At 35.4% G+C, this 57,671-nt stretch carries 52 protein-coding genes and 11 tRNA genes (1 of these 63 running past the window's edge); 37 read left to right on the forward strand and 26 right to left on the reverse strand.

Annotated elements, in window-relative coordinates:
- Positions 1-157 precede the first annotated feature (157 nt).
- Complete coding sequence (locus MY04_RS18050) at positions 158-802, forward strand: glucosaminidase domain-containing protein (RefSeq protein ID WP_066211997.1); 645 nt, start codon at positions 158-160, stop codon at positions 800-802.
- Positions 803-950: 148 nt separating this feature from the next.
- On the opposite strand, the gene MY04_RS18055 is transcribed toward MY04_RS18050, so the two are convergent.
- Positions 951-1,283 carry a hypothetical protein gene (locus tag MY04_RS18055; RefSeq protein WP_066211999.1) on the reverse strand — a complete coding sequence of 111 codons (333 nt, stop codon included), beginning with the start codon at positions 1,281-1,283 and terminating at the stop codon, positions 951-953.
- A 590-nt stretch (positions 1,284-1,873) separates the two neighbouring features.
- Between MY04_RS18055 and MY04_RS18060 the strand changes: the two genes are divergently transcribed.
- Positions 1,874-2,038, forward strand: a complete 165-nt coding sequence (locus MY04_RS18060; RefSeq protein WP_158297762.1) for a DUF5522 domain-containing protein — start codon at positions 1,874-1,876, stop codon at positions 2,036-2,038.
- A gap of 271 nt (positions 2,039-2,309) precedes the next feature.
- On the forward strand, positions 2,310-3,374 hold the full coding sequence (rsgA, locus tag MY04_RS18065; RefSeq protein ID WP_084005959.1) for a ribosome small subunit-dependent GTPase A: 1,065 nt from the start codon (positions 2,310-2,312) through the stop codon (positions 3,372-3,374).
- A 183-nt stretch (positions 3,375-3,557) separates the two neighbouring features.
- Here rsgA and MY04_RS18070 read toward each other — a convergent pair whose 3' ends face one another.
- The 3 genes from MY04_RS18070 to MY04_RS18080 form a co-directional block, all read right to left on the reverse strand.
- On the reverse strand, positions 3,558-4,724 hold the full coding sequence (locus MY04_RS18070) for an AIR synthase related protein (RefSeq protein WP_066212000.1): 1,167 nt from the start codon (positions 4,722-4,724) through the stop codon (positions 3,558-3,560).
- Between the two features lie 131 nt (positions 4,725-4,855).
- Positions 4,856-5,251 (reverse strand): c-type cytochrome, encoded by a 396-nt coding sequence (locus MY04_RS18075; protein WP_066212002.1) that lies wholly within the window; start codon positions 5,249-5,251, stop codon positions 4,856-4,858.
- Between the two features lie 147 nt (positions 5,252-5,398).
- Positions 5,399-6,163, reverse strand: coding sequence for a TIGR02757 family protein (locus MY04_RS18080; protein WP_066212004.1), 765 nt, complete (start codon positions 6,161-6,163; stop codon positions 5,399-5,401).
- A gap of 140 nt (positions 6,164-6,303) precedes the next feature.
- On the opposite strand from MY04_RS18080, the gene MY04_RS18085 reads away from it, so the two are divergent.
- The 15 genes from MY04_RS18085 (at position 6,304) to MY04_RS18155 (ending at position 13,668) form a co-directional block, all read left to right on the forward strand.
- Positions 6,304-6,375: transfer RNA gene (locus tag MY04_RS18085), tRNA-Glu, on the forward strand.
- Between the two features lie 33 nt (positions 6,376-6,408).
- Positions 6,409-6,480: transfer RNA gene (locus tag MY04_RS18090), tRNA-Glu, on the forward strand.
- Between the two features lie 33 nt (positions 6,481-6,513).
- Positions 6,514-6,585, forward strand: a tRNA-Glu gene (locus tag MY04_RS18095).
- A gap of 33 nt (positions 6,586-6,618) precedes the next feature.
- Positions 6,619-6,690, forward strand: a tRNA-Glu gene (locus MY04_RS18100).
- Positions 6,691-6,723: 33 nt separating this feature from the next.
- Positions 6,724-6,795: transfer RNA gene (locus tag MY04_RS18105), tRNA-Glu, on the forward strand.
- 33 nt (positions 6,796-6,828) lie between these two features.
- Positions 6,829-6,900: transfer RNA gene (locus MY04_RS18110), tRNA-Glu, on the forward strand.
- Positions 6,901-6,933: 33 nt separating this feature from the next.
- A tRNA-Glu gene (locus MY04_RS18115) sits at positions 6,934-7,005 on the forward strand.
- Between the two features lie 33 nt (positions 7,006-7,038).
- A tRNA-Glu gene (locus MY04_RS18120) sits at positions 7,039-7,110 on the forward strand.
- Between the two features lie 150 nt (positions 7,111-7,260).
- Positions 7,261-7,860, forward strand: coding sequence for an outer membrane beta-barrel protein (locus tag MY04_RS18125; RefSeq protein ID WP_066212006.1), 600 nt, complete (start codon positions 7,261-7,263; stop codon positions 7,858-7,860).
- 116 nt (positions 7,861-7,976) lie between these two features.
- On the forward strand, positions 7,977-10,889 hold the full coding sequence (locus tag MY04_RS18130; protein ID WP_158297763.1) for a VIT domain-containing protein: 2,913 nt from the start codon (positions 7,977-7,979) through the stop codon (positions 10,887-10,889).
- Positions 10,890-11,004: 115 nt separating this feature from the next.
- Complete coding sequence (locus MY04_RS18135) at positions 11,005-11,388, forward strand: hypothetical protein (RefSeq protein ID WP_066212010.1); 384 nt, start codon at positions 11,005-11,007, stop codon at positions 11,386-11,388.
- A gap of 130 nt (positions 11,389-11,518) precedes the next feature.
- The gene (gene gloA2, locus MY04_RS18140; protein ID WP_066212013.1) at positions 11,519-11,908 is read left to right on the forward strand and encodes an SMU1112c/YaeR family gloxylase I-like metalloprotein; all 390 of its coding nucleotides are present in this window, start codon (positions 11,519-11,521) and stop codon (positions 11,906-11,908) included.
- Between the two features lie 195 nt (positions 11,909-12,103).
- Positions 12,104-12,652 carry an RNA polymerase sigma factor gene (locus MY04_RS18145; protein WP_066212014.1) on the forward strand — a complete coding sequence of 183 codons (549 nt, stop codon included), beginning with the start codon at positions 12,104-12,106 and terminating at the stop codon, positions 12,650-12,652.
- 60 nt (positions 12,653-12,712) lie between these two features.
- Positions 12,713-13,018 carry a hypothetical protein gene (locus tag MY04_RS18150; protein WP_066212016.1) on the forward strand — a complete coding sequence of 102 codons (306 nt, stop codon included), beginning with the start codon at positions 12,713-12,715 and terminating at the stop codon, positions 13,016-13,018.
- Between the two features lie 29 nt (positions 13,019-13,047).
- Positions 13,048-13,668: a ferric reductase-like transmembrane domain-containing protein gene (locus MY04_RS18155; protein WP_066212018.1), complete on the forward strand. Its 621-nt coding sequence runs from the start codon at positions 13,048-13,050 to the stop codon at positions 13,666-13,668.
- A 170-nt stretch (positions 13,669-13,838) separates the two neighbouring features.
- Here the strand turns inward: MY04_RS18155 and MY04_RS18160 are convergent, their stop codons facing one another.
- Positions 13,839-15,008: an iron-containing alcohol dehydrogenase gene (locus MY04_RS18160; protein ID WP_066212020.1), complete on the reverse strand. Its 1,170-nt coding sequence runs from the start codon at positions 15,006-15,008 to the stop codon at positions 13,839-13,841.
- 175 nt (positions 15,009-15,183) lie between these two features.
- Between MY04_RS18160 and MY04_RS18165 the strand changes: the two genes are divergently transcribed.
- Together MY04_RS18165 and MY04_RS18170 are read left to right on the forward strand one after the other, a co-directional pair.
- The gene (locus tag MY04_RS18165; RefSeq protein ID WP_158297764.1) at positions 15,184-15,978 is read left to right on the forward strand and encodes an SDR family oxidoreductase; all 795 of its coding nucleotides are present in this window, start codon (positions 15,184-15,186) and stop codon (positions 15,976-15,978) included.
- A gap of 283 nt (positions 15,979-16,261) precedes the next feature.
- Positions 16,262-17,716 (forward strand): SpoIIE family protein phosphatase, encoded by a 1,455-nt coding sequence (locus tag MY04_RS18170; RefSeq protein WP_066212024.1) that lies wholly within the window; start codon positions 16,262-16,264, stop codon positions 17,714-17,716.
- A gap of 104 nt (positions 17,717-17,820) precedes the next feature.
- Here MY04_RS18170 and MY04_RS18175 read toward each other — a convergent pair whose 3' ends face one another.
- The 8 genes from MY04_RS18175 to MY04_RS18210 form a co-directional block, all read right to left on the reverse strand.
- The gene (locus tag MY04_RS18175) at positions 17,821-18,225 is read right to left on the reverse strand and encodes a response regulator (RefSeq protein ID WP_066212026.1); all 405 of its coding nucleotides are present in this window, start codon (positions 18,223-18,225) and stop codon (positions 17,821-17,823) included.
- Between the two features lie 214 nt (positions 18,226-18,439).
- Positions 18,440-19,936, reverse strand: coding sequence for a GH3 auxin-responsive promoter family protein (locus tag MY04_RS18180; RefSeq protein WP_066212027.1), 1,497 nt, complete (start codon positions 19,934-19,936; stop codon positions 18,440-18,442).
- Between the two features lie 24 nt (positions 19,937-19,960).
- Complete coding sequence (locus MY04_RS18185; RefSeq protein WP_066212028.1) at positions 19,961-20,848, reverse strand: cation diffusion facilitator family transporter; 888 nt, start codon at positions 20,846-20,848, stop codon at positions 19,961-19,963.
- A gap of 1 nt (position 20,849) precedes the next feature.
- Complete coding sequence (locus tag MY04_RS18190) at positions 20,850-21,827, reverse strand: bifunctional heptose 7-phosphate kinase/heptose 1-phosphate adenyltransferase (protein ID WP_066212030.1); 978 nt, start codon at positions 21,825-21,827, stop codon at positions 20,850-20,852.
- A 72-nt stretch (positions 21,828-21,899) separates the two neighbouring features.
- Positions 21,900-23,120 (reverse strand): pyridoxal phosphate-dependent aminotransferase, encoded by a 1,221-nt coding sequence (locus MY04_RS18195; protein WP_066212032.1) that lies wholly within the window; start codon positions 23,118-23,120, stop codon positions 21,900-21,902.
- A gap of 150 nt (positions 23,121-23,270) precedes the next feature.
- Entirely contained in the window at positions 23,271-23,615 is a 345-nt protein-coding gene (locus MY04_RS18200; protein WP_066212034.1) for a hypothetical protein, read from the reverse strand.
- 107 nt (positions 23,616-23,722) lie between these two features.
- The gene (locus MY04_RS18205) at positions 23,723-24,385 is read right to left on the reverse strand and encodes a hypothetical protein (RefSeq protein ID WP_158297765.1); all 663 of its coding nucleotides are present in this window, start codon (positions 24,383-24,385) and stop codon (positions 23,723-23,725) included.
- 125 nt (positions 24,386-24,510) lie between these two features.
- Positions 24,511-24,978, reverse strand: coding sequence for a hypothetical protein (locus MY04_RS18210; RefSeq protein WP_066212038.1), 468 nt, complete (start codon positions 24,976-24,978; stop codon positions 24,511-24,513).
- 285 nt (positions 24,979-25,263) lie between these two features.
- On the opposite strand from MY04_RS18210, the gene gpmI reads away from it, so the two are divergent.
- The 7 genes from gpmI (at position 25,264) to MY04_RS18245 (ending at position 37,861) form a co-directional block, all read left to right on the forward strand.
- Positions 25,264-26,787, forward strand: a complete 1,524-nt coding sequence (gene gpmI / locus MY04_RS18215; protein ID WP_066212040.1) for a 2,3-bisphosphoglycerate-independent phosphoglycerate mutase — start codon at positions 25,264-25,266, stop codon at positions 26,785-26,787.
- Between the two features lie 170 nt (positions 26,788-26,957).
- Positions 26,958-27,725, forward strand: coding sequence for a ParA family protein (locus MY04_RS18220; protein ID WP_066212042.1), 768 nt, complete (start codon positions 26,958-26,960; stop codon positions 27,723-27,725).
- A 337-nt stretch (positions 27,726-28,062) separates the two neighbouring features.
- Positions 28,063-34,317 carry a methyl-accepting chemotaxis protein gene (locus MY04_RS18225; RefSeq protein ID WP_066212044.1) on the forward strand — a complete coding sequence of 2,085 codons (6,255 nt, stop codon included), beginning with the start codon at positions 28,063-28,065 and terminating at the stop codon, positions 34,315-34,317.
- A gap of 74 nt (positions 34,318-34,391) precedes the next feature.
- The gene (locus MY04_RS18230) at positions 34,392-34,946 is read left to right on the forward strand and encodes a chemotaxis protein CheW (RefSeq protein WP_066212045.1); all 555 of its coding nucleotides are present in this window, start codon (positions 34,392-34,394) and stop codon (positions 34,944-34,946) included.
- Positions 34,947-34,977: 31 nt separating this feature from the next.
- Positions 34,978-35,337: a response regulator gene (locus tag MY04_RS18235; protein ID WP_066212046.1), complete on the forward strand. Its 360-nt coding sequence runs from the start codon at positions 34,978-34,980 to the stop codon at positions 35,335-35,337.
- 23 nt (positions 35,338-35,360) lie between these two features.
- Positions 35,361-37,166 (forward strand): chemotaxis protein CheA, encoded by a 1,806-nt coding sequence (locus tag MY04_RS18240; RefSeq protein WP_066212048.1) that lies wholly within the window; start codon positions 35,361-35,363, stop codon positions 37,164-37,166.
- A 17-nt stretch (positions 37,167-37,183) separates the two neighbouring features.
- Positions 37,184-37,861 carry a chemotaxis protein CheC gene (locus MY04_RS18245; RefSeq protein WP_066212050.1) on the forward strand — a complete coding sequence of 226 codons (678 nt, stop codon included), beginning with the start codon at positions 37,184-37,186 and terminating at the stop codon, positions 37,859-37,861.
- Positions 37,862-37,877: 16 nt separating this feature from the next.
- Here MY04_RS18245 and MY04_RS18250 read toward each other — a convergent pair whose 3' ends face one another.
- The 6 genes from MY04_RS18250 to MY04_RS18275 all read right to left on the reverse strand — a co-directional run bounded on the left by MY04_RS18250 (position 37,878) and on the right by MY04_RS18275 (position 43,953).
- A complete protein-coding gene (locus tag MY04_RS18250) occupies positions 37,878-38,381 on the reverse strand; it encodes a methylated-DNA--[protein]-cysteine S-methyltransferase (RefSeq protein ID WP_101958153.1) in 504 nt (167 codons plus the stop codon).
- Positions 38,382-38,449: 68 nt separating this feature from the next.
- A complete protein-coding gene (gene lnt, locus MY04_RS18255) occupies positions 38,450-40,072 on the reverse strand; it encodes an apolipoprotein N-acyltransferase (RefSeq protein WP_066212051.1) in 1,623 nt (540 codons plus the stop codon).
- Complete coding sequence (rsmI, locus tag MY04_RS18260) at positions 40,069-40,794, reverse strand: 16S rRNA (cytidine(1402)-2'-O)-methyltransferase (protein ID WP_066212052.1); 726 nt, start codon at positions 40,792-40,794, stop codon at positions 40,069-40,071. Before rsmI ends, lnt begins: the two co-directional genes overlap by 4 nt.
- A 291-nt stretch (positions 40,795-41,085) precedes the next feature.
- Positions 41,086-42,057, reverse strand: coding sequence for an AAA family ATPase (locus tag MY04_RS18265; protein ID WP_066212054.1), 972 nt, complete (start codon positions 42,055-42,057; stop codon positions 41,086-41,088).
- Between the two features lie 351 nt (positions 42,058-42,408).
- Positions 42,409-42,555 (reverse strand): hypothetical protein, encoded by a 147-nt coding sequence (locus MY04_RS18270; protein WP_158297766.1) that lies wholly within the window; start codon positions 42,553-42,555, stop codon positions 42,409-42,411.
- 165 nt (positions 42,556-42,720) lie between these two features.
- Positions 42,721-43,953, reverse strand: coding sequence for a hypothetical protein (locus tag MY04_RS18275; protein WP_066212056.1), 1,233 nt, complete (start codon positions 43,951-43,953; stop codon positions 42,721-42,723).
- Positions 43,954-44,343: 390 nt separating this feature from the next.
- On the opposite strand from MY04_RS18275, the gene MY04_RS18280 reads away from it, so the two are divergent.
- Genes MY04_RS18280 through MY04_RS18290 form a run of 3 tightly spaced genes read left to right on the forward strand, consistent with a single transcriptional unit; the run spans position 44,344 to position 49,827 of the window.
- Positions 44,344-45,558, forward strand: coding sequence for a hypothetical protein (locus tag MY04_RS18280; protein ID WP_066212058.1), 1,215 nt, complete (start codon positions 44,344-44,346; stop codon positions 45,556-45,558).
- A gap of 1 nt (position 45,559) precedes the next feature.
- Positions 45,560-46,111 (forward strand): condensin complex protein MksE, encoded by a 552-nt coding sequence (locus tag MY04_RS18285; RefSeq protein WP_066212060.1) that lies wholly within the window; start codon positions 45,560-45,562, stop codon positions 46,109-46,111.
- Positions 46,108-49,827, forward strand: a complete 3,720-nt coding sequence (locus tag MY04_RS18290; protein ID WP_066212062.1) for an ATP-binding protein — start codon at positions 46,108-46,110, stop codon at positions 49,825-49,827. Before MY04_RS18285 ends, MY04_RS18290 begins: the two co-directional genes overlap by 4 nt.
- Positions 49,828-49,869: 42 nt before the next feature.
- Here MY04_RS18290 and MY04_RS18295 read toward each other — a convergent pair whose 3' ends face one another.
- From MY04_RS18295 to MY04_RS18320, 6 genes are all read right to left on the reverse strand, one after another.
- Positions 49,870-50,079 carry a helix-turn-helix transcriptional regulator gene (locus tag MY04_RS18295; RefSeq protein ID WP_066212063.1) on the reverse strand — a complete coding sequence of 70 codons (210 nt, stop codon included), beginning with the start codon at positions 50,077-50,079 and terminating at the stop codon, positions 49,870-49,872.
- Positions 50,072-50,557 (reverse strand): hypothetical protein, encoded by a 486-nt coding sequence (locus MY04_RS18300; protein WP_066212064.1) that lies wholly within the window; start codon positions 50,555-50,557, stop codon positions 50,072-50,074. Before MY04_RS18300 ends, MY04_RS18295 begins: the two co-directional genes overlap by 8 nt.
- Positions 50,558-50,743: 186 nt before the next feature.
- A tRNA-Phe gene (locus tag MY04_RS18305) sits at positions 50,744-50,816 on the reverse strand.
- A gap of 37 nt (positions 50,817-50,853) precedes the next feature.
- Positions 50,854-50,926 (reverse strand) — tRNA-Phe (locus MY04_RS18310).
- Positions 50,927-50,965: 39 nt separating this feature from the next.
- Positions 50,966-51,038 (reverse strand) — tRNA-Phe (locus MY04_RS18315).
- A gap of 134 nt (positions 51,039-51,172) precedes the next feature.
- A complete protein-coding gene (locus MY04_RS18320; protein ID WP_066212066.1) occupies positions 51,173-51,811 on the reverse strand; it encodes a SprT-like domain-containing protein in 639 nt (212 codons plus the stop codon).
- Positions 51,812-51,902: 91 nt separating this feature from the next.
- Between MY04_RS18320 and mazG the strand changes: the two genes are divergently transcribed.
- Together mazG and MY04_RS18330 are read left to right on the forward strand one after the other, a co-directional pair.
- The gene (mazG, locus tag MY04_RS18325) at positions 51,903-52,742 is read left to right on the forward strand and encodes a nucleoside triphosphate pyrophosphohydrolase (protein ID WP_205960484.1); all 840 of its coding nucleotides are present in this window, start codon (positions 51,903-51,905) and stop codon (positions 52,740-52,742) included.
- A gap of 102 nt (positions 52,743-52,844) precedes the next feature.
- Entirely contained in the window at positions 52,845-53,012 is a 168-nt protein-coding gene (locus MY04_RS18330; protein WP_158297767.1) for a hypothetical protein, read from the forward strand.
- Between the two features lie 37 nt (positions 53,013-53,049).
- Here the strand turns inward: MY04_RS18330 and sdaAA are convergent, their stop codons facing one another.
- Positions 53,050-53,952, reverse strand: coding sequence for an L-serine ammonia-lyase, iron-sulfur-dependent, subunit alpha (gene sdaAA, locus MY04_RS18335; RefSeq protein ID WP_066212068.1), 903 nt, complete (start codon positions 53,950-53,952; stop codon positions 53,050-53,052).
- A gap of 82 nt (positions 53,953-54,034) precedes the next feature.
- On the opposite strand from sdaAA, the gene MY04_RS18340 reads away from it, so the two are divergent.
- From MY04_RS18340 to rpmC, 5 genes are all read left to right on the forward strand, one after another.
- On the forward strand, positions 54,035-54,517 hold the full coding sequence (locus tag MY04_RS18340; RefSeq protein ID WP_066212070.1) for an NADH-quinone oxidoreductase subunit A: 483 nt from the start codon (positions 54,035-54,037) through the stop codon (positions 54,515-54,517).
- 4 nt (positions 54,518-54,521) lie between these two features.
- On the forward strand, positions 54,522-55,892 hold the full coding sequence (locus tag MY04_RS18345) for a choice-of-anchor Q domain-containing protein (RefSeq protein WP_066212072.1): 1,371 nt from the start codon (positions 54,522-54,524) through the stop codon (positions 55,890-55,892).
- Positions 55,893-55,894: 2 nt separating this feature from the next.
- On the forward strand, positions 55,895-56,779 hold the full coding sequence (locus tag MY04_RS18350; RefSeq protein WP_158297768.1) for an SdiA-regulated domain-containing protein: 885 nt from the start codon (positions 55,895-55,897) through the stop codon (positions 56,777-56,779).
- Positions 56,780-57,201: 422 nt separating this feature from the next.
- Complete coding sequence (gene rplP / locus MY04_RS18355) at positions 57,202-57,627, forward strand: 50S ribosomal protein L16 (protein ID WP_066212076.1); 426 nt, start codon at positions 57,202-57,204, stop codon at positions 57,625-57,627.
- Positions 57,628-57,635: 8 nt separating this feature from the next.
- Positions 57,636-57,671, forward strand: partial view of a 50S ribosomal protein L29 gene (gene rpmC / locus MY04_RS18360; RefSeq protein WP_066212077.1) — the beginning only. 297 nt of this gene lie beyond the right edge of the window; 36 of the gene's 333 nt are visible here — the first part of the coding sequence; its start codon is at positions 57,636-57,638; its stop codon lies beyond the right edge, outside the window.

Here is a 57,671-nt window from a genome sequence, read left to right on the forward strand (position 1 = left end):
AGGTGATGAAAATTATAACTTGAAAATTTTTTTATTACATACGTGTGCTATATATTTGCAGTCAACATTTTGAAAAACACAAAATCAATCTGTAACTCGCTGATAATCAGCACAAGCGTCAGACGGACACTTGATATTTTCACGAAATAAACTTTTAATGAAAAAGTTTTTACTCATTTTTTCCATTATAGTATTACCTTTTGGAAACCTAGACTTAGCCTTCGCTTCTTCTAATAATTCAATTGTAAGTGTAAAAGATACGGATCAAATTAAAAGAGAGAACTACATACGTTTGTTGTATAAGTCTTTCGACCCGATCTGTAGAAAATATGGAATTAATACTAAAGTAGCTATCTCACAGGCAATAGCTGAGCAAGGTTGGGAATTAAGAAAGGACTTCAGAATTTTCAATATTGCATCAACTAATCCTACTAAAAGTAAACTCGTTTATGATAACGGCGAACAAAGATACCGTAGATATAGAGTTTACTCTTCATTAGAACAGGCTGTTGAGGACTACTGTAAAGTGCTAACTAGTTATCATACTTATAGGAATAATGGTTTATTCGATACATTCAATGCAAATGAGCAAATTCAAGCCATTGCGAATGCAGGTTATGCTACCAATCCTAAGTATTTACAATTAGTATCGTCGGTAATGGACAACTTTGTTGCTCCAATAGTTGACGAAATGCGTGAAGAAGAAGCTATTGCAAGAAGATCTGAGGAACTTCAACAAGTAGCATCAGTTAGTAGCGTAGAAGCACAACACATTAGATTCTGTATGCCATCAGGCTATTAGAATCGACTTTATTTCTTGGCTTTTAAAGGCAATGCCTTTTATATAGGAAGACCCCGTTTTTGGACGGGGTCTTTTTCATTATAAAGGTTTAATAAAAATCAAAAATTGATGTATCCAGAAAAAATCGATACTAAAAAAAGGGAATGCATCATTTAATCATCTGACGTATTTCCCCATCCATTCGTCTATAGCCACTACGACCTAAGTCGAGTACTACATCTCCTTGAGCCATTAATTCCTCCCAAATACTCATGCGAAGAATATCAAAGAACTGCTCTTCGTCTTCTTTGTCAGCAAATTTATACAACTCTTTTAATCCCCTTCTTTGGATTTCGTTGTCGACCAGAATGTCTTTCATTCTTTGAATCAGCTGAGCACAGACGCCAAGTTCGAATTCTGAATTCGCTCTAATGTTTACATTGAACTCATAATCGTTTCCTAGTGCAGATGCAGTCACTTTTGGTTTTACAAAATGCTTCATGAGGCCCTGTTTATGTAGTTTTTAGATTTTTTTCGAGAACGGTAAACGGTAATGAGACGGGTGTCCTCGAATATAAAGATAAAGGACTTATACTTTCGTTTGTCCCTTTTGCAATGACTACCATAGCATTCTGATTTGTATGCCTGGTGAACGATGTTTAGATAATCTTTCTTTCTCCAATGTCGACATCGCTTGGACATCGCATTGAAAGCGTGGTCTGTGATTTCAATAAACATATGAGAAGGATGTAATAACGCACAATCTCCCGTCTAGAGGTATGCACGTTGAATCAAATAAAAAAATACTTTGATGTGCGGTGCACGGTAGCAATTGATCAAAGTTTTGTTCTGTTTTTTGGTGATGTTTTGATCGTTTGCTTAATCATAAGTTAGAGTTATTATTTGATAAATCAAAATTTAATTTTGCTACAAATGTTTTGTTTGAAATTAAAATTCGATTTTATTCAAAATAACAGAATTATATTAACAAAAAGTTCATTTCAAAAATATGGTATTTCCAATCTTTTCTGTTATATTGAAAGTCCGTGCCTATGAAATGTCTTTTTTGGTGAAGAACATTTTTTTTGAAATATGAGCAGCGAGAAATTAAAAGAAGGAGAAGATTATTATATCGAAAATGGCTTGTATGTTTTTACAAAAGCGTATCATTTAAAAAGAGGATATTGCTGTAAAAACCAATGTAAACACTGCCCTTGGGGATTCAAGAAGAACAAGAAAAGAATCTCAATTATTTAATAAAAGTCAATAAATAAACACTTCATTTTGAGAAAGTTGCATTCGTTCAACTTAACTCTCATCTTTGTGGCTTATGACACATACATTACCTATAGTGCATCCTATCTCGGTGTAGACCGACAGGTGCAATTTCCATTTTAAATCACCTTTGTTATTAGGTACCAGAAAAGTACCTGTCGGTTTGTTGTATCCCTACTTTCCGGTACATCTTTTATTAAGATGATCCGTCGAGAGTATATCAAAAAATCATTCATTTTAAACAAAGAAGAAATTGGAAAAGAAAATTTCTAATGCCTCATTAGGCTTCCAAAAAAATATTTTAAATAAATTTCAAGGATTTGATGAAAACGATTTCGCAAGAGTCATTGAGGAACATAAAGAACGTTATGTAGTCCAAAATGAACAAGGATCATTTTCAGCAGAAATTACTGGTCAACTCCGATTTACGGCTTCGGATCGATCCGATTTCCCCGTGGTAGGCGACTGGGTAAGAATTCAAATTTTTGATGAAGACAAAGCGTTGATTCACGAAGTGGCTCATCGAGAAAGAGCACTTACGCGTCAAGCAGTAGGTAGAGATGCAGAGGTGCAATACATTGCCTCGAATATCGATACAGCTTTTATTGTCGAAGCAGTCAATCGTGACTTTAACCTCAACCGTATGGAACGTTATATGACGCTCTGTTACGATGCAGGTATACGTCCGGTATTTATTTTGAACAAAGTGGACTTGATTTCTGAAAATAAACTTGAGGAAATGAAGTTCGAGATCGAAAACCGATTATTTGATATTGACTTGATATGTACATCAGCTACTTCTTCTGAAGGCATGAGTTTGATGAAAGCAGCCATAGAAGAAGCCAAGACCTATTGTTTTCTAGGTTCTTCGGGTGTAGGTAAATCAAGCCTTATCAATGCATTATTTGATGATCAATTTCTAGTGACTGGAGAAATAGGAGAGGGGACAGATAGAGGTAAACATACGACCACCTCACGATCGCTTCATGTTTTGCCTTCTGGAGGTATTCTGATTGATAATCCCGGAACAAGAGAAGTTGGGATGGTATCAGATAATGATGGTTTGAGTACCACTTATTCTTACATAGAGGAATTGGCCGATCAATGTCGTTTCTCTGATTGTACACATACTCACGAGAGAGGTTGTGCAGTGATCGAAGCAGTCAATAACGATGAAATTCCTGAAGAAGCGTATCAGAACTATTTGAGATTAGGTCGGGAACAAGCCCATTTCGAATCGACAGTTGCTGAACGTCGTAAGAAAGGGAAGGATTTGGCTCGGATGGTGAAAGATGTCAAACGACTGAAAAATAGATAAGTCGAAAGTTACTCTTTTAATGTATTAAAGAGTTTGTTTCAAAAAAAGAAAAAGTTCAACTCGGTTTTTGAGAATCAAACGATTTTCATAAAACATGAGTTGAACTTTCTTTGTTAACGAGGAGGTGAAACCCCTCGAAAGATATCTAGGAGACTAAGTCTCTGTTTTTATCAGCTAATTTGATTAGTACGAGAACTTACCAAATTCTGAGTGTATATCAAGTGATTTCCCACCTTCTTTTGCTTCTACACGACCAATAATTTGTGCATCCACATTGAAAGATTTAGAAATATCAATAATTGTTTGAGCATGTTTAGGATCCACATAAATCTCCATACGGTGACCCATGTTGAATACTTTGTACATCTCTTTCCAATCTGTACCACTGTTTTTGTGGATCATTTCGAATAATGGAGGAACTGCAAATAAGTTATCTTTCACCACGTGAACGTTATCCACGAAGTGAAGCACTTTAGTTTGAGCACCACCCGAACAGTGAACCATACCATGAATTTCAGGACGAATTTCGTCCAATACTTTCTTGATGATTGGAGCGTATGTTCTTGTTGGCGATAATACTAATTTACCTGCGTCAAGAGTTAAGTCAGCAATGGCATCAGTTAACTTTTGAGAACCAGAATAAATCAAGTCATTAGGAACTTGAGGATCAAAACTTTCAGGATATTTCTCTGCTAAGTATTTAGCAAAAACATCATGACGAGCAGAAGTTAAACCGTTAGAACCCATACCGCCATTGTATTCAGATTCGTAGGTAGCCTGACCGTATGAAGCCAAACCTACAATAACATCACCTGCTTGGATATTACTATTATCGATCACTTCGTCTCTTCTCATACGAGTAGTTACAGTAGAATCGACAATCACAGTTCTTACTAGATCTCCTACATCGGCAGTTTCACCACCTGTAGAATGAATTTCGAATCCGTTGTCTCTTAACATCTGAAGTACTTCTTCAGTACCGTTAATCAACTCAGAGATCACTTCACCAGGAATTAGGTTTTTATTTCTACCAATTGTAGAAGAAAGTAAAGTATTACCTGTTGCACCTACACAAAGAAGGTCGTCTGTGTTCATTATGATCGCATCTTGAGCAATACCTCTCCAAACAGACATATCGCCTGTTTCTTTCCAGTATAAGTAAGCTAAAGATGATTTTGTACCAGCACCGTCGGCATGCATAATGGCACAGTACTCGTCGTCACCCGTAAGGATATCCGGAACAATTTTACAAAATGCTTTTGGAAATAACCCTTTGTCCAAACGCTTAATGGCGTTGTGGATATCTTCTTTTGAGGCAGAAACTCCTCGTTGTGCGTATCGCTCTTGCATGAGATTCGATATGATTGGAATATAAATGAAAAGTCCATGGAAATATCATTCCCCATGGACTGATGCTGCAAAATTAATTGATTTAGGTAATTATAAAATATTTATATTGTAAAATTCTTTTAATCTACTAATTATCTTTCCATTGCTACCTCATGAGCACTGATCATTGGGGCTTTATTTCCCCAAGAATTTCGAATGTAATTTAATACATCAGCTGCTTCCTGATCCGATAATGCACCCTGTTCAGGCATGTTTCCATCATAAGTGACTCCATTAATGGTAATCGGCTCTTCCAAGCCATGTAAAACTTGTCGAATCGCTTGATGTTTATTTTCTACTAAATATTTTACACCTACCAACGGAGGAACGGTTGGTTCGACTCCTTGACCGTCTTGTAAATGACAATGCATGCAATTGACCATATACACGCCTTGTCCGCGACTAATACTTTCTTTAAGTGGATCATTATTAGTGAAAGAAAGTAATGCAACTATAGGAAAGCTGAGAAGTATATATTTTAGTTTCATTTTGATAACTTGATGTTTAAGTGTGTTTTGTACGTTTGTTTAACAAAGGTAGTCCTTTAAGTTATTCAATTTGGTGATATTTCTCAATAGTTTGAGTAAGTGTTAATATATTTTTCAAAAGATTTTTTGATAAAAATTTCTATTTAATCAACTACTCGCAAATTTTTCTAAACCTAACCCGAATAACGCAAAATCGAATCGTACCGGATCATTTGGATCTAATTTTTTTAATTCATTGGTCAACTCAACAGCGGCTCTCCAATCCGATTGTTTTCTTTCCAAGAGTTTTAATTTTCTACTCACTCTTTCGACATGTACATCAAGTGGACAGATAAGTTGACTAGGTTGTATGGTGTTCCAAATTCCGAAATCGACTCCTAACTCATCTTTTCTCACCATCCATCTCAAAAACATATTTAAACGTTTGCAAGCAGATTTTCTAGCCGGCGTAGCAATGTGTTTCTTTGTGCGATGAGGGGCGTGTTCATCATCAAAGAAATAATTGTGGAAGTTGATCAACGACTTTTCAACATTTTCATCATTTTGTGAATAACCTATCAAAAAAGCATCCTCCAAAGAGTCAAATTGTTGATAATGTCTCTTAAAAAAAGAAATAAAATACAAAGTATCCACATCGTTAAACGTTCGATGTTTAAATGTGAGTAACTTTTCCAAATCACTTTCCTGATGATTGATGATAAAATCGTGTGGAGCACCGTCCATTAAAGTGACTAATTCCCTACATTTATTGATGATCGTTTTGCGTTGACCCCATGCTAACATACTGGCCCAGAAGGCCATAATCTCGATGTCTTCTTTTTTGGAGAACGAATGAGGGATACTGATTGGGTCGTCTTCAATGAAATTAGGTTGATTGTATTTTTGGTAACTTGCTTCTAAAAGGTCGATCATAAATTCTGAATTTTTACTTCCTCAAAAGTAGCACACTAACATTTATTTTTTCTTAATGATTGTAATATTTCATCTTTTTTTTGGAAATCGTTTGGACTGATGGCATGACTCTATTACCTTTGCACTCGCAAAAAACACTTGCTCCGTTCGTCTAGGGGTTAGGACGCCAGGTTTTCATCCTGGTAGCACGGGTTCGAATCCCGTACGGAGTACAGAGTCTAATTGAGACTATAAATCAATACCCCGCTCCGTTCGTCTAGGGGTTAGGACGCCAGGTTTTCATCCTGGTAGCACGGGTTCGAATCCCGTACGGAGTACAGAGTCTAATTGAGACTATAAATCAATACCCCGCTCCGTTCGTCTAGGGGTTAGGACGCCAGGTTTTCATCCTGGTAGCACGGGTTCGAATCCCGTACGGAGTACAGAGTCTAATTGAGACTGTAAATCAATACCCCGCTCCGTTCGTCTAGGGGTTAGGACGCCAGGTTTTCATCCTGGTAGCACGGGTTCGAATCCCGTACGGAGTACAAAGTCTGATTGAGACTGTAAATCAATACCCCGCTCCGTTCGTCTAGGGGTTAGGACGCCAGGTTTTCATCCTGGTAGCACGGGTTCGAATCCCGTACGGAGTACAAAGTCTGATTGAGACTGTAAATCAATACCCCGCTCCGTTCGTCTAGGGGTTAGGACGCCAGGTTTTCATCCTGGTAGCACGGGTTCGAATCCCGTACGGAGTACAAAGTCTGATTGAGACTGTAAATCAATACCCCGCTCCGTTCGTCTAGGGGTTAGGACGCCAGGTTTTCATCCTGGTAGCACGGGTTCGAATCCCGTACGGAGTACAAAGTCTAATTGAGACTGTAAATCAATACCCCGCTCCGTTCGTCTAGGGGTTAGGACGCCAGGTTTTCATCCTGGTAGCACGGGTTCGAATCCCGTACGGAGTACACATCCTGTTTCAGAAATGAAACAGGATTTTTTTTTGTCTATAGTTTCTTAAAAATTGTCTTACCACTGAAAAGCAATCTTTCATTTTTTGAATTAAAAAGTCTTCAAGCGAAAGGCTATTTCTTTCTCTAACTATTTAACTTAAAACCATGACAAAAAAACTAAATCTATTTATCGCGTTCTTGTTTTTTATTTACGGTAATTCATTTTCTCAAGACATTAAGAAAAATACTTTCTTTCTTACCTATTCTGGCTTAGGTCAAAGTTATAAAACGTCTTTTCAGAGCTTGGACGGAGGGGCTTCTTACAATGGGCAAGATTTCTTTAATCTTGGACTCCAATATCAAAGAAAGTTATCTAGAGTAATTGATTTAGAAGCAGCTATTGAGTATTCAGGACATACCTTAGAGACTTCTTATATTTCTGAAAATGGAGAACATATCAGCTCTACTTCAAAAGAAAATATTATTGATATCCCCGTAGGAGTAAAGTTCAATATCTTAAAGTATTTCTACTTTAACACAGGTGCTGTCTTTTCTTATGATCTGAACTCTGAAGAGTATCGTGATAATCAGAATGGGTTTGGTGCCTACATTGGTATAGGTGCTCAGTATCACTTCAACAATGGCATTTCTATATTTGCCAATCCATATTATAAAGTAAGAGCGTTGGTAGAAATTCCTTCAGAAAATCATCATTATAAATTGGCCGAAAGAGGAGTAAAATTTGGTTTAGGGTATTCTTTTTAACGTCGTTAACATAGTATAACTCAATAGTATCTTATACTTAACATTAGTAAACATCAACGTAGGAGAGTTCAATGTTATATTGTAAAACACAATGTATCAACCTAAAAGACTCTCCTATGAAATACAAACTATTATTACTCTTCCTAACAGTTTCTTGTGTTATAAATGCCCAAGTGATCAATATTTTGAACCCAAGAAGTGATGAAGATTCTATTGCCTTAAAACAGCTATGTGTGCATGTCGAAATTCTAGATAATATAGCCACAACGACCATGGAAATGCACTTCTATAATTATGGAAATCGGATTATGGAAGGAGAACTCAATTTCCCATTAAAACAGGGAGCAACGGTGTCTGCTTTTTCTTTGGAGATTAATGGAGAATGGAGAGAGGGAGTTGTTATCAAAAAAGATAAAGCAAAGAAGGTATTTGAAGAGATTGTGAGGCAAAATGTAGACCCTGCAATTTTAGAGAAAACAGTGGGTAATAATTTTAAAACAAGACTGTATCCAATCCCACCTAAAGGATATAAGAAGTGTATTATCACTTTCGAAGAGGAACTAAGCCAATTAAATAATAAGTACAATTATCAGTTACCCTTAAGTTTTCAAAGTAAGTTAGAAGAACTTAAGGTGGATGTTGAGATCATTAATGAGAGCGTAACTAAAAATATTCTAGATCCTGATGGACTTCAGTTAGATATCAAAAGGGTAAATAAATCGGTAGTCGCCAAATTAGAAGGGAAAGATCTTTTCTTAAAGTCAAAACTATCTTTGAACTTACCAGCTGATAATGATCACAAGGAAGTATTAGCTGTTAAAGGGACAATAACGGATGATCATTTTTTCTATTTAAATACCATTCCTGAGATAAAACAAAATCCAAAGAAACAACCGTCATCTATTATGATCTATTGGGATGTGTCCTCAGTATTTGATGATAGAATCATAGACAAGGAGTTGGATTTACTGAAGGCCTATTTCAAGTGGAATAAGAATATACAGGTGAACGTAAAAACTTTCAATTATAAAGTTAAAGATCAAAAGAAGTTTACTATTCGAGACGGGAATGTAGAAAGCTTAATCAACTATTTATCGCAATTAGAATATGATGGAGGAAGTAAAATTGATGCTTCAATCATCCAATCGGTTTCAGAAGATGAATGTTGGTTGTTTTCGAATGGGATTTCCAATTTATCGGAAGCTGAACTTATCAGTTTAGAGAAACCATTGTTTACGGTGAGCTCAAGTCAGAAAATCAATGGGAATTATTTATCAGCGGTAGCAAATCAGAATAATGGAGGGTTTATCAATTTAAATCAATTGAGTTTGGATCAAGCTGTAACAAGACTTTCGACTTCTCTTGTAAGATATTTAAATGTTGAAGTACTCGAAGGAGAAGTAGAAGATGTTTACCCAAGTAAACCCATCACTTTTGATACACATTTATCAATCGCAGGTAAGTTAAAATCATCTCAAGCAAAGATTAGAGTAAATGTAGGTACAGCACAAGAAATATTGTACTCTAAAGAAATAGTTCTGGAAGCAACGGATAAACATTATGCTACAGTAGAAAGACTTTGGTGTCAGAAACAGATTGATGAACTAAGTACTATGCCTGAAAGGAACAAAGATCGAATTACAGATTTAGCTCTAAAATATGGTTTAGTATCTGATTATACATCATTTATTGTTTTAGATAATGTAGAAGATTATGTTCGATATGAAATAGATCCTCCTGCATCTTTAAGTAAGGAATACGATCGTTTGATGGCTTTAGGAAAAGAGAAAAAATCGAAAAACTATAAGGAAAGGTTAGATCGTGTGTATTCTGAATTTCAAAAAGATATTGAATGGTGGAATAATGTAAAGGATATGAGTGGTTATGTGCCTCCAAAGAAAGAAATTAAAAAAGTTACCAATATAGATGTTGTGGAGGAGGAAGTCGAATTAGAAGAAGTGGTCTATTATGATATGGCAGAAAGTGCTCCTGCAGAATTTGAATCTGAAAGTGATATTGATTCTTGGGGCAGAGCAGAAAGTGATTCTTGGGGTGGACAAGCAGATATGAAAAGGCAAGCACCAAAAAAGAAAAAGAAAGTTACTTCTCGACTTGTTCCTTATGATTCAGGTGCAGAATATTTAGTCCAACTAAAAGAGGTAGATAAAAAAGAACAATGGTCAAAATACCTTCAGTTGAAAAAAGAGTATCAATTTTCTCCTTCTTTTTATTATGATGTGGCCTCATATTTCTTTGAAACTGATAGAAAAGATAAAGGTGTACAAGTGATTTCGAATCTAGCTGAGTTGGATTTAGAGAGACACGAACTTCTAAGAAATTTAGGGAGAAAGCTACAATCCTTCCATCAATTTGATGAATCTGAATACATCTTTCATAAATTGATTGAACTTCGACCGTTTGAACCTCAGAACTACAGAGATTTGGCCTTGATGTATGAGGATAAGGGTGATTATCAAAAAGCCTTAGACCAACTGTATTTTATTATTGAAAACGAGTGGGATGCTGATGTCAATGCTCGTTTCGGAAATATTGAGCTGATCATCCTTCATGAAATGAATCGCTTAATTACCCTCTATAAAGATCAATTAGATATTTCGAATATCGATTCTAGGTTTATTTATTCTATGCCTTTAGACATAAGAGTGGTCATTGATTGGGACCTTTTGGATACTGATATTGATTTATGGGTGATTGACCCATTGGAAGAAAAATGTTTTTATAGTCATAAGAATACAAAAATAGGAGGTCGTATGTCTCAAGATTTTACGAGAGGTTATGGCCCAGAGGAATTTAGACTGAAATACGGTTATAACGGAGATTTTATCATTAAGGTGCATTATTTCGGGAACAATAAGCAGTCTCTATTTGGTCCTGTGAGCTTAAGGACATTGGTTTATTCTAATTATGCATCAGAAGGTGAGGACAAGCAGGAGCTTAACTTACAACTTCAAGGAGTAGGAAAACAGGTGTATGAAGTAGGTACGGTGAATTATAAATCATCAAATTAATGAGAAATACTCAACCCAATATCATTTAATTTCGTTAACTTAAACAATGGAGAATGAATTCATCTTCAGGACTTCGTTCTTCATTTATTTTTAAAAATGTCAAATTAATTAAGCCATGAGCAAAAAAGACCCACACAATCCATTTGAGGACATCTTAAATGATTTTGTGTTTCCAAGAATGAACGACGACGCACAAAAGGAAAAAGTAAAAAATACGATCAAAAATGTATTTGATGCTGTTCAAGGTGCAATGGATGATGTAAAGCAAAAAACTGATTTTGTAGATGTCAACGTCGATGAAGTAAAAGATGAGGATGGAACAGAAAACATCCATGTCGAAATCAAAAAGAAGAAAAAAGAGAAAACAGAAACAGCATCTGATGAGGTAGCATTGTTGAAAGACCAAATCAAGATTCTGAAATCTCAACTAAAAGATAAAGATGATATCATCGAGCTTTTAAAAGACAAAGTCGAAAAGCTTAAGAAAAAGAAGAAATAACAATTGTTCGTTATCCAAATAGGGCATACTTTTTAGGAAGTGTGCTCTTTTTTTATTTCCGATTTATAATGGTTAATTCATCGCATGATATCTTATATTTACAGTCGTACAAAAAATAACAAAGTAAATAATGCTAAAATTAAAAAGACTCCATCATATCGCTATCATCTGTGATGATTACCAACGTTCTAAGAAGTTTTACACTGAAGTGATAGGTTTTGAGGTGATTCAAGAAGTCTATCGTGAAGTACGAGATTCTTGGAAACTAGATTTAGCATTTCAAGGAGAGTATTTGATAGAACTTTTCAGCTTCCCAAACACCCCTGAACGACCGTCTTACCCAGAGGCTCGAGGTTTACGACATTTATGCTTTGCGGTAGAGAATATCGAAGAGGCCATTCAGCAATTAAATGAGAAAGGTGTGGAAACAGGAGAAATTATGATTGATCCACATACCAACAAACGATTCGTATTTTTTGAAGACCCAGATCAATTACCATTAGAATTATATGAATTATAAGTTGGATGTGATTTGTTTTCTTAGGGTTTTTCATCAGAAAATCTCTAAATTCTACTATCTAGCCCAAAAAAATAATTTGATAAAAACCGCTTTAACATATTCAAAAACGCATTTTCTGAAAATTATTTGAAAAAATATCACTTTTCTTAAAATATAATCTTCCCTTAATCGACTTAATAGGTAGATACAATATTTATGACAGGGAAAAAACAAAATATCGAAGACACATACCATGAGGAACAAGGCCGTTTGACGAATTACATCAAAGGGAAAATTGGTTCAATGGAAGATGCAGAAGACATCGCACAAGATGTGTTTTTGAGTTTTGTCGGAGGATTTGATGAGATCTCGGATTTGCGCAAATCAATCTCTTGGCTCTATACTGTCGCAAAAAATAAGATTGTTGATTACCGTAGAAAAAAGAAACCACTTTCTATCGAAGATCAAAAAGTAAATGATGATGAAGAAGGTTTAAACCTTATGGACTTACTTCCCTCATTGGAAACTTTGCCTGATGAACAGTTAATGAAAGATATGATCTGGGAAGAAATTCAATTGAGGTTAGAGGAATTGCCCAAAGAACAGAGGGAGGTCTTCGAGTGGCATGAATTAGAAGGCTACAGTTTTAAACAAATCTCTGATTTTACGGGACTCACGGTCAACACCCTTATAAGCAGAAAAAGGTATGCGGTATTGTATCTAAGAGAGCAATTGGAAAGTCTCTTCAAACTGATGAAAGACTAATTGCTGAAAATTATGGTACAACGAGTCATCGATTAGATGATGAATAAAGAATAAGAAATCATGGAAAAGTTTTCAAAGAAAAAATTCATAGCGAAGAAAATAGTTTTTGGAGCAGTAGCTATCACAGCCATCACATTTATTTTTATGCAATTGTGGAACTGGCTGATGCCTGTAATATTCGGGTTAACTACGATCTCTTTCCTTCAATCCTTAGGTTTATTGGCCATGTCAAAAATCTTGTTTGGAAGAGGTGGTCGACCACCATTTAAAAATAGAAGAGCTATGATGCACAGAGAGAAATTCATGAAGGACTTTAAAATGAGATCATCAGAAGTACATCATCAAGAAGAAAATAAAGAAGATTAAACTTTCATATACCTAACAAACAAAAAAGAATGGCATTCATTAAACGAAACTACGGCTGGATTATCGTGACAATCCTTGCAGCATTACCTCTTATCGTTTTAACGAAAATGATACAAGTGGATTGGACCGATGGCTTTACTCTATCGCTTGTAGAAAGCATGGGTAAAGGAGATCGAACTACTTTGGATTTGTTGTATCACGTTACAGGTGAATTTGCTATCCGTTGGTTAACTGCCGTTTTAACATGTACTCCGTTCTTTATCTTGTTTGGGGTAAATAATCTTTTTGTACGTCAGGCAATGGGTATTGCTGCCGCCGTTTGGAGTATCCTTCACTTTATCATTTTTATATGGATGGAAGGATTTATGGAAACCTTTACTCAAGTAAATTATGTAGCTGGTTTCATTGCTGTATTAATATTAATTCCATTGCTGTTTACATCGAATAGAAAATCGATGAAACGTTTAAAAAAGAAGTGGAAGAAACTTCAAAAGTATGCCTATGTAGCTGTTATTTTAAGTTTACTACATGTGGCTCTTTTGGAAAAAACATGGATAATTTATGCTGTGGTAGTAGGGATTGGATTTATCATCAGAATCCCTGATGTAACAGAACGCATTATAGCATTCAGATTGAAAAGAAAAAAATGAACTTCATAGAAAATATACTAACATCGGTTGTTTTAGACGAAGCAATGATTTTAGAAAAATAACAACTATCAAAAGTTGTTTACAGATCCAGAAAAAAGGGATTAGAATAAAAAGTAAGAGCTTGTGATAATACTATCACAAGCGCTTTTTTATAGATGAAGATTCGAGCACTAAAGACTCATTTCTACAATTTCTTCTACTTTTTCTAAGGTCACATCGCCTCTTTCTCCAAGACCCATCCACTTTCTTTCTTCAAAGCGTGAAGTAATGGTTTTGGCAACTTCAGAGTAATCTTCAGTATAATCAGAGATCTTAGTTTTGATGCCCATAGAATGGAAGAACTCAACAGTTCTTTCGATCGTTTTTTGTGCTTTTTCTTCTAAGCTTCCCTTAGTAATTCCCCAAACTCTTTCGCCGTACTGTGCCAACTTCTCTTTTTTATTGTTGAACATCACTCGGTATAAGTTAGGGCCAATAATCGCCAAAGTACGTGCATGGTCGATTTCAAACAATGCCGTTAATTCGTGACCAATCATATGAGTAGCCCAATCGGTTGGCACACCTTGTTGAATCAAACCATTCAATGCCATTGTACAGCAGAACATAAAGTTACCTGCTACCGTACTGTCCGATGGATTGTGAATCACTTTAGGTCCAATTTCTACTAAAGTTTGAAGAATACCTTCAGCAAAACGATCCTGTAATGGAGCATCGGCAGGGTAAGTAAGGTATTGTTCTAACACGTGAGTGAAAGCATCTGTAATACCATTCACAATTTGTCTTTCAGGAAGTGAAGCAACCACTCTTGGATCTAAAACAGAGAACTTAGGGAAACACAATGGACCACCAAAAGCTAATTTTTCTTTTGATGATGCTCTAGTGACTACAGAACCTGAGTTCATCTCAGATCCAGTGGCAGGTAATGTAAGCACTGTACCAAAAGGAATCGCCTCTGTCACTACTTTACCCAAACGCTTTGTGATAATGTCCCAAGGGTCACCATCCGTATATGGAGTAGCTACACATAAAAACTTACAAGCATCGATAACAGATCCGCCTCCAACAGCTAAAATAAAGTCTACATTTTCTTTTAATGCCACTTCTCTAGCTTTCATGATGGTTTCGTAGCGAGGGTTAGGCTCAATACCACCAAAGTCAATGACGTTGTAGTCTTTTAATGCAGAAGTAACGGTTTCGTGTACACCATTTTTCTTAATGCTCCCTCCACCAAATACTAATAGAATATTCTTAACACCTGCAGGAATATGCTTGTGTACGTTTTCTAATTGATTTTCTCCAAATACCAAACGTGTTGGGTTCCACAATTCAAAGTTTTTCATGTGATCGGTTATGTATGATTTAAATAATAAGTCGAACGGATGTGATGCGTATTCTTAATTAGAATAAAGATCAACACATATTACTAAAATGACTAATATTTTGTTTTAAAATTTGATGGATTTACTACTTCATTTGATTGAATTCTATAAATTCGCACTAAATCAAAATTTTATCATGAAACAAACGATCTTTATTACAGGTGCATCTTCCGGAATTGGGAAGTCCATTGCAAAGTCAGCTTTAGAGAAAGGATACAAAGTTATAGGTACATCTAGAAACCCAGATACTATAAAAGACAAGTTGGAGGGAGTTCAGTATGTAGCTTTAGATATTGCCTCTCCAGAAAGTATTGATGCATGCTGGAACGAAATTAAAGATCAAAGAATAGATGTTTTAGTGAACAATGCAGGCCAGTCGCAAATTGGCCCTGTAGAGGAAACAAGTCTTGAAAAATTAAGATTTTTATTTGAAGTGAACTTCTTTGGTTTAATTCAATTGACAAAGAAAATCTTGCCGCAAATGAGAGAAAGAAGAGCGGGTACCATCATAAATATTGGTTCATTAAACGGTCGATTTGCTGCTCCTTATTATTCAAGTTACTGTGCTACTAAGTTTGCCTTATCAGGCTATACACAATCGCTTAGGAGCGAAATGAAGGAGTTTAACGTACACGTTGCATTAGTTGAGCCTAATCATATTGCATCGAATATTGTTCCGGACTTTAACTGTTCTGAGGAGTCTGAGTACTTCCCATATGCAGATAATATTCGACAAAGTGTAAAATCGAGTATGTCGAAAGCAGAGTCAGCTACCGTAATTTCAAATACAGTCATGAATGTGATATTGAAGAAAGCACCTTCTCCAATTTATGTGTCAGGAGGTAATGCAGGATTGTTGGCCTTTGCAAAAAGATTTTTACCTGATAAAGTAGCAGAGAAAATGGTCCGTAATACCTACGGTTTAAAATAAAATTGAAAGGTGCTTAATTAAGTACCTTTTTTTGTTACTGAACATTTGTAATACTTTTTACTTGTCTGATTAAGTGTTAAAACAACATAAAGAAACGATGTTACTTTAATAACTTTTATTAACTAAATTGTAAATAACAATGTAGCGAAATGTAAATTTTTGTCAGCGTTTTTGTTATTCATTTCTTATCGATCAGCAACTGATTACAACTAAATAACATTTTACTACTACTAAATAATAAGTTGTTGTTACTATAATTTTAGACCTGTTTAAATCAATTTTTATGACTGCACCTCTAGGAGGCCATCATCTACTTTATGCTAATAAGATAGAGATGGACAAGGAGAAAAGTTTCTGGCGGAAGGTAAAATTTAGTTTGGCTTTTGTCGTCTTTTTTACTTTTGTTGAATTTTTTATTTTAGATTACCCTACAGGAGGAATTATTACCTCCACTGGAATACCATTTATAGCCTTTATTTTTGCTCTCAAAAAGAAGTTAAAGTGGGAAACTCTGTGTCTGTATTATATTATTATACTTATAACAGCACTATTTATCTTTTCAATAATTTCAGGTGGTATGCAATCGCATGCTATAGCTTGGATTGCTACTACTTTAATTACCTCCTATTGGTTTCTAGGTAAAGAAAAAGGGAGACTGATTTTAATTTATTCTGTAACACTCATTTCTTCGTTATTTGTTATTGAGTTAATTCATGGAGGTCCTTTATTGGAAGTACCTTTAAAGCATCATCACTTATTATTTATCAATTGGTTATTTGATTTAGGAATTTTACTGAACATAAGTAACGATATCAAATCAATCGATATTCAGACTACTTCATTTCAGAATAAGCTAAAACAAAATTCAGATGAATTAATTCAATTCGGTGAAGAGTTGTCTCAAACCAACGAAGAGATGAATGCTCAGAAGGAAGAAATAGAATCTCAAAGAGATGCTATAGAGCAACATCATATGGAGCTTACAAAATCCATGGATCAGGTGACGGATTCAATTCGTTATGCGGAAACTATTCAGGTAGCGTTATTGACCAGGCAAAATGAGCTGGATAAGATTTTTTCTGAAGCAAGTGTATTGTATAAACCCAAGGACCACGTATCTGGCGATTTCTACTTTGCTAGACAATATGGAAATAAAACCTTGATGGTTGTGGGCGACTGTACAGGTCATGGTGTACCCGGAGCTTTGTTATCCATGGTTGGCTTAGAAGCACTAGATCGTTTAGAAGAGCTTCCTGAGTCTCCTGCCATTTTATTGGAACAGTTGGATGGTTATTTCTTTGATAAGCTAAGACAAAGTGATATACATGGTAATAGGGACGGTATGGATATTTCTGTAGCCTATGTGGATCAGGAATATAATTTGTCATTTGCTGGAGCGAAAGGAAAAGGCTTAATTGTAGACGAAAATGGTATTACCCCATTAAAATCCACCAATAGATCAATTGGAGGAGCTTTCCAACGCAAAAGGAGATTCGAAGTAACCAAATTAAAAATTCAACCGGATACAATGATCTGTTTATATTCTGATGGATTTGTAGACCAGAATGGTATCAATGGTAAAATTGGCACCCTCAAGTTTAGAGAAATGCTCCAAAGGTATTATTTAAAATATACCAAGGACTGTATAAAAGAATTGGATACTTATCTAAGAAAAGAGATGTCTGATAATTATCAGCAAAGAGATGATATCACCATATTTTTAGCGATTCCTAATTAGAAAAATAAAAGGCGATCTTATTGGTTTAAGATCGCCTTTTTAAAAAGGGTATAATTAAAACGTTATATCCCAATTAACCCATATTGATTTCTTAATAATGTACTTTAAGGTAATAGATCACCTACTTCTAGAAGAGACTCTTCTGTGAGAGGTTTGGTGATAAACTTGATCACATATTCGTTATTGACGATTCTCTCAATATCAGATTCGTTATCAGAACTTGAAAGAATAGCAATCTTACATTTATTTTTCAGCTCGTCGGCGAAGTTTTCAAATTCATATAGGAATACAAATCCATCAACAATTGGCATATTGATATCTAATAAGATTAAACTAGGGAGAGTCTCATTTTGATCAAGTCTTTCTTGAAGAAATTCTAATGCTTTCTTACCAGAATTTTTGATGATGATTTCTTCAGCAAATTCTGTTAACTCAATAATTCTGCTATTGATAAAGTTATCTGTGTCGTTGTCATCAACAAGTAATATCGTTTTTATCTTTTTGCTCATGTCAGGTTTTGAGTGTACTGTCTCAATACAGTAGTTAGCATTTGAAATATGCTATTTTTCGAATGCATATTCAAATTACAAAAAAATATTATAAATGATTAAAGAGAAATGAATTTTTTTAATCAATTAGTTAGTTTGTATTTGTCGCTTAAAAATCAAATAAAAATCCTTCCAATAATACAACACAAATTGTATAATTAGAAGGATTCAAAATTTATTTTTTCCATTCACTGATTAAATCAGCAATTTTTCGATCATTTGATAATCTAGGTACCTTATTTTGGCCTCCAAGCTTACCAATCGATTTCATATATTGTTGGAAAGCATCCCTTTGTAAAGGAGTAATCACAAGTGTTCTACAAATGCTTCCGGTAATTAAATCATCGTAATAGGTATTTAATTCCCTAAGTTTGTTATCTATAGAAAGTGCAAATTCTTCAGGGTTGTTTGGTTCACTTTCATAGGAGATCAACCACTCATGATAAGGTAGTCCGTCGGTAGGAGTTACCTGTGGTGCTACGGAGAACTCTGTGATTTTAACTTCTGGGAATTGTTCCAAAGCATGTTTCATGGCTTTTTCCACTTCTTCTCCAATCACGTGCTCGCCAAAGGCAGAAATATAGTGTTTGATTCTCCCCGATACAATCAAACGGTAGGGATCTTTAGAAACAAACTTAACTGTATCTCCAATAGAATAACCCCACAAACCTGCATTTGAGTTAATAATCAAAGCATAGTTCTTACCCACTTCTACATCTTCGATTCTTAATCTTGTTGGGTTTTCATCAAAGTATTCTTCAGAAGGAATAAACTCATAGAAAATACCAGAATCCAATTGTAGTAAAAGACCTTCTTCTTCTTGAGAATCTTGGAAGGCGAAGAATCCTTCAGAAGCAGGGAATAATTCGATAGAAGGAATATCTTTTCCAATAGAGTCGTATAACTTTTTGCGGTAAGGCTCAAAGTTTACTCCTCCGTAAATAAACATCTCAAAATTTGGGAATACCTCTTTGATACTTTTTCCCGTTCTTTCCTGAATTCTGTCGAAATACATCTGTACCCAAGGTGGGATACCTGAGATTAATGACATATCTTGAGCGAGAGTTTCATCTATAATATGTTCTAGTTTGATCTCCCAATCTTCGATGCAATTGGTATCATAACTAGGCATTTGATTTCTTCTTAAATATCCAGGAACATGGTGATTCACTATGCCAGACAAACGTCCTGTTAGGATTTCTCCGGAAGTATCTAGAATAGGTGATCCCGAAAGGAATATCAGTTTTCTATCTAGAAATTTAGAATTACCCGTTTCATGCACATAATTCAACATGGCATTTCTAGCCGAGTTGATATGGTTAGGGATAGAATCCTTTGTTAAAGGGATATATTTTGCTCCTGAAGTCGTACCAGAGGTTTTTGCAAAATAAGCGGGTTTTCCTCTCCAAAGAATATCACTTTCACCTTTTATAATTCTATCGACGTATGGACGAAGTTGCTCATAATCGACAATAGGGACATGCTTTTTAAAGTCCTCGTAGTTTTTGATATCTGCGAAATGATGGTCTTTGCCAAAAGCAGTAGTTTTGCCCACTTCAATAAGGTTATTGAATACCTTATCCTGAGCTCGAGAAGGGTTTTGCACCCACTCGGTTTGTTTCTTGACAACGTAAGCAGCAAATGGCTTACTTAAAAAAGATTTTAACCCCATAGTTCTATGATAGAGTTGCTTATTTTATGTTTTTGATGTGGGTTCTACATGAATCAACACATCTGCTATTTCGTTGAAGTCGGCTTTAAGAGAATCTTTTACGTTATGGGCAATGTCATGACCTTCTCTCACCGAGATTTCGCCGTCGACAATAATATGAAGATCTACGTAAAATTTAAAACCCATTTTTCTGATAAAGCATTTTTCCGGAGCAATAACTCCTTCAATCTTTTGAGATTCTTGCTTTACCTTATCGATAAAATCATCGTACAGATTTTCGTCCATGATTTCTCCAAAAGCAGGACGAAACAATAAATAACTATTAAAAAGTATGATTCCGACTGCAAAAAGTGCAGCCCAAGAATCAGCTGTTTCATAACCATCGCCTCCAAAAATAGAGACAGCTATACCAATAAAAGCAGAAAGTGAAATCATTGCATCACTTCGATGGTGTCCAGCATCTGCTTCCAATGAAGAAGAGTTGAGAACTTTGCCTCTTTTCTTTACAAATTTGTACAACCAGTATTTGATAAGGATGATCACACCCAAAACAATCAACGTATATTGGGAAGGGGACTCTGTTGTACCTTCTATGATGCGAGTGATACTTTGTTCGGCAATGATTAAAGCTGAAGTAACCAGAAAACCTATAGTGATAAATGTAGCAATAGGCTCAAATTTACCATGACCGTACGGATGGTTTTCGTCCGGGGCCTTGGTAGAAAAGTTTAATCCAGCTAAAACGACAAAAGAAGAAATAATATCAGCACAAGATTCGATGGCATCGGCAATCATGGCTTGGGAATTACCTATTATACCTACAGTTCCCTTCACTGCAGTGAGGAATATATTCCCGATGATGCTCAACCATGTGGTTTTAAATGCTTTCTTTTTTTCTTCTTTAGAAATCATATTAAAGTTTTCTTTCCGCCTCTTCCAACAATGCTTCTTTATTGATAGGTACTACACCTACAGATTCACATACCAATCCACCGCCAAGGTTAGCCAATCCAGCCACTTGATCCATTGGTAAACCGACTGCTAACGCCAAAGATGCAATACTAATTACGGTATCACCAGCACCAGAAACATCGGCTATTTCTCTCTTATGAGCAGGTATATGAACATCAGATTGATGGTTTGAAATATATACTCCATGTTCGGATAAAGTGACCATGGTATGGTCGTTATCCATTTTTGACTTTAATTCTTTAGTAGCGGCTTTCACCTCATCAATCACATCTCCATCAAAATCGAATTTTAAACCTTCTCTCATTTCTTTAAGATTAGGCTTGAAAAGAGTGACACCTTCATAACATAAGAAGTTTCTTTTCTTAGGATCGACAGTGGTAGGAATATTTTTTTCTTTCGCTAACTGAATGACTTTCGAGATTAATTCAGGTGTAAGTACCCCTTTATCATAATCCTCAAAAATAATTACATCAGCATCATCTGCTAATTTCTTGATGTTGTCAAATAGAAGATCGGTATCCTTAGCGTTTAAAGGAGCATCGTCTTCGTGGTCGATTCTTAGTACATGTTGTGCACTTGCAATCACACGGTGTTTTATTGTAGTAATACGATTTTCAGAACGTATAATTCCCTCTTTTGAGATATTAAGGGAATCGCAAAGATTCATAAAAGTATCGGCACTACCATCATTACCAACTACAGAGCATAAGATAGGTTCAGCACCCAAGTAATGAAGGTTCTTTGCTACGTTGGCAGCTCCTCCCATTCTGGATTCTCTATCTTTCACGTTAACGATTGGCACAGGAGCTTCAGGACTGATTCTGTCGACATTCCCCCATACATAGGAGTCTATCATCACATCGCCAATGACTAATGCTTTGAGGCCATTAAATTTGTCTAACGCTTCTCTTATACTCATGGGTTTATTATTTGATCTATTCAAAAGAAAAAAGTCAGTTTAATGTACGAATACATTAAACTGACGTTGAATTTATGATAACTTATTAAGAGCTTCTTTGATTTGTTTTACTGCTTGAACTAATTCGTCATCAGAAGCAGCATAAGAAATACGAATGCAGTTTGGTGCTCCAAACGCTGCACCTGCCACTGTAGATACGTGTGCTTCGTTTAAGAAGAACATACATAAATCAGAAGAGTCTTTGATTACCTCACCATTGAATGACTTACCAAAGAAAGCACTGAAATCTGGGAAGATGTAGAATGCACCTTGTGGAAGATTTGTTTTTACTCCTTCTATCTCGTCTAGCATCGATTTAAGAAGGTCTCTTCTTCTCAAGTAAGCAGTACGCATTTCTTTAATAACTGAAGTACTATCACCTTTTAAAGCAGCAATACATGCTCTTTGGGTAATTGTATTGATACCAGAAGTGACCTGACCTTGGATTTTAGTACAAGCTTTAGCCAAGTGAAGTGGAGCTGCAACATAACCAATTCTCCATCCCGTCATGGCAAAACCTTTAGAAAAACCATTCACAACGACTGTTCTGTCCTTTACATCATCAAATTGTGCAATGCTAAAGTGTTTGCCTCCAAAATTGATGTATTCGTAAATTTCATCAGAAACGATGTAAATGTTATCGTGTTTCACTACCTCATCAGCAATACCTCTTAATTCCTCTTTTGTAAATACAGTACCTGTAGGGTTACAAGGAGAAGAAAATAAAATAGCTTTTGTATTAGGAGTGATTGCAGCACGTAATTCTTCTGGAGTAACTTTAAAGTCATTTTCGATACTACCTGAAAGGATAACTGGAGTACCGCCAGCTAAGTGAATCTGATCAGTGTATGATACCCAATAAGGAGAGAATACAATCACTTCATCACCTGGGTTTAAGATACTCAACATTACGTTGGCTACAGAGTGCTTTGCTCCAGCAGAAACCACAATATTTTCTGCTTTGTAAGATAAGTTATTTTCTCTATCTAGCTTATCAGCAATGGCTTGTCTTAATTCTGGGTAGCCTGGAACAGGTGGGTAAGAAAAATATTTTCCTTCGTCGATTGCTTCCTTCGCAGCATCTTGAATGTATTGTGGCGTTGGAAAATCAGGCTCACCTAAGTTCAACTTAATTACATTCACCCCTTTAGCTTGTAATTCTCTTGCTTTTACAGCCATCACTAAAGTGGCAGATTCAGTGATGTTATCAAAACGATTAGATAACGTCAACTTCGATTCTGTTTGCGTTCCCATCCTGTTATTTAAATCTTATATCTTCAGTTGTACATCACTTAGTTTCTTGTAGAGAGAAAAGACTCTCTTGAAATAAGCGTTTAGAATGCGAAATTAAACGATATGAGGGAGTACACAATAAATTTAAGCTAATAAATATGAGGCAACGGTTTATTTCAGTAAAAGTAATGGTTCATTGCAGGGTTTTTCATCCAAAACGAACACTAAATGATGTCGACTTTTATGGAGGGTAGTATTGATAGTATACGTATCATCACAGTAAAATACTTTGAATTGGTAGTCTTCTACAGGCAGAGAAATGGCTGTAAGTTTTTTAGTGTAAAACTTTGCAATTAGTTGATCTTTTTGATAAATCTCTAAAGGAATGTCATCCATATTTTCTGCTTGATGATTGATGACTTCAAAAAACACTTTAGATTCAGCAATTCTTTTCTCAGAGCTACTGTTTGATAAAATTGGAGAAAGGATAAAGGAAAGGAAGATGAGTAAGTACATAATGGTAAGGGTTAGTATTGGGGCTTACCATAATTTACTAAAAATAGGGTATAAAAAAAAGAGCTTATTGGGTGTAATAAGCTCTTTATGTGTAAGATATCTTTTGATTAGTTGCTGAAATCGAAAGTATCCATTGGTGTATCTGTGAAAGTACCGTTAGTTACTTCAACGTTACCATCATCGCTGTATGCTTTGAAACTAAATGTTCCTGAAGCTTTATCATCAGCAATTTTTGAGAATTTGAATGTGATATTACCAGCAATATCTAGATTAGTAACAATATCAACTACAGTAGCTCTTTGTACTACTACATCTTTTTGTCCAGCAAGCTGAATAACCGCCTGTATATTTTGATTCTTGTTATACTCAACAACCAAATCATATAAATCTTGAGCAGAAACATTAGTAAGATATAAAGCGCCACCTAAACCTTTAATTGGGTCTGTAGCAATTCCTGGAGCATTAGAAAGATTGATTTCAACTCCTTCTGATGTATCAAAAAGGTCAGTGTGCATGAATCCTAAAATAGCATGCCCTTTAACATCAAGTTCAGTTACTTTAAATTCAAAATCTGCAAAATAAAGAGCTGTTGAATTACCACTAACTCTATAGCCAGCATAGTTACTAAAATCTTTTTCAGTTCCGTCTACCGTTGCTTTTGCATCACCAAAACTGATGACAGAATCAACTAAGTCATTGATTACATCATCTGAACAAGAGAAAAACATTAATGACGATAGAATCGAGACAAACAATACTTTTAATTTCATAGTGAAGTCAAAATTAGATTAAAAAAATAAAAAGTAACCTCATTCAATATGAGATTACTGTAAAGACAATTATTAAATGTTGTTAAACAAAATCTATGCTATTATTTTTTTAAATAAATAATTATTTAAGGTCTATATGCTGTTATAGAAAATAATTCAGTTCCAGATATTTTATACTCAAGCATTAATTCGCTGTTGCTATTAACATGACCTACAAGGGTAGCGTTATTATCCATGTTGATTGTTTTGGTCAAAGTGAAGGTATTGTTTTCATTGTTACCCTCAACGCTTACATCATGATATATAGTTTGTAATAAATTAGCGTTTGAAGTACCAATCGAAACTTTTGCCGTAGTTACAATCACATCAATTTTTACAGTTCTTTCATCTGTAGCCGAGATAATAATTTTATCAAATTCTGGATTGTGTTGAACAGTGGCTTGTCCTTGATTGGTTTTCGCTGAAATATTAGTTATTTGATAATTTCCGGCTACTGCATTTGCAGTATTCGCTAACTCAGCATTTTCACACGAAATAAAGGAGAAGCAAGTTGTAATTATAAGGACCTGAGTAATAGAGATAAGCTTTTTCATTTGACTAGGGGTTAAGTAGATAGAAGGTTCGGTTCATTTTTTACAATTTAAGAAAAATAAGCCGAATAAAATTGTATTATTTAAAGATTGTTTTATAGATATTATAACTGTTTGAATGTGTTAATTGTTTTCATTTAAAAGAATTGATTTAATCATAGTTATTTCATTACTAATATTCTTTTTAAAAGGTATTTAGTGTGATGAATATCATTTATAAGATTACATAGTTGATGTATATTTGCGCATTCGTTATTACTGAATATTTAATCGGAAAAAATTATCAAAATGAACAAGAAAACAATCTTAATGATCCTTGATGGTTGGGGAATCGGTCCTGATCCAAAAGTTTCTGCAATTGAGCAGGCAAATACTCCTTTCATCGACTCATTATATACAAAATACAAGCACAGTAAATTAGAAGCTTCTGGTCTTGCTGTTGGTCTTCCTGAAGGTCAAATGGGTAACTCAGAAGTGGGACACATGAACTTAGGTGCTGGTCGTGTTGTTTATCAAATGCTTGTTCGTATTAACAATGCCGTTGCTGACGGTTCTATTGCTGATATCCAAGAATTAAAAGACGCATTCCAATATGCGCAAGACAATAATAAGAAAGTTCACTTTATGGGATTGGTTTCAGACGGGGGTGTTCACTCTCATGTCAATCACTTAAAAGGACTTTTATCTGCAGCAAATACTGCTGGTCTTTCTAAAGATCAAGTATTTGTTCACGCATTTACTGACGGTCGTGACTGTGACCCAATGTCTGGTAAAGGTTTTATTGCTGACGTTGAGGACCACATGTCTAAAACTACAGGTCAAATTGCATCAGTAGTAGGTCGTTACTATGCAATGGACCGTGATAACCGTTGGGAAAGAGTTGCTTTAGCTTATAACGTAATGGTAAATGCTGAAGGAACTAAAGTTGATAACATCGATGCTGCTATCCAAGCGTCATATGACGAAGGGATCACTGACGAATTTATCAAGCCATTGGTAAACACTGTTGATGGTGAGCCTGTAGCTAAAATCGAAGAAGGTGATGTAGTTCTTTGCTTCAACTTCCGTACTGACCGTGGTCGTGAAATCTCTCAAGCATTATCGCAAAGAGATATTCCAGAAGGCGGTATGACTAAATTGAACATCAACTACCTTACAATGACAATGTACGATGAGACATTCGAAGGAGTGAAGGTATTGTTCCATAAAGATAACTTGACGCAAACTTTAGGTGAAGTATTAGAGGCTGCAGGTAAGAAGCAAATCAGAATTGCTGAAACTGAAAAGTATCCTCACGTAACATTCTTCTTCTCAGGTGGACGTGAAAAAGAATTCGAAGGTGAAACTCGTTTGTTGGCTCCATCTCCAAAAGTAGCTACTTACGATTTACAACCGGAGATGTCAGCTCGTGATATCCGCGATAAAATCGTTCCTGAATTACAAAAAGGAGATGCTGACTTTGTTTGCTTGAACTTCGCTAACGCTGATATGGTAGGTCATACAGGTGTATTCGAAGCAGCAGTAGCAGCATGTGAAGCAGTAGACGAGTGTGCTAAAGCTGTAGTTGAAGCTGGTTTAGATAACGGTTATTCTTCAATCGTAATTGCTGACCACGGTAACTCAGACGTGATGAAGAACCCTGACGGTTCTCCAAACACTGCTCACACAACTAACCTTGTTCCTTGTATCTTCGTTGATCCAGATTTTGACGGTGAAATCAAAGACGGTAAGTTAGGTGATATCGCTCCAACAGTTCTTAAAATTGTAGGTGTTGATCAGCCAGAGGAAATGACAGGTGATTGTCTAATCTAATCGCTTAGTGATAAATATATTGAAGCCACTTACTTCTTTTTGAGGTAAGTGGCTTTTTCGTTTCAATAAAATTATTTGATATACACATTAGAATTACGTCACATATCATCCACATTAGAATGATATTTGATATATTCATGTCTAGAAACTTATAACAGATTTGTGTAATTATGTCAGATACAGCAAAAGTAATATCAATAGTAAACCAAAAAGGAGGAACAGGTAAGACCACAACCACAACTAATTTAGGGGTGGCATTGGGAAAACTTGGTCACAAGGTTTTGGTAATTGATATGGATGCCCAAGGAAACATGACTTTTCATTTTGGGGTACAAGACAAATACACCAAATCAATGTCTCATGTACTGACAGAAGGTGAGAAGTTAAAAGATATCGCAGTAGAAAGAGAAGGGATATTTGTAGCACCTTCTGATGTGTCTCTGGCCGATGCCGAATTATCGTTAGTCAATGCAGAGGGAAGAGAGTTCATTTTAAGAAATGCAGTAGATAAGGCGAGAAAAAAATACGACTATATACTTATAGATTGTGCTCCTGCTTTATCCATTTTAAGTATTAATGCCTTAACAGCATCAGATCATATATTGGTCCCCTTGCAAATGGAGGTATTAAGTATGCAAGGTCTTTCTCAAATCCTAGAAACTGTTTTTCAGATAAAAGAAAACCTAAATAATAGCTTAACTATTCTTGGTATTTTACCTGTGATGTTCGATACAAGAAGATCCATCACCATGGAAATCTTAAATCATATCAAAGAGAATTTTGGTATTAGAGTGTTGAATAACAATATAGGAATTGATGTAAAATTAGTAGAAGCACCTTCTTTTGGACAATCTATATTTGAGTATGCTCCATTATCTACAGGAGCCATACAGTACATGAGAGTGGCTAGAGAATTTATCTCTTTAGTAAAAGTATAATTGCCTGATTTTGAAAGAATCGATTATCTCAATTTAGTGTTTCTAGAAAATTTTATGAAAGTGTATAAATATTCCTAGCATAACTAATTGCATAGTAATATTGTTTTAAAAAAATCGTAAATTAATTAAGTAAATGAAATCTTGGTTAGTAGTCTACTAACTCTTATTACTATTTCAGGGATGATGACATTGTTAGCTGGAAAATAAAAAATGTTCTTATCATCCAGATAATTAAATTAAAGTTTAACTATTGTATTTAATTCTGTAACGGATCCTTAATAACCCATTGCTCAGATCCAATCATGTTACATCAAAATACCCAATAACTATCTAAATAATGGCACTTGGAGATAACATCAAGAAAGATCGTCTTTTAAGTAAAGATGATGCCTCTGCAGGTAACGGACGTCCTAAGAAATTCTTTGAAGGAGCTGCAGAATTACAAAAAGAAATACATCAACTTAAAGCAAAATTAAAAGCATTTGATAAAGCGGCTTTACTTGCAGAAACAGCCCCCGATGGCACAATCGTTTCCTGTAATAATCATTTTGCAAGCACTTTTGGATACTCCTCCAAGGAGCTTTTAAATGAACCATTATCAAAATTACTGTCACCAGATACCCCACAGAATTTTGCAGAAAGTGTTTTATCTATTCTTGGTAAAGGAGAAACCTATACAGGTACGCTCAATAATGTAACAAAAGAGGGTGACCCTGTATGGTTGGAGGTGACTATCTCTCCAATCTTAGACGATGAAAAACGTATCATACGCTACCTGATGTTAGGTATGGATGTTACTGAGGTGATGTCTAAGGAAAAAGAGTTTGCCAACATTCAATCCGAATTGGATTCAAGAGTAAATATTTTTAATACTGCAGCTTTGGTATCAGAAACTGATTTATATGGTACCATCACTTTTGCTAATGAGACCTTTGCAAAATTATCAGGTTATACTCCAGAAGAATTAATAGGTAAACCACACTCCATTGTACGTCACCCTGCAAATCCAAAATCACTATTTAAAGAATTATGGGATAAAGTTCAGAATGGACAGATTTTCCAGGGGACGTATAGAAATTTGGCCAAAGATGGATCTCACTATTGGGTACAAGCTACCATTGCTCCAGTGCTTGATAATAATGGAAAACCTGTAAAATATATTGGTGTACGTTTCGATGTAACCAAACAAATTGATCAGGAAAATGAAATGCAAGCTGTTCAGGAAGTAATTTCTGAATCAACCGGCGTATTAACATTAGATCTAGATGAGAATATAGTTGATGCCAACGACCATATTTCTAAAATCTTAGGTTATTCAAGTGTTGAAGATATCATAGGTAAACAACATTCCTCATTAGTACCGAATGAACCTGAACACCTAGGTATTGAGAAAGACAGAAAGAAAAGTTTAAAAAGAGGTGAGTTTTATAAAAATACCTTTAAAAGATTAGATGCTCAAGGAAGAACAAAATGGTTGGAAGGTACTTATAATGTAATTAAAGATTTCGATGGCAATAACACAAAGATCATCGCTTACCTTCAAGATGTAACCGCTCGTCGTTTAGCCAATTCAGATAATCGCGGTAAAATCGCAGCGATTGATGAATCATACATGAGAGTAGAGTTTGATTTAGATAAAACCATTCTCGATTGTAACGATCTCTTTGCTGAGGGTACCGGTTATCCTAAAGAGCAATTAATAGGGGCTTCTCATAAAATGCTTGTCGAAGAAAGCTACGGAAATTCTAAAGAGTATGAAGATTTCTGGGCAAAGCTAGGAAGAGGTGAATCCGATAAAAACGTTTACAAAAGAGTAGTAGCTGGTGGTAAAGAAGTATTTTTACAAGCAACTTATTCACCAGTAAGAGATCATGATGGTAATATTTACAAGATTGTGAAAATTGCTGAAGATGTAACTGCAAGAAGATTGACTAATGCAGATAACCGTGGTAAGATTGCGGCTATCGATAACAGTTATATGAGAGTAGAATTTGATTTAGAACGTCATATTCTAGATTGTAACGATCTTTTTGCAAAAGGGGTAGGCTTCTCTAAAGATGAACTTATTGGACTTGATCATATCAACTTAGTTGATGAAGAATACGGTAAATCAAAAGAATATGCAGATTTCTGGAATAATCTAAGGAAAGGACAATTTGATAAGAACGTCTATAAACGTAAGATAGCAGGCGGTAAGGAAATTTGGTTGCAAGCTACTTATAACCCAATTAAAGATGCCGATGGAAATGTCTATAAAGTGGTGAAAATCTGTGAGGATGTAACAGAACGTAGATTAGCCAACTCAGATAACCGTGGTAAGATTGCCGCTATAGATAATAGTTACATGAGAGTAGAATTTGATTTAGAACGTCATATTCTCGATTGTAATGATCTTTTTGCAGAAGGTGTTGGTTTCACAAAAGAAGAATTAATTGGTTTAGACCATATTAATTTAGTTGATGAAGAATATGGTAAATCAAAGGATTATGCCGATTTCTGGAACAAATTAAGAAGAGGCGAATTTGATAAAAACGTCTACAAGCGTAAAGTAGCAGGCGGAAGAGAAATTTGGTTACAAGCCACTTATAACCCAATCAAAGATGCTGAAGGTAATGTGTACAAGATTGTAAAAATCTGTGAGGATGTTACTGAAAGAAGAACCAATAACGCAGATAACCGTGGTAAGATTGCGGCTATCGATAATAGTTACATGAGAGTAGAATTTGATTTAGAACGTCATATTCTTGATTGTAATGATTTGTTCGCAGAAGGAGTTGGTTTCTCTAAAGATGAATTGATTGGTCTCGATCATATTAATTTGGTAGATGAAACTTACGGTAAATCAAAAGAGTACGCCGATTTCTGGGATAAGTTACGAAAAGGTCAATTTGATAAAAACATCTACAAACGTAAAGTAGCAGGAGGAAAAGAAATCTGGCTACAGGCAACTTACAATCCTATTAAAGATGCAGAGGGCAATGTTTATAAAGTAGTAAAAATCTGTGAGGATGTAACCGAAAGACGTTTAGCGAATGCAGACAACAGAGGTAAAATTGCCGCGATCGACGTGAGTTACATGAGAGTTGAATTTGATTTAAATAGAAGAATAATCGAATGCAACGATATGTTTGCCGAAGTGGTAGGCTTCTCAAAAGATCAGTTAATAGGTATTGACCATAAAGAGTTAGTAGGCGACAGTTACGGTAACTCTCAAGAATATGAAAACTTCTGGAAAAAATTAAGAAATGGTAATTTTGAAAAAGGGGTATTCAAACGTTTTGCAAATGGAGGAGCTGAAGTTTGGTTACAAGCTACCTATAACCCAATTCGAGATCAGGAAGGAAATATCTACAAGATTGTAAAAATTGCGGAAGATGTAACCGAACGTCGATTGAATAACTCTGAAAACAGAGCCAAGATCAAAGCAATCAACGAGGTGCAAGCTGTAGTAGAGTTTGATTTAAATGGATACATTCAAGATTGTAACGATTTATTTATCCAAACAACTCAATACTCTAAAGACGAATTGCTTGGTAAACACCATAGAATGTTAGTAGAAGAAAGCTATGCTAAATCTATAGAATACGAAAGGCTATGGGAAAAACTCAACCAAGGTGTAAACGATGAAGGTGTATATAGAAGAGTTCGAAAAGATGGATCGATCATGTGGTTACAAGCGACCTATAATCCAATATTCGACTTAAATAATCAAGCATATAAAGTAATCAAATATGCAACTGATATTACCGATCAGGTAGAGACACAAAGAAGAGCAGATGCCTTAAAGAACGAATTAGAGTCTAGAGTAAATGCCTTTAACTCTGCCGCTCTAATGTCGGAAACAGATTTGCATGGTACGATTACTTTTGCCAACGAAACATTCGCTTCTTTATCTGGATATACGGTAGACGAGTTGATTGGTAAACCTCACAACATTGTACGACATCCATCTACACCTAAAGAAGTATTTAAAGATCTTTGGGAGACCATTCAGTCAGGTAGAGTATTTAAAGTACAATACCGTAACAAGAAGAAAAATGGTGGTTATTACTGGGTAGATGCAACCATTGCACCGGTACTTGATATTGATGGAAAACCAATTAAGTTTATTGGTATTCGTTTCGATATTACGGAACAAATGGACAATAAAGTCGAAAAAGATGGTGTGGATGAAGCTATCTCGAAATCATCAGGTGTATTAGAATTAAGTATGGATGGCGATGTGATTTCTGCCAACGATACAATTTTAGAAAACTTAGAATACAACGAAGGAGAACTTCTTGGAGTTCCTCACGATACACTTGTTCCAGTAGATCAGGATGCCACCCTCAAAAATAAAGAGCTGTGGGCAAAATTACAGAAAGGACAATATGTAGTAGATTCCTTTAAACGTGTGACCAAAGAAGGCAAAGAAGTTTGGCTGGAAGGTTCTTACAATCCAATTCAAGATTACGATGGAAACTACGTGAAGATTGTCGCTTACTTACAGGATATTACTCAAAGAAGAATTCAAAATGCAGATAACCGTGGTAAAATTGCCGCAATTGATGCTTCCTACATGCGTGTAGAGTTTGATTTGACTGGTAATATCATGGACTGTAATGATATCTTTAGCAGAAATACGGAATACAGCAGAGAAGAATTAATCGGTTCTCACCATAGTATGTTTGTTGATAAGGTCTATGGCGATTCTCAAGAATACAAGCAGTTCTGGGAGAAACTCGGAAGAGGAGAGTTCGATAGAAATGTATATAAACGATATACCAAATCTGGAAAAGAGGTATGGTTGCAAGCCACCTATAACCCAGTTCGAGACCATGATGGTAACTTCTATAAAGTAGTAAAAATTGCAGAGGATGTAACACAAAGACGTTTAGCCAATGCAGAAAACCGAGGTAAGATTAACGCCATCCTCAAGGCACAAGGAGTGGTAGAGTTTGATATGAATGGAAACATTCTTACAGCCAATGACAATTTCTTATCTCTAACAGGTTATACTTTAGAAGAAGTACAAGGTAAACACCATAGAATGTTTGTAAGTAACGAAGATGCCAACAGCTTTGAATACAAACAATTCTGGGAAAAACTTAGAAATGGTGAACACGATGCAGGTGAGTATCTAAGAGTGAGTAAAACGGGTGATCCTGTTTGGTTACAAGCCACTTATAATCCAATTATGGATGATGACGGTAACTTATTCAAAGTAGTAAAATACGCATCAGATGTCACAGAGTTTAAATCAGCATATGTAGCACTATCCGAATTCTTGGAAGAACTAGCTAAAGGTAATTTTGATGCGAAGATAGATATTGGTAACATCAATATGGACTCTGATATTGGTCGTATGATTGATAATAACCGATCATTAAGAGATAACCTGAAGAAGTTTATTAACGAGATTAACCGAGTAGTACATATTGCCGGTAATCAAGGACGATTGGATGAACGACTTGAAATTGCCGGTGCACAAGGAGCATGGCATGAATTAACTGAAGCCTTTAACAACTTGCTAAGTTCGATCTCTGAACCAATTTTAGAATTCCAATCACTAACGAAGAGTTTATCGAAAGGAGATCTTTCAAAACGATTCGTGGGTAAATCAGCTGGTGATATTAAACAAATGGCTGACGGTCTAAACGACGCCCTGGACAACCTTCAAACGCTACTATTAGAAATTGAAGGGATGTCAAATACGGTTGCAGGATCATCAGAAGCCATGAAAGATAAGTTCAGTATCATGGATAAATCAACAACCACAGTGGTAGATGCCATTCAAGGAATAAACGCTGGTATGTTGGAGCAGGTATCTAGAACGGACGAATCTTCTCAGTTGGTAGATCAGATTTTGAAAGCTGCCGATGATACAGGTAATAAGGCACATGTCATTAACCGATCAGCTGAATCTGGTATGGAATCTTGTCAGAACGGTATGCAGATTGTCAAACACTTGGTAGAGAACATGAATGAGATAGAAAACTCAGCAGGGTCCACATCCAATTCAATTGAAGTCTTGGCAAAACGATCAGAAGAGATCTCTAGAGCACTAACCGTAATTACCGATATCGCCTCTCAAACCAATCTACTCGCCCTAAACGCAGCGATTGAGGCCGCAAGAGCCGGTGAAGCAGGTAGAGGTTTCGCAGTAGTAGCCGAAGAGATTAGGAAACTTGCCGAGGATTCGAGACAATCTGCCGGTGGTATTGAGAAGGTAATTCAAGACGTACAAAAAGACGTTGGGTTAGCAACGAAGGCCATAGACAAAATGGAAGAAGCAGTAAAAGTCGGAAACGGTGCAACGAAAGACGCTTCGGAAGTATTTAAAACAATTCTTGATTCATCTGAAGAAACGCTTAATCTATCGAAAGATGTATTGGAAGCAACAGAAACACAAAAGTCATCTATTGACTCTGTCGTACAAAACATCGATAAGATTGTAGTAGTATCTGAAGACACGGCAGCAGGAACCAAAAACGTGGCCGGTGTTGCAGATGAAATGTCAGAATCTGTAAAAGAAATGGGTGAAACTTCTGAACAATTGAATGAAGTGGCTGCTCAACTGAAATCAGGTGTAAGTAAATTTAAATTGAAATAATGAAGTCCAGGAAAGTTGATGATACATCTGTCATCATCAACTTTCCTGGCTATTAATACCCAGAAACAACTATTATGAACCTTGAAGAACCAAATGGAGTAACGCCTTCACCTTCTTTACCTGAGGAAAATGCTTCTCCTGTGGAATTGAACCGTATTGATACGGACGATCAGGAAAAGAAAAGTAATATTATTGTTTTTAGATTAGGTGAAGAGGAGTATGGGTTGCACATCGATCAGATTAAAGAAGTCGTGATTACCCCAAGAATTACAAAAGTTCCTTTAACTCCTTCCTACGTGAAAGGAGTGGCGAATATTAGAGGTAATATCCTAGCAATAATAGACCTAGAAGACAAGTTTGCATTAAGTAATACGATAAGTGAAACGAGTGGTTATACATTAGTAGTAGAAAGTCATGAATATAACATGGCAATTCTTGTAAAAGATGTACCAAATACCTTATCAGTTAGTGATAACGACATAGATTATTCTCCATCGGTGGTTGCCGATATGCAAGGGGAGCAAGACTATATAAATGGAATAATAAAAATTGGAGAACGTTTAATCATTCTAATTGACATCTTTAAAATCATTACAAAAGAAGATCTTAAACCTGTGTTGGGAACCTAAGGCTACTATTTGATGATTAAATTTTAATATCATGGCAAGAAAAGTTTTAATCGTAGACGACTCATTGTATATGCGTTCCATCATCAAAGACGCACTAGAGAATGCCGGATACGAAGTTATTGGACAAGCTTCTAATGGAGTAGAAGCAATTGATTTAGCACTTGATACAGAACCTGATTTAATTACCCTTGATAATATTCTTCCAGATATGTTAGGGTTGGATATCCTAAAAACACTCAAAGAAGAAGAATTGGAATCAAAAATTATCATGATCAGTGCTGTAGGACAACAGTCTGTTGTAGATGAAGGAATGAACCTAGGGTTAGATAGCTACTTGGTAAAACCTTTTACACCAGAACAGTTGACCGATGCAATCAATCAAATAATGTAATAGACGATTAAGTTAGGGAAGGGATGAACCAAGAAGAACTAAAACAGATATTTCTTGCTGAAGCGGAAGCTAGTTTTGAAGAATTGAACAGGCTATTCACTCAGCTCGAAAAAAATATTACTGATAGAGAAGCCACAGAAGCTATCTTCAGAATTATTCATACGCTTAAAGGTAATGCCGCAGCGATGGGATTCGAAGATATAGCTGCTATTGGTCATCTATTAGAAGATATCTTCAGCGAAATCCGTAAAGGAAAGATTGTTCTAACTTCCATGGTATTTAATGATCTCTTTAAAGCGATAGATAAGCTTGGGGAGATGATTGATGGCATTAAAGCAGAGAAAAAAGTACCATATAAAGGACTAAGAGCAAAACTTAAAGTAATTCTAAGAAACCTTAAAGGGGAAATAGAATACAAAGCGACACAAGGAGGGGAATCTTCAGAAGAAAAAGACAAGGCATTAGATGCAATTTTAGCCTCTAAAGTCGAGATGAAAGAAGAAACCGTAGAAGCTTCAGCCTTGCAAGAACAACCTGTTCCAATAGGTGTACCTTTAGCCGAAGAATTTGATGATGAAAGTAAAAGTGAAGACAAAAAGGCAAAAATCACTTTCTCTGATTTTGTTCAAGTTCCGGTAAGTAAGCTAGATACACTTCTAAACTTAGTTGGGGAATTAGCTATCGAAAAAGATAGAATAATTGCTCAAGGAGCAAGTTTTGGGACAACCAATGAGTATACTAGACTCTACAGAATTACATCAGATTTACAATATTCTGTAATGGGAGTGCGCTTGGTACAAGTTGGTGCCTTATTTCATAAGTTCCATCGAATTGTTCGTGATGTAGCTACTCTTGAAGGAAAGAAAGTAAACCTGAAACTAGAAGGGACAGAAATTGAAATTGATCGTAATGTACTTCAGATCATTTCAGATTCTATGATTCATTTGGTAAGAAATGCAGTGAGTCATGGAATTGAAAGTCCAGAAGAGAGAAAGAAAAAAGGTAAAAAAGAAGAAGGTAATATCCTTCTAAGAGCATCATCAGATAAAGAATATGTAATCATCGAAGTAATTGATGATGGAAATGGAGTAGATGCTAAAAAAATTAGGAAAAAAGTCCTAGAAAAGAACTTAGCATCAAGAGAGGCATTATCCGCATTATCAGATGATGATGTCGTGAAATTTATCTTCGAACCAGGCTTTTCTAGTGTCGATAATGTCACTTCCGTAAGTGGACGGGGAGTTGGAATGGATGTGGTTAAAAAGGCAGTAGATGCTGTTGGTGGTAAGATAAATACCAAAACCATATTAGGACATGGAACAACTTTTAGTTTGAGCTTACCAAGTTCTATGGCCGTAAAATCTGCATTATTATTTGTTGTAAATGAAGTAGAATATGCCATACCTCTATCATTTACTGAAGCAGTAATTTCCGTCAAAAAATCAGCCATTCATAAAGTAGGAAATGGATTAGTAACAACACACTTAGAGGAAACGATTTCTGTGATGTTCCTAAAGGATATTTTTGATTGTGCCAACAACGAAGAGTTATTAGAACCTCATCTTCTCCACAAATCATTTGATCAAATTGATGATCAAGTATCTAAAATTAATATAGTGGTAGTATCAGTAGATAATCGAATGATTGGTTTTGTTGTAGATAGACTACTACAACAAAAAGAAATAATTGAGAAACCACTTGGAAAACCGGTTGAAAATGCGAGATTTATAAGTGGAGCCACCATACTAGGAAACGGTAATGTTTGCTTAGTTTTAGATGCCAACGACATCTCAGAATTCTTATTCAAACCAACATTTGCAACAGTTTAAAATAGTAAAAGATTGTCATGACTCAATCCCAATTTTCAGTAGAGAATACCTATCTAATTAATGATATAACTAACATTGCCCTCGGAAATGTTGCCCAGTCTTTGTCTACCGTAATGAAAGATGAAATCATAATAAGGAATGTTCAAGAAGTTAAGTCTTTAGATAATGACACCTTACTTGGTAAAGAGAACAATGGTAACGTTTATGTTTTAACCACCGATATTATTGGGGATATGAAAGCCCATACTATGCTTCTTATTCATGCAGACGATGAACAAGGGATCATAGAGAAAATACTACCTACTTCTGAATGGGGTAAAAAAGAAATGAGGGAAGCAATGTTGATGGAACTTGATAATATTCTTATTGCAGCATTTGTGACCAAATTGGCCAATTTATTCAATAATAAGATCTATGGTCATGTACCTAGTATTAAAGAAATGAATTCTTCACAGTTTGAAGAAAAAATCAAGCAAGTAGAAGCTGAAACGAATATTTCTTATGCTTTAAAAGCAGAGTTAGCAGCTTTTAAATCGAGAGTGAAATTAGATTTAGTATGTGTTTTTGATGAAAGCTTGGTTCCTACAGTAAATAACTTTGATATTGATAAAGCGTTTGTAGGACATCAAGAAGAAACACAACAAAAAGATTGTGGAGATAGTAAAAAAGGCTTCTTCAAAAGTATTTTTGGCTAATAAAGATTCCTTGATATCAAAACATGCTTAATTGCTCGTGGCCATATTTAGTGTGACCTTCATGTTGCAAAAGCCATTTTTTTCGACCAATACCACCCGCATATCCAGTAAGCGATCCATCACTTCCTATTACTCTATGGCAGGGTATTGCTAAAGCAATAGGATTCTGGCCATTTGCAGCACCAACAGCACGAATGGCTTTTGGGTTACCAATACGCTCAGAAATATCAAGATAAGAAACTACTGTACCGTATTTAATTTTACAAAGCTCTTTCCAAACCGTCTTTTGAAAAGTGGTTCCTTGTAAATCCAATGGAAACTCAAATCCCAATTTACTTTCTCCATTAAAGTACTGATCAATCCACTCAATCGCCTCTAATGTGTGAGGGTTAGGTAAATCATTCAACACTTCCTCATTTTCATCAAGGAATCTGATAGAAGAAACACCTTTAGAGGTCGCTTCAACAACGATCAAGCCTATCGGGCTTTCAATATAATCTCTAAAAATTGTGGTTTTCATCACCCTATTATAAATACTTAGAAGAAGTACAACCACTAGAATTAGACTCCTCTAGTGGTTGTAAACCATTATAATTTATTCGATTTATTTCTTACAAAACCAATGACCAACATAGTTACCGCCAATACACTAGCAATACGAGCTACAAAATCTCCATATTCAGAATAGATAGTCATTTTTTTGTTGATATGAACGTTTCCTTTTTCAGCACCCATTTCGCCATAAGCGATAGGGTCAAGAATATCTCCTCTTTGATTGATGAAACAAGATATACCTGTATTTGCCGAACGAGCGATACTTTTTCTAGTTTCTATTGCTCTAAGTGATGAAAACGCAAGGTGTTGAGTATGTCCAGGAGTGTCATTCCACCAACCATCGTTCGTAATGACAGTTAAGAAGTCAGCACCATTTTGAATATATTCAGTCACATACTCACCATAAACAGATTCGTAACAGATAATCGGACCAACATTAATAGCTCCATTGTTAAATACATCTCTATCCTCTTGCCTTCCTAATCCTCCAGAACTTCCTCCGAAGTTTAAGATGATAGGTTTTAAGATTTCAGGGAATGGTATAGTTTCTACACCAATGACCAATTGAGATTTATGATAGAATTCCAAAGAATCTTTTTGATGAAAACGGATGCCAGTGTTGAATACATCATAGTAACCAATTCTCTCAGAATGACGGGCAGTTTCTGATTCAGGCGTTTCACCGTAAATTTTATAAGTATCCGCTCCAGTAACCAAAGTAGCATTTGGATACTTCTGCATCATTTTATTGACCAACTGTACCTCACCCGAAGCATCAGGATGTTTCTCATCGATACTCTGACTAATGGATGTTTCAGGCCAAAAGATAAATTTAGTATTTGGAGTAATTTCTTTTTCCGTCAACTCAATCATGCGAGCGACTTGCTTTCTTGGAGAGATATAGGTCTTTGTATTTTGTTCTCCTGTTCTAGCATTGTATCTGAACTTCTCAGAATAACAGTCAATATTAGGTTGTACAACAACTGTTTCGATCTCAGTACCTTCTTCCTCATAGGTGTAATACAAGTATAGTGAGAAGGTGATAGGTATCGTTAAATAGAAGAAAATAGAAACTATTTTTCTACCACTGACCATAAAACTGAAGAAGTAGATATTCAGCATTAATATCCAAAGTGTACCACCAAAAGCACCTGTATATTCATACCATTGAGCCAGTTTTGGAGTGTAGCTTAATACATTTCCAATGTTTAACCAAGGCCATGAGAAATCCCAATGCATATGTAAATACTCAAAAGCGATCATCCAACAAACAAAGTCTAGATGGAAGTATTTTCCTTTCGATATTTTTCTAGTATGATGATAAGCCAATACAGGCAATGCCATTAAAGCTGCATTTGCTCCCCATGCACCAAAAGTAGCCCAAGCAGAAGCATACCATAGCCACCAGTAAGCAGTAACATTAAAAATAAATAAGGTGATGAAAGAGAAGAAATATACTTTCCACCCTTTGTACTTTTTATCGCTAATGCTAATTACCCTTTCAATTTCCAACAAAGGAACATAGCCAATAAATACAAGCGGCAAAGCACCATGCCACGATAATCCCAAGAAAAGGCCGCTAATTAATGCCATTAGCCATAAATACCATTTCTTAGAAGAGTTTGCTTGAATGAAGTCGTAGATTAATTTTCTCATGCTTCGTCTTTGTATTTGTACTTATTTCCTTTTGGTTTCTTTTCAATTTTCTTTCCTTCAACCACTACAACGATTTCTCCTTTTGGCGGTACTTCCGAATAATGTTGAGCCAATTCCTCTAAAGTTCCTCTTTTGGTATCTTCATGAAGTTTAGATAATTCTCTAGATATAGAGGCCTTTCTATCAGGTTCCCATGCACTAGACAATTGTTCTAAAAACTTTACCAATCGGTGAGGAGATTCATAAAAAATCATGGTACGTTGTTCCTCCGCTAACTCTTGAATTTTAGTCTGACGCCCTTTCTTGTGTGGAAGGAAACCTTCAAAAGTAAAACGATCCGCAGGTAAACCAGAGTTGACTAATGCAGGTACAAATGCAGTCGCCCCGGGTAAAGTCTCTACACGGATATCAGCTTCTCCACATGCTCTTACTAACATATAGCCAGGATCTGATATTACCGGAGTTCCAGCATCAGAAACTAAGGCGATTTTCTCTCCACTTTTTAATCTTTTGATCAAGCCTTCTACCGTTTTATGCTCGTTAAAAGCATGATGACTTTGCAGGTTACTTTTGATCTCAAAGTGTTTTAAAAGTTTACCAGTGTTTCTAGTGTCTTCAGCTAGAATGGTATCGACCTCATTAAGAATTCTCAATGCTCTAGCCGTAATATCTTCTAAGTTACCAATCGGAGTGGGAACGATGTATAATGTAGTTTCTTCCATAATATTTTAACAGTATGTAAAAATAGAAAGAATTAAGCTGTTATACATTTGAAATTGGGAAAAGTTATATTATTATTTTTTTGACTAATCAAGGCAGAATTGAAGAGCATAGCAAAGCTACGTGATGAAATTCTAACGCTGAGTAGTCAAAAAAAGAAGGTTTAAAACTTCTAATTTTGATTGTATAATAGCTTAGTTAATGTTGACATAAAAAATGCCACCTCAAAAAAATGAAGTGGCATAAAATGTATTCTATTTGAGCATGTTAACCTTAGCTCAAAGATTTGTTCACTACTTTGAAATTTTTACTTTATTCAAAATAGAATCAATAATCTGTTTCGTAGAGATATTGTCTGCTTCCGCCTCATAGTTTAAGATGATACGGTGGTTCAATACATCATAAGCAATCTCTTTAATATCTTCTGGAAGAACATAATCTCTACCATCGAAGAAGGCAATTGCTTTAGCTGCTCTATGCAGGTTGATCGATGCACGAGGAGAAACACCAAACTGAATATATTGTGCTTCTTCTTGTAAACCGTACTCATTAGGGAAACGAGTAGCGAAAATCAAATCAATAATATATTGTTCTAAGCTTTCGTTTACTTTCACATCATTGATAGCGTCACGAATAGCGAAAATATCATCTTTAGAAAGGATAGATCTTACAGAATCATCAAACGATTGGTTCGACATTCTTCTCATCACTTCCAACTCATCCTCTTTACGAGGGTAGTTGATGTACACTTTCAACATAAAACGGTCGACTTGTGCTTCAGGAAGTGGATAAGTACCTTCTTGTTCAACTGGGTTTTGAGTAGCCAATACCAAGAATGGACGATCCAATTTGTAAGTCGTCTCACCAATAGTTACTTGCTTCTCTTGCATTGCCTCAAGAAGTGCAGCTTGTACTTTGGCAGGAGAACGGTTCACCTCATCCGCTAATACTAGGTTAGAGAAAACAGGACCTTTCTTTACCTCAAACTTACCTTCTCTTTGGTTGTAAATCATAGTACCAACTAAATCAGATGGAAGCAAGTCAGGGGTAAACTGAATACGTTGGAAATCTAAGTCCAATACATTAGAAAGTGTATTTACTGTTAATGTTTTTGCCAAACCAGGAACACCCTCTAATAAAACGTGGCCATTAGTAAATAGACCTATCAATAAACGATTGACCATATAATCTTGGCCAACTACTACTTTTCCTACTTCTGAAATTACCTCATGAATTTTGTCATGAAGAACTTTATGATCTGTCATATGATTACAAAAACGTTTGTTTTCTTCTTTATCAATTGTGTATAGTACGCAATTTACATGATGTGTTCAATAATTATTGATAATCAAAACATACTAAAGAATTTTTAACTTTTACTAACATAGAACAATCCATAATAGGCCTAAAAACAAAAAAGTGCCAAGTTGTATCTCGGCACTTTTAATATCGAACTTCATTTTTTTCTCTAAATAAGAAGCTCGAACGAGGTTGGTTTGCTTTTAGTTATTTAATTGATAATTAATGCGGTTGTGTTTTGATTGTGTTGTTAACCTATTTTTATATGTAATTTAATTGTTAGTCCAATTCATTTCAATTCATACTTTATTTTCATCTCATTCCATTGTTGATAAGTTGTTAACCTCTTGAGGAGGAGTTGTTTGTTGTTTCTGCTCCTTACCATTCACGTTGCTATTTGATAACCCTAGTAATATCACCACGATTAATAGAACAAAAATGGCATATAATTTATGTGATTTCATTCCGTTTTTGGCATTAATTAATTTTCTTAATACAAATATGGGTAGAAAATACACTTCTGTAGCTGATGCTTGTTAATACTAAAAGATGATTGTTGTCAATAAATGCAAAAAACCTCCAATAACTGTAAATTATTAGAGGTTTTGTTGTGTTCAACCGGGTGCGGATTAATTTAATTTTCCCAAGCCATTGATCACGCCATCACCGTTTTCGAAAATGGTTTGTACACTTCCATCTACTTTGATGTTTGATAATACAGATTTACCGTTATGTTGACTAGTACCCCAAACTACACTTTCACCAAGAGTATTTGTACTAATGATATGAGGGTTGATATCAGTCAATTGATTTAAATATTGAGGAGAGTAATCGTTAATATTAATCTTCACAATTCTTCCTCTACCTAATGTATTAATACCACCAACTAATAAATGGTCTAAAGATTTATCAGCAGTTCTAAAATTAACTATTTGATAATCCTCTAAAGATGTAATTAAAATCTCTCTGCTTTCATCATCGTTCACCAATTCGTAAATTTCATTACAACCAATGCCAAGGATTTTATTCTCATATTTAAATAAACCATTCAAACCACAAGACAGAACAAAATTATTATTACCATAAGGAAGAACGTCTAAAGTTTCTGTGTTTACTAAGTAAACTGCAGTTTCCTTGTCGCTGGCATCTGGAGTGTAGTAGAACAACTCGTTTTCTTTTAGTCCAGGCCAAACAAGGGTTACACCAATTCTTTCAACAGCATCAATTTTTCTAGACGAACCATTGTGTACCGTGTATAAGTGAACTTCTACTTTATTACCCACATTGGCTGTGTACAAGATGTTACCTTTTGGATCGGCAGTAATTTTCATGATATCACCATCATGTGCTGTTTGAATATGATTTTCGATTAATTCTGATGCTCCATCAGAAATACTAAAAGAGTAGATTTTATGATCATTTCCTAAATAGATAATACCTCTAGAAGTTTCAATAAACTGATCTGTAAAGAACTTATAGTGGTTGATCGGTCTGGCATTCTCCATTAAGAAAGCATTGCCATTACGAGAATCAATGATATAGTTTTCAACACCTTGAAAACTTAAAAACTGGAATTTCTCATTGATTTTAAATACCTCATCGGGGTAATACTTAGGAGAGGTAGGATCACCAAAGTTATTGATGTATTCTACAGTGTCGATTTCATTATCATTCTTTACTTTGTAAAGTGTTCTGTTAAGACCACCCGTGACATGGTTTGGCCCAATAAAAATACTCGATGCATAGCTTAAATCGATACTTTTAAGAACTTCTTGTGGGGAATAATGTTCATCGTTTTTTGAACATGCAACCGTTAAGATTAGTATCGCAATGATGCTTGATAGATTAGTTTGTAATTTCATTTTTTTGATAAATTGTTGGTTATAGTTTTCAATTATTCAGTCAATTTTATTACCGACTGCAACTGAATAACACTTAAGGGACGAGATAACCCCTACTCATAGTTTTATTATTTATCGTAAAAATGAGGCTTTTAACATCTTATATAATAAAGTGTTTTTCTTTGTTATCAAACCTTGCGCTCGTTTAACAAAAAACGCTTAGATTTAATTAATTATAATAAATGTTTGAACGTGTATCAGATAGTAAGTTTGGAATAAAAATAAACTACTTCATTTTTTATATAAGAGAAGTGAAAAAACTCTTCAATTACTTGCAAAAAATGGATCAAAATCATTACTTATAAAGTTCTAGTTGATGAGCTATTCATCATGATAATAAACCAACGATAAGTGGCAGATATACAAACAGCTGATGAATTAATACGCGAACTTTACAGGCATCGAAAAGTGATCAACCATCTCTTTAAGAGGAAAAGTGCATCTTTTGATGAACTCACTGAGATCGCAGACGGTAAAGAGAAAGAAATTCTTCAAGCCAAAGCAAGAGGAATGATTTCTTTACAAGAAGGGGAGCCTGCCCGTTTGGAAGAACGCTTATTAAATTTTGTCGAGGATTTCCTGGAAATCAACGAAGATATTAGAAACTATGAGGTCGATGAATCCATTAGGATTCTGAAAAAGAACATTTACCTCTACGAAATAGATGAAGATAGTCGAGAAAGAGAACGCTACCTTCACCGTATCAAAAGATATTTGATGAGTATCGGTAGAGTAATTCGTAAGAATGCCGGTACGCTGAACAACTTGGTGAAGCAGGAATACAAAACTGCCTCATCGATTGAGTTGAAGAGAGTCAAAATTGAGGACCATAACGAACAAGCCGAGAAACTGCTTGGATTGATCAAGAACGCGGAAGAACTTTTAGAAAATGCATTTTTTAGAGTAGTTCCTGATGAAGGACTTCGTATGATCGTCAATGAACTGAAAGGTACTCACCTAACAATGGCAAGACATAACCTGATTGCCTTGAGACAGGAGATTGTAAGGTTCATTAATCAGATCGCAGAACTTGATCGTCAACACAAGAAAATTATCCAACTTAAAAAGTTGAGAGATCTTTATGAATTGGAAGTTAGAACGAATGTGGAAGAAGTTTTCGCTCACGAAAACGCTTTATTCTTCGATACTCAGCTTCGTTTCCAAACACATTTGGATCTAGAATATTTAAGAGGGGACGACGGTTTGGATATCATCGAAAGAGTAGCTTTAAGAAGACAGCATAAAATTAGAATGCAGCTTCAAGCAGAATTGGATATCGATGGCGATTTATTGGATCCTCAACAGCAAACGATGCTTCACGTCGATTTCGCGAAACTGAAAAGAGCCTTCTTCCTTCAAGACAACGATCTACTTTCTTTTGTAAAGTCTTATGATTTTGGAGAAAAAATGGACGAAGATCAGTTGATCAAAATCTATTGTCAGGTGGCCTTGATTTTTGAGGACGAGATGGATTTCGGCTTAGCAGAAAATCCATTTGATCCTGCCCGACAAGTAGAAGAGAACGGAAAACAGTTTGCTTTTATCCGACCAAAAGAAAAAAAATAACATGAATATAGATCATACAAGTACCAGAAGAGTATTTGAATTATTGAGTAGAGGGCAGTTTTTAAGTGCCAATGCCATTAAGCCAGATATTCGAAAATTGTACGACCAAGTAGACGAGTATTTTAGTGGTTTCGAAAGTGTTTACGCACCGCTAGGATTTCATTTAAAGAAAGGAAATAATTATTACTACTTCTCCAGAGAAGGTGGTCGTCAGACGATTGAGGAGAAGATCGAACGTTTTTATAAATACATCGATCGCTTGGCTTTTTTCGCCACATTCGCCCCAGGGTTTGGTGAGGGTATGAGGTTTTACATCAAAGATATTGTGCATAAATGCAATGTGGAGACTGACCTTAACGATCAACTGCAGCGATTATCATCAGATAAAAGCATTTCGACTCACGACAAAGTGAGAGATCTAGTAGAAGAAATGAGAAGACAGGGTTTTATGGATTGTGAGGACGATGAAAACGAAGGCTTCATTGTTTTATCATCTTATAACTACCTAAAAGATATTGTCGATTTAATTGATATTGATCCAACCAACGAATGAATACAACAGTAACACCAAAAAGATATTTGAACAAGCTTGTACTTATTAAAAGTGCAGGTTTTGATTATGCAGAAGTTGATCTTGGTGGAAATATTCACTTTGTAGGATCAAATGGCTTTGGTAAAACGACAGTGCTTCGTGCCGTGTTGTTTTTCTATCATGCCACTTCGGAGAAAAGAGAATTGGGCATTAAAGAACAGCAGATGTCATTCTCTGAATATTATTTCCAAGACTTGAATGCTCGTCTGATTTACGAAATCGTGACTCCTAGAGGAAAGCATTGTTTGATGGTGTATAAATCGGGTGGACGTCTTCGTTTCAGATTTATTGATGCTGCTTACGATAAAGATTATTTTATCCGAGATCGTAAAGCATGTAGTCATGATGAGGTCCTGGAAAACGTGACTGAAAAGTCAGTTGGCTTCTCTGACGAGATCAGAAGATTTGCTGATTTAAGAAAGGTGATTTATGGAGTGAGTCGCTATAATGCACAGTTTAGCCTACTGAAACCATCTGTAGGTGTGAAAAGTCAACATACAGACGGCATTCCTAAAGCGATCACAAATATTTTCCGTTCGTCTGGATTGAAATCGGATTATATCAAAAGAGCCATTGCAGAAGCCGCATCAGCCGACTTCGAAATGCAACCTATCTCTTTAGAAACAATCGCCAATTTTATTCATGAATTCGACGATCAGTTAACCGATTTTGAAGACTTCGAAAAGAATAAAGCAGGAGCAGAGGAAATCGTTTCTTTAGAAGCAGAGATCAATCAGCAACTGAATTACCAAAAACGTTTGGCACATCAAATTGGTGGTGGCGTAGCATTAGCTCAGAAACATTTGGCAGATAGCGAGCGACTTCTTGCAGAAATGCAGGAGGAAGAAAATACTATGAAAGCTAAATACGAAAAGGCTGAAAATACATATCAAACAAAAACGGGGGAGGTAAATCAAGAACTTGGGGAGACGAAAGCGACACTCAAGGAAATTGAAAGGAGAGAAAAGGAATATCAGTCGATTTCTATTGATGGAACAGCTTACACTGTTGATCAATTATTGGAATTGAGCACGGAAGGTCCTCGATTGAATGATCAGTTGGCTTATCAACAAGAGGTAAAACAAATGTTGGTGGCTAAAACAGTAGAGGTTGAGCATTTGATAGAAGAACAGAAGAAATCTCTTCTATCGAAATATTCTACAAGAAAAAACGAGTTCAACGAGGAGAAGCAACAGCAAAGAGAACAGTTGCATGCTCAGAAGGACAAGTTTACTTCAGAAAAACAACAAGCTTTAGAAGAGCTTCGAAATAAATATTTTGCTCAGGAAGAGGAGTTGAGAAACGAATTGGATGAAGCTAAAGAGATTAGAACAAGAGCATCTGTAGCTTTAGAAATGGAAAAGGAGAAAGATTTTTCGAAGTCTTTATTGATGGAAAGTAATACCAAAAGGGTAAAACTTTCTCAAGAAATTTCTAATCTAAAGCACAACATTTCTGAAACGGAACACGATATCGCGAATACCAAAGAGCGTAAGCGCTTGGAGGAGCAGATTATCCGTAAAGAAGCGATGAGTCAGCAAGCCGAGTTGGAAAGACAAGTCACTTTAATTTCTGATGAGGTAGAAGAATGGAAAGTACGTCAGGAGAACTATGAAGGTACATTGAGAGCCTTTTTAGATCAGAATAAATCCGATTGGGCAGAAACAATTGGTAAGGTCTGTGACGAGAATCTATTATCAAGAAAAGACTTGAATCCTCAGATAGTAGACGGTTCTTCTTTTTATGGAATCGATTTGGATACCTCTTCTTTAGTGGCTCAGGTGACGGCAACAGATCACATTGCTTCCACATTGGAGCAAAAGAAAAATCAGCTGAAATCGGCCAAAGAAAATTTGAATGATTTAGATTCAATTGTAGATCAAAAAGTAGCCAAGTTATTAGAATCATCGTCGAAGAAACTTTCTAGATTAGAGCAGAAGCTTTCGGAGTTTAATCAAAAACTCGAAGAATTTGAAGGTGATCTTCAAAAAGCGAGAGAGCAAGAAACATCTATCATCAGCAAAGCGGATGAAATGAAAGAAGACGCACTTGTTGAGTTGAGAAGAAAGCTTCGTATTGCATCAGAAAATTGCGAATTGATAGAGGGTAAATTATCAGACTTAAAAGATGATAAGTGGTCGAGAGAAAGAGAAACATCTGATGTATTTAATAACAAAATCAATACTGTAGTTTCAGAAATTGAAGCCAATATTGCTACGCTTGAAAAGGAGTGGTCGGCTTACCAAAACGATCATGATAAGCGATTAAGACAGTTGGAAGAAGAACGTAAAGGTCTTCTTGAAGAAAAAGGTATTGATACGGGTAAACTTGATGAGGTAGAAGAGGAAATCCAAATGTTGATCAAAAAGCTGAAGCAAGTTGAGCAGGCACAAATGATCAAAAGGGATTATGAGAAAGATAAAGTTTACTATTTAGATAAAGCGGAGGAAATCAGAAATCAGCTTAAACATCAAGAAAAAGAAATTGAGAAACTAAAAGCAGCTTACGATCAAGCTGTGGAGGAATACGAAGAACAACTCAATCATCTTGATGATAAGCGAGACAATTACCGTCGAACAAAAGATCAGTCAAATCATCTTTTAAAGCAATATAAAGCGGCAAGAGAGGAAGACGAACAAGCTTACGAACGTTTAAAGAAATATTTAGACGAAGGAGCAGATGCAGTAAATGAGGCGGAGATTAATGACTCTGATTTATCATTTTTACTGACAGAATTGAGAAAGTCTTTAAAAGAAAGAGGACGTTTAACTTCATCTTTTAAATCGAAGGGACAAATTTTTACGGGAGTTTTCAGAAAAGACAATCACTTAAAAATCCCAACGCTTTATGCACAGTCTTCACTTCAGGAATTCACTTATTTGGCCAAAAATATTCTTCCAAGCCTATTGGATGGAGAACGTTTGGATCACATGAGGGATCAGCTAGAGAAGCAGCACAGAGAAATTATTAGTTCAGTGGCACGTCAGGTGAAGGATTTATCTGATACTTCAGACTTGATTAAAAAAATTGTAAGAGAGATTAATAATAGCTTCGCAAGAAGTAATTTCGTAGGTGTAGTTAAATCCATTGAATTGGAATACAACGAGAACAATACACCTTTACTGACCACTTTAAAGAAGATTTATCGACTAAATGAGGATGTCTCATTCTCAGATCAAGGAGATATCTTTAAAGTGAATGTGAATGCAAGTGCTAAAGATTCACGTCAGTCTGTACAATTGTTGAAAGACCTGAGAAGAGTGATCCGAGATCACAATCAGAAACAAATTACTTTGGAAGATACATTTATGTTGAGATTCCGAGTAATCGAAAATAATAATGATACAGGTTGGGTGGAGAAGTTATCGAATGTAGGTTCTGAGGGTACCGACGTACTGGTGAAATCCATGATTTACATTACGCTACTAACGGTATTCCAAGAGAATGCTTACAAAGAGCAGAACGATTACTTTGTACACTGTGTAATTGATGAGGTAGGTAAATTATCCGATCGATATTTACGAGATCTGATTCATTATACTTCCTCTAAAAATATCCGATTAATCTTCGGTTCACCAAACGAAAACGATCCATCGATATACGATCATGTATTGAAGCTGGAAAGAAGTAGTAAAACCAACAAAGCCAGCGTGGTGAAGTTGGTGAGTGAGATGTAAAAAAAAACCTCCTATTAGTAATACCAATAGGAGGTTTTTTATTTATTTTTCCCAGTCAACTTCCTCTAATTCAAAAAGTTCATTCACTGGCATATCAAATATTTTGGACAATTTTAAAGCAAGAACAGTTGAGGGAATATATTTCCCTTTTTCCATTGCATTTATGGTTTGTCTACTCACCCTCGCTTCTTTAGCTAAGTCAGCTTGAGTGATATTTTTTCTAGCTCTTTCTACTTTTATCAGATTACGCATTCTCTAAACTTTTCTTAGCTCTATATAATGACCAATGAAATTTTATGATATAAATAAATAATGAGGTGAACATATTTAATATGAGCACATTCAAAAAGGCAAAATCATAAAATAAAAATATGCAAGGCAACAAAATGATATAGTTGACTAAAATTGAAAATGTGAGTGCATCTGATTTTAATTGAAGTATAAATTCATCTTCTTCTTTTTCTCGCGAAAGTAGTATGAATAATCCTCCTATAATTAGTATGAAGGCAGCAAACTCGTCTTGTAGATTCTGATGTTCATTTACAAGAACAAATAACTTTTCATTTTCACCATCGATAAAAGGGATATTCACCAGTGCAAAATACTTTTCGACATCAAAAAAGCCGAAAGTAAAATCAAAGAATAGATACAATACCCCAAGTACTGAACCGATGGATAGCAAGACCCAACCTGGTGTCTTGAATTTGTTTGATAAATGAGATGATTTCATGTTAATTCTATTTAGGTGTAAATAATATTTGTCTAAATGTAAAACAAACTTTACATAAAGTCAAATATATATGATATAAAATAGAAAACCCCATGACCTCGAAAAGGCATGGGGTTTTATTGTAATCTCACCTACAATATCTTTTTGACAAAAAAAAGACTCACAAAAATGCGAGTCTTTCTGTTGTGGTGTTGGGCGGATTCGAACCGCCGACACACGGATTTTCAGTCCGATGCTCTACCAACTGAGCTACAACACCGGGAAACAGTTTATAGTCTTGTTTATCCTTAGACTTGTGGTGTTGGGCGGATTCGAACCGCCGACACACGGATTTTCAGTCCGATGCTCTACCAACTGAGCTACAACACCGGGAAACATATTTATAGTCTTGTTTAACCTTAGACTTTGTGGTGTTGGGCGGATTCGAACCGCCGACACACGGATTTTCAGTCCGATGCTCTACCAACTGAGCTACAACACCCTCCTGCTTCAGTGACCGTTTTTGTTTAAAGCGATGCAAAAGTGCGTAAAAAAGTTCGTTATGCCAAACTTTATGTAGAATATTCTACTAAAAATATCTCAAATAAATTTTAATTCGATTTGAAGAGTTTTTGATTAAACCAAGCTAACTTTAGCTAAGGAATTGATTCTAAATTGCTTTCCTGTCGATTTCTCGGTACACAGGTAATACTTCCTTAATTTTTTATTTCTGATAAAAATTCCATGATTTTCTAAAATAAAGGTATCGCCATCGTTTAAATCATCTAGAAAAAGAGTTTCATTTTCATTTTCTTCCTCTTTATCGTACTTCATCAAAGCCTTTTTTAGTTGTACATCATTACCACTTGAGGCCGATGGTTTCTTTCGATGTCTAGTAACGGCTTCAATTAAATCCTCCGGAAATACATTATGATTCAATAAAAGTTGAAGAAAGTTACCAAATTGTTGTTTCCATTCTTTACCGTGTGGTGCCACTTTATTTTGAAATTGATCCCAAACAACCAAATGAGCTACTTCATGAGCAAAAGTGATTGCAAACTGATAGGGGTTTAAACTATGGTTGATACTAATTTTATGTCCATATCCTCTTTGAGGAGGTCTATAGTCACCTAATCGCGTTTTCCTTTCCTTGGTAATCTTTACATGAATCTTATAATGTAAAATCCAATCAGCAAAAATTATGGCTGCTTGTTTAGGAGTGTATTTCGATAAACTATCAACAATGTCCTGATGGGAAACATTATTTTTACTCATACTTCAATAGAATTATAGAAATTCAACTTTCTTGATTATCCTTGCAATAGTAGTTAAAAAAAAGAAATCAACTCATTTAAATATCAAAAAGATGCAAGGCGATATAAATATAAAAGATGAAAGGTTAAGAGCATTCAAAAGGTTATTGGATATCATGGATGATTTACGAGAAAAATGTCCATGGGATAGAAAACAAACTTTAGAATCACTCCGTCATTTAACCATAGAAGAAGTATATGAACTTTCAGATGCCATTCTTGATAAAGACATGGAGGAAATCAAGAAGGAATTAGGAGACGTGATGCTTCACTTAGTTTTTTATGCAAAAATAGGGTCTGAGACCAATAATTTCGCTATTGATGATGTATTGAATAGTATTTGTGAAAAGTTAATTGTTCGTCATCCACATATTTATGGAGATGTTGATGTAAATGATGCTGATGAGGTGGCTCGTAATTGGGAATTAATCAAATTGAAAGAAAAAGGCGATAAACCCAAAAGAGTGCTAGGAGGTGTTCCTAAATCATTACCCGCAATTGTGAAAGCATTGAGAATTCAAGAGAAATCTGCGGGAGTTGGTTTTGAATGGGATAATAAAGAAGATGTTTGGAAGAAAGTTCAAGAAGAAATTCAAGAATTGGAAGTTGAAGTAAAAGCAAATGATCAAGGAGAAGATAATTTGGACAAAATAGAAGATGAGTTTGGAGATGTGATGTTCTCTATGATCAATTATGCTCGTTTTCTTAAGGTCAATCCTTCTGATGCACTGGAAAGAACGAACAAGAAATTTATATCAAGATTTAATTACATAGAAGATAAAATGAAGGAAGATGGACTGTCTTTCGATGAAGCATCTTTAGAGCAGATGGATAAATATTGGGAAGAAAGTAAAAAAAATAAAAAAAGTTTCTTCTTTTTTGTCACATCTTGAAAAGTAATTGTCTACTAAATACGAATCGTTGAACGATTCATACGTGAAGTGAATACTTATTCGACATTCTCAATCAATTGTTCGTAAATTATTTAGAATATTATGGTTACTTTCAGTTTTAAGAAAAAAAATACAGCCGCATTAGCTGCAAAATATAAGAATTATGCAGACCAATTCGAGACAGCTTTAAAAAACTTAGAGTTGTTTACTGAAGAGGAAAAGGAAAGAAATAGAGTAGAATTGGCAAAAAAATTCCAAGGCTACGTATAAACAGAGAGTATCTAAATGATACTCCCTGTTTTTTATTTTATTCTTCCGAAGAATCGATAATATCGATATCGGAGATCAATACTTTTTTAGATATCATCTTAGCAGTTGGTGTAGCTGCTAGACCTCCTAAGGCCGTTTCTTTGTAACGGTCCTCCATGCTTTGCCCTACTTCTCCCATTGCGTCTACACATTCATCCACAGGGATTACACCACTTACATTGGCTAATGCAATTTGAGCTGAAGAATTAGCAATAGCAGCAGCACTTGCATTTCTAACCACACAAGGTACCTCAACCAATCCAGCGACAGGATCACAAACCAATCCGAGCATACACTGTGCAGTAATCGCTACAGCATTGAATATCATATCAATGTTTCCTCCTAAACAATAAGTAATTGCCCCAGCAGCCATTGCAGCAGCTGTTCCTGTTTCAGCTTGACAACCGCCTACAGCTCCAGCGATACCCGATTTTTTTTCCATTATCAAAGCAATTCCTGCTGAGACCAATAGAGCGTTATGCAATGTGTCATCATCCAATTGATGAAGATCTTGAAGCGTAACCAATACTCCAGGTAGAATACCAGATGCTCCTGCAGTAGGTGCGGCAACTACTCTTCCCATACAAGAATTTACTTCTTTTGCAGCAAGTGCCCTTGAGATGAGAACTTTAAATTCTTCTGACAAAACATTGATTGGAGAATTGAAAACTTTTTTTCCACCGTTTTCAATCATGCCTGATCTAGAGGTCATATCCTCGTTTAAACCTGTCTTGACAGCATCCTTCATGACATCGAAGGCTTGCTTTAAGGCTAATTTAATTTCTTCCTTAGTGCGTTCTTTTTCTCTCACTTCATAATCCAAAACAGGTTGATGAAGGGATACTTTTTTCTTTTCACAGAACTCTTTCCATTCAGAAAATGATTCAAAAAGTACGGCCATGTTATGATAGTGTTTATATGGTTAGTATTTTTATCGAAATTTTTACAAAAGAAACAATTACAGTTCATATTTCATAGATAGTATGGGTAATCAAATGCTAACAGACTTCGGTAACATTACATTATTTATAATTGTTGCTATTATTTTCGCCTTAGGAGGGTTGTTTACTGCATTTCTAGTTAGACCAAGAAGACCAAATGAAGAAAAATTAACGACCTACGAAAGTGGGGAGGATCCATTAGGTACAGCTTGGGGTAATTTTAATATACGGTTTTACGTTGTGGCATTAATATTTCTATTATTCGAAGTAGAGATATTGTTTTTATTTCCTTGGGCAACAGTTTTTGGAGATGCAGAAAAAATCAAACAAACTGATGGTATGTGGGGTTGGTTTGCATTATTCGAAATTGTCGTGTTTGTTGGAATATTGATTTTAGGTTTAGCTTATGTGTGGAAAAAAGGTTTCTTAGATTGGATAAAACCATCAAAAGTACAGCCTATAGAAGAGAATAATAATTTCGATTCTTCACCATACAAGGATTTCAATAAGAAATATATAAATTAGTAGCTTGAAAACACTTAGCTTTTATACAGGAATCATTCTATTACTCCTTGTGAGTTGTACTCCAGATGATGAGGTAATCAGTACGGATCCTTCTTTTCAACTTCAATTTTCAGTAGATACAGTATATTTTGATACTTTGTTTACTACGAAAGAAGATGAAGGGATAGATATGCGAAGTGTTACCCAGCGTTTTATGGTGTACAATAACTCAGAAAATGCAGTCAATATTTCAGAAATCTCATTAAATGATCCTAATTCTGTTTATTCTATGTTGATAAACGGGCAAAATGAAGATATTATCAATAATACTTTATTGAGAGGTGGAGATAGTATGTTAGTCTTGACTGAAGCTAATGTACCTTATCAAAATGCTGATGATATACGAGAATTGAATGGCCAAATTTCTTTTTTTACCAATGGAAACAGACAAGCTATACAATTAAATGCCTATGCAGAGGATCCGTTTTATGTTTCAGGGGGACCAATTTTAGTAGGTGATGTAGTATGGGAAAAAGGAAGACCATATGTTATCACTGATTCCTTATATATATCACAAAATGCGAGTTTAACGGCTAATGCCGGAACAAGAATAGTTTTTGATAACGGAGCAAAGCTTTTGATTAGTGGCTCGTTACAGTTAATGGGAACATCTCAAGATACGATAAGGTTAGAAAGTATTCGATTGGATGGGCAATATGAAAATGCTCCCGGTCAATGGGATGGACTCTTCTTTGATTCCTTAAGTCATGATAATAAAATCCATGGTACTTTAATTAAAAATGCTAGAGTTGGTGTTTTGATGTATCATAATGATAACGATGATATTATCGACTTGGATATAGAAGGTTCAACAATTCAAAATATGTCTCAAGTAGGAGTAGCAATAACTAATTCTGATGTAAGAATAGTTAATACTATCATTAGTCATACGATCTCTTATGCCTATGCTCATGCAGGAGGAGGCAAATGTGATTTTTACTATAATACAATTGTAAATTCAAATACGGGCTTCTTTAGGGAAGACCCATCTGTAGCATTCGAAAGTACAAATGAAGTTATACAGTTAAACTTAGTAAATAATATAATTTGGGGTAATTTATCAAATGAATTAGTAGTTACAGAAGGTGTTAATTTTAATAGTATTACAAATAATATATTGAAAACATCAAGTGATCAGTTTGACCCCGAAACCAATTTAATAAATATAGATCCATATTTCAGATATCCATTTACCTATAATTTTGACTTAGCAGATGATAGTCCGGCTCGAGGAGCAGGAATTGATGTAAACGGTATAACTGTTGATCAAAGAGGAGAGAATAGAACATCACCACCAGATATAGGTGCTTTGCAATGGATTCCAGAGGAAGAATAAAAATGAGAACGATACATTACATACTATTAATAGTTCAACTAACAGTTTATAGTAATTCTATTTTTGCACAGAAAATTAAGCAACTTGAATTTTTAGAAATCAAACAGTTGGAGAATTATCAAGGACGTTTTGACTTAAGTGGTATTTCAAAAAAAGAGAAAGAAATTGTTGTTGTAGCAGATAAATACGAAAATAACTTTATTTATTCTTTACATCAAAAAGATAATTCTTTTGAGGTAAAGGCATCTTACAAATTAGATATTCCAGGGAAAATAGATCTTGAAGGAATTTCTGTTTATAAAAATAAAGCTTACCTGATAAATGAAGCTGATAATGAGGTGTATGTCTATGATTTTGATAAGAAATCGACAAATAAATTACCTATAGATTGGAGTAGTTTGTCCTTACCTAGAACGGAGTGGCTGAAAAATACTGGTTTTGAGGGAGTTGCTGTAGATGGAAAAGCAGGATTACTTTATTTAGCAAAAGAAAGACAACCTTCATTTATTATCGTAGTAGATTTGAATACCAATAAAATTGTTAGAGAATTTACTTTAAAAAGAAATTGCAGCAAAGACATATCAGATATGTATCTTTATAAGGGTGATTTATTTATTCTAGAAAGGAATGCTAGATGTATTGCTCAATACGATTTGGAGAAAAATAAAATTGTACAACATTATTCTTATGAAAAGTCTGTAGTCACAAATAAGCAAAAGCTATTTGAACCAGAAAAATATGGAATGGCAGAAGCTTTAATGATTGTTGATGATGAAATATGGATTGGTTACGATAATAATGGTGTAAAAGTCTCAGATGAGGCCAAATTACGGTACGGAATAAAGGGTGATAAGCCGGTATTGCTAAAATTTAAATTTGATTTTTAGTTTTTGACCTTCAATAAGTTAGTTTTAAAACTATTTATTAAAGGAATCATAATCAAATAAACAAACTCTTTACAGATGCAGTACATTTGTATAGAATTAAGGAAAGAAACGAAATTGTATTTCTATTTCGTCCCAACCAAATTCAACAAACATAAAGTTAAGATTGTGAAGGATATTAAATTTTGATATTTTTTTTGCTAACTACTTGTTTTACAAAAAAAAGTGTCATACTTTTGCAGTCCAAACCTCGGGAAACTACGTTCATTAGACATGAGCGAAAGTCCTAATGATTTTAAGATAGATATATACATTCTGTTTATTTAAAAGAATTTAGCTAACTCAAGCTCAAGTTCTCCGAGATGTTTGTGCACTAGACATAAGATATCGCAGGAAGTACCTGCGTGGTAAATAACAGAATAACAATGTTACAGCCAAAGAGAGTCAAGTTCAGAAAGAGACAAAAAGAAAGAAGTAGAAGCCATGGCATCGCTCAACGCGGTCATAGCATTTCTTTTGGTAGCTTCGGTCTGAAGGCACTTGAAGGAGGTTGGATCACAGCTCGTCAAATCGAAGCATCACGTATTGCGATGACTCGTGCGATGAAACGTGAAGGTCAGGTATGGATTCGTATCTTCCCTGACAAGCCAGTTACTTCAAAGCCAGCCGAGGTACGTATGGGTAAGGGTAAAGGTGCCCCTGCTTATTGGGTTGCTCCAGTGAAAGCCGGAACAATCTTGTTCGAATCTGATGGAGTATCAATCGAGAGAGCACAGGAGTCAATGAGATTGGCTGCGCAGAAGCTCCCAATCAAAGTGAAGTTTGTGGTCAGACCAGACTACGTAGGATAATCTGAGAGATGAAAACAAAAGAGTTAAAGGATCAGGTGAAAGGC

This window comes from Flammeovirga sp. MY04, assembly GCF_001682195.2.
GTDB classification, from domain to species: domain Bacteria; phylum Bacteroidota; class Bacteroidia; order Cytophagales; family Flammeovirgaceae; genus Flammeovirga; species Flammeovirga yaeyamensis.

Excerpts from the sequence above, each read along its gene's own strand:
- MY04_RS18210 (WP_066212038.1), bottom strand. The coding sequence starts at position 24,978 with ATGAAAAAGCTTATCTCTATTACTCAGGTCCTTATAATTACAACTTGC.
- MY04_RS18230 (WP_066212045.1), top strand. The coding sequence starts at position 34,392 with ATGAACCTTGAAGAACCAAATGGAGTAACGCCTTCACCTTCTTTACCT.
- MY04_RS18180 (WP_066212027.1), bottom strand. The coding sequence starts at position 19,936 with ATGGGGTTAAAATCTTTTTTAAGTAAGCCATTTGCTGCTTACGTTGTC.
- MY04_RS18150 (WP_066212016.1), top strand. The coding sequence starts at position 12,713 with ATGGAAAAGTTTTCAAAGAAAAAATTCATAGCGAAGAAAATAGTTTTT.
- MY04_RS18265 (WP_066212054.1), bottom strand. The coding sequence starts at position 42,057 with ATGACAGATCATAAAGTTCTTCATGACAAAATTCATGAGGTAATTTCA.
- MY04_RS18290 (WP_066212062.1), top strand. The coding sequence starts at position 46,108 with ATGAATACAACAGTAACACCAAAAAGATATTTGAACAAGCTTGTACTT.
- MY04_RS18330 (WP_158297767.1), top strand. The coding sequence starts at position 52,845 with ATGGTTACTTTCAGTTTTAAGAAAAAAAATACAGCCGCATTAGCTGCA.
- rsmI (WP_066212052.1), bottom strand. The coding sequence starts at position 40,794 with ATGGAAGAAACTACATTATACATCGTTCCCACTCCGATTGGTAACTTA.
- MY04_RS18050 (WP_066211997.1), top strand. The coding sequence starts at position 158 with ATGAAAAAGTTTTTACTCATTTTTTCCATTATAGTATTACCTTTTGGA.
- MY04_RS18135 (WP_066212010.1), top strand. The coding sequence starts at position 11,005 with ATGAGCAAAAAAGACCCACACAATCCATTTGAGGACATCTTAAATGAT.
- MY04_RS18060 (WP_158297762.1), top strand. The coding sequence starts at position 1,874 with ATGAGCAGCGAGAAATTAAAAGAAGGAGAAGATTATTATATCGAAAAT.
- MY04_RS18340 (WP_066212070.1), top strand. The coding sequence starts at position 54,035 with ATGGGTAATCAAATGCTAACAGACTTCGGTAACATTACATTATTTATA.
- MY04_RS18235 (WP_066212046.1), top strand. The coding sequence starts at position 34,978 with ATGGCAAGAAAAGTTTTAATCGTAGACGACTCATTGTATATGCGTTCC.
- MY04_RS18070 (WP_066212000.1), bottom strand. The coding sequence starts at position 4,724 with ATGCAAGAGCGATACGCACAACGAGGAGTTTCTGCCTCAAAAGAAGAT.
- MY04_RS18130 (WP_158297763.1), top strand. The coding sequence starts at position 7,977 with ATGAAATACAAACTATTATTACTCTTCCTAACAGTTTCTTGTGTTATA.
- MY04_RS18055 (WP_066211999.1), bottom strand. The coding sequence starts at position 1,283 with ATGAAGCATTTTGTAAAACCAAAAGTGACTGCATCTGCACTAGGAAAC.
- MY04_RS18350 (WP_158297768.1), top strand. The coding sequence starts at position 55,895 with ATGAGAACGATACATTACATACTATTAATAGTTCAACTAACAGTTTAT.
- MY04_RS18175 (WP_066212026.1), bottom strand. The coding sequence starts at position 18,225 with ATGAGCAAAAAGATAAAAACGATATTACTTGTTGATGACAACGACACA.
- MY04_RS18285 (WP_066212060.1), top strand. The coding sequence starts at position 45,560 with ATGAATATAGATCATACAAGTACCAGAAGAGTATTTGAATTATTGAGT.
- MY04_RS18145 (WP_066212014.1), top strand. The coding sequence starts at position 12,104 with ATGACAGGGAAAAAACAAAATATCGAAGACACATACCATGAGGAACAA.
- sdaAA (WP_066212068.1), bottom strand. The coding sequence starts at position 53,952 with ATGGCCGTACTTTTTGAATCATTTTCTGAATGGAAAGAGTTCTGTGAA.
- gloA2 (WP_066212013.1), top strand. The coding sequence starts at position 11,519 with ATGCTAAAATTAAAAAGACTCCATCATATCGCTATCATCTGTGATGAT.
- MY04_RS18220 (WP_066212042.1), top strand. The coding sequence starts at position 26,958 with ATGTCAGATACAGCAAAAGTAATATCAATAGTAAACCAAAAAGGAGGA.
- MY04_RS18240 (WP_066212048.1), top strand. The coding sequence starts at position 35,361 with ATGAACCAAGAAGAACTAAAACAGATATTTCTTGCTGAAGCGGAAGCT.
- rplP (WP_066212076.1), top strand. The coding sequence starts at position 57,202 with ATGTTACAGCCAAAGAGAGTCAAGTTCAGAAAGAGACAAAAAGAAAGA.
- MY04_RS18295 (WP_066212063.1), bottom strand. The coding sequence starts at position 50,079 with ATGCGTAATCTGATAAAAGTAGAAAGAGCTAGAAAAAATATCACTCAA.
- mazG (WP_205960484.1), top strand. The coding sequence starts at position 51,903 with ATGCAAGGCGATATAAATATAAAAGATGAAAGGTTAAGAGCATTCAAA.
- MY04_RS18155 (WP_066212018.1), top strand. The coding sequence starts at position 13,048 with ATGGCATTCATTAAACGAAACTACGGCTGGATTATCGTGACAATCCTT.
- MY04_RS18195 (WP_066212032.1), bottom strand. The coding sequence starts at position 23,120 with ATGGGAACGCAAACAGAATCGAAGTTGACGTTATCTAATCGTTTTGAT.
- MY04_RS18225 (WP_066212044.1), top strand. The coding sequence starts at position 28,063 with ATGGCACTTGGAGATAACATCAAGAAAGATCGTCTTTTAAGTAAAGAT.
- MY04_RS18245 (WP_066212050.1), top strand. The coding sequence starts at position 37,184 with ATGACTCAATCCCAATTTTCAGTAGAGAATACCTATCTAATTAATGAT.
- MY04_RS18185 (WP_066212028.1), bottom strand. The coding sequence starts at position 20,848 with ATGATTTCTAAAGAAGAAAAAAAGAAAGCATTTAAAACCACATGGTTG.
- MY04_RS18320 (WP_066212066.1), bottom strand. The coding sequence starts at position 51,811 with ATGAGTAAAAATAATGTTTCCCATCAGGACATTGTTGATAGTTTATCG.
- MY04_RS18250 (WP_101958153.1), bottom strand. The coding sequence starts at position 38,381 with ATGAAAACCACAATTTTTAGAGATTATATTGAAAGCCCGATAGGCTTG.
- MY04_RS18190 (WP_066212030.1), bottom strand. The coding sequence starts at position 21,827 with ATGAGTATAAGAGAAGCGTTAGACAAATTTAATGGCCTCAAAGCATTA.
- MY04_RS18160 (WP_066212020.1), bottom strand. The coding sequence starts at position 15,008 with ATGAAAAACTTTGAATTGTGGAACCCAACACGTTTGGTATTTGGAGAA.
- MY04_RS18170 (WP_066212024.1), top strand. The coding sequence starts at position 16,262 with ATGACTGCACCTCTAGGAGGCCATCATCTACTTTATGCTAATAAGATA.
- MY04_RS18075 (WP_066212002.1), bottom strand. The coding sequence starts at position 5,251 with ATGAAACTAAAATATATACTTCTCAGCTTTCCTATAGTTGCATTACTT.
- MY04_RS18205 (WP_158297765.1), bottom strand. The coding sequence starts at position 24,385 with ATGAAATTAAAAGTATTGTTTGTCTCGATTCTATCGTCATTAATGTTT.
- MY04_RS18270 (WP_158297766.1), bottom strand. The coding sequence starts at position 42,555 with ATGAAATCACATAAATTATATGCCATTTTTGTTCTATTAATCGTGGTG.
- MY04_RS18300 (WP_066212064.1), bottom strand. The coding sequence starts at position 50,557 with ATGAAATCATCTCATTTATCAAACAAATTCAAGACACCAGGTTGGGTC.
- gpmI (WP_066212040.1), top strand. The coding sequence starts at position 25,264 with ATGAACAAGAAAACAATCTTAATGATCCTTGATGGTTGGGGAATCGGT.
- MY04_RS18080 (WP_066212004.1), bottom strand. The coding sequence starts at position 6,163 with ATGATCGACCTTTTAGAAGCAAGTTACCAAAAATACAATCAACCTAAT.
- MY04_RS18275 (WP_066212056.1), bottom strand. The coding sequence starts at position 43,953 with ATGAAATTACAAACTAATCTATCAAGCATCATTGCGATACTAATCTTA.
- MY04_RS18165 (WP_158297764.1), top strand. The coding sequence starts at position 15,184 with ATGAAACAAACGATCTTTATTACAGGTGCATCTTCCGGAATTGGGAAG.
- lnt (WP_066212051.1), bottom strand. The coding sequence starts at position 40,072 with ATGAGAAAATTAATCTACGACTTCATTCAAGCAAACTCTTCTAAGAAA.
- MY04_RS18125 (WP_066212006.1), top strand. The coding sequence starts at position 7,261 with ATGACAAAAAAACTAAATCTATTTATCGCGTTCTTGTTTTTTATTTAC.
- MY04_RS18200 (WP_066212034.1), bottom strand. The coding sequence starts at position 23,615 with ATGTACTTACTCATCTTCCTTTCCTTTATCCTTTCTCCAATTTTATCA.